55 protein-coding genes (2 of these 55 running past the window's edge) are annotated in these 57,671 nt (G+C 48.7%); 25 read left to right on the top strand and 30 right to left on the bottom strand.

Features of this window, described 5'->3' with window-relative positions:
- From VHA_RS18475 to tkt, 23 genes are all read right to left on the bottom strand, one after another.
- Positions 1 to 1,182 carry the 5' portion of a response regulator gene (locus VHA_RS18475; protein ID WP_005505417.1) on the bottom strand. 1,011 nt of this gene lie to the left of the window's left edge, so the window shows 1,182 of its 2,193 coding nt (coding positions 1–1,182); its start codon is at positions 1,180 to 1,182; its stop codon lies off the left edge, out of view.
- Positions 1,179 to 1,664: a hydrogenase maturation protease gene (locus VHA_RS18470; protein ID WP_005505416.1), complete on the bottom strand. Its 486-nt coding sequence runs from the start codon at positions 1,662 to 1,664 to the stop codon at positions 1,179 to 1,181. Before VHA_RS18470 ends, VHA_RS18475 begins: the two co-directional genes overlap by 4 nt.
- Positions 1,665 to 1,668: 4 nt before the next feature.
- On the bottom strand, positions 1,669 to 3,177 hold the full coding sequence (locus VHA_RS14055) for a nickel-dependent hydrogenase large subunit (RefSeq protein WP_005505415.1): 1,509 nt from the start codon (positions 3,175 to 3,177) through the stop codon (positions 1,669 to 1,671).
- Positions 3,177 to 4,130 (bottom strand): NADH-quinone oxidoreductase subunit B family protein, encoded by a 954-nt coding sequence (locus tag VHA_RS14050; RefSeq protein WP_005505414.1) that lies wholly within the window; start codon positions 4,128 to 4,130, stop codon positions 3,177 to 3,179. The genes VHA_RS14055 and VHA_RS14050 overlap by 1 nt, the downstream gene beginning before the upstream one ends.
- 23 nt (positions 4,131 to 4,153) lie before the next feature.
- Positions 4,154 to 6,538, bottom strand: coding sequence for a carbamoyltransferase HypF (gene hypF, locus VHA_RS14045; RefSeq protein WP_005505413.1), 2,385 nt, complete (start codon positions 6,536 to 6,538; stop codon positions 4,154 to 4,156).
- A 6-nt stretch (positions 6,539 to 6,544) separates the two neighbouring features.
- The gene (locus VHA_RS14040) at positions 6,545 to 7,141 is read right to left on the bottom strand and encodes a HupE/UreJ family protein (protein WP_005505412.1); all 597 of its coding nucleotides are present in this window, start codon (positions 7,139 to 7,141) and stop codon (positions 6,545 to 6,547) included.
- A gap of 69 nt (positions 7,142 to 7,210) precedes the next feature.
- Positions 7,211 to 8,275 carry a hydrogenase expression/formation protein HypE gene (gene hypE / locus VHA_RS14035; protein ID WP_005505411.1) on the bottom strand — a complete coding sequence of 355 codons (1,065 nt, stop codon included), beginning with the start codon at positions 8,273 to 8,275 and terminating at the stop codon, positions 7,211 to 7,213.
- A 15-nt stretch (positions 8,276 to 8,290) separates the two neighbouring features.
- The gene (hypD, locus tag VHA_RS14030; RefSeq protein ID WP_005505410.1) at positions 8,291 to 9,469 is read right to left on the bottom strand and encodes a hydrogenase formation protein HypD; all 1,179 of its coding nucleotides are present in this window, start codon (positions 9,467 to 9,469) and stop codon (positions 8,291 to 8,293) included.
- A complete protein-coding gene (locus VHA_RS14025; RefSeq protein WP_005505409.1) occupies positions 9,456 to 9,767 on the bottom strand; it encodes a HypC/HybG/HupF family hydrogenase formation chaperone in 312 nt (103 codons plus the stop codon). Before VHA_RS14025 ends, hypD begins: the two co-directional genes overlap by 14 nt.
- 11 nt (positions 9,768 to 9,778) lie before the next feature.
- Positions 9,779 to 11,239 (bottom strand): sigma-54-dependent transcriptional regulator, encoded by a 1,461-nt coding sequence (locus VHA_RS14020; protein WP_040529035.1) that lies wholly within the window; start codon positions 11,237 to 11,239, stop codon positions 9,779 to 9,781.
- A 34-nt stretch (positions 11,240 to 11,273) separates the two neighbouring features.
- The gene (gene hypB, locus VHA_RS14015) at positions 11,274 to 12,131 is read right to left on the bottom strand and encodes a hydrogenase nickel incorporation protein HypB (protein WP_005505401.1); all 858 of its coding nucleotides are present in this window, start codon (positions 12,129 to 12,131) and stop codon (positions 11,274 to 11,276) included.
- Positions 12,131 to 12,472 carry a hydrogenase maturation nickel metallochaperone HypA gene (gene hypA / locus VHA_RS14010; protein ID WP_005505394.1) on the bottom strand — a complete coding sequence of 114 codons (342 nt, stop codon included), beginning with the start codon at positions 12,470 to 12,472 and terminating at the stop codon, positions 12,131 to 12,133. The genes hypB and hypA overlap by 1 nt, the downstream gene beginning before the upstream one ends.
- A gap of 306 nt (positions 12,473 to 12,778) precedes the next feature.
- Positions 12,779 to 13,282, bottom strand: a complete 504-nt coding sequence (locus VHA_RS14005) for a Crp/Fnr family transcriptional regulator (protein WP_005505393.1) — start codon at positions 13,280 to 13,282, stop codon at positions 12,779 to 12,781.
- Positions 13,279 to 13,830, bottom strand: a complete 552-nt coding sequence (locus tag VHA_RS14000; protein WP_005505392.1) for a hydrogenase maturation protease — start codon at positions 13,828 to 13,830, stop codon at positions 13,279 to 13,281. The genes VHA_RS14005 and VHA_RS14000 overlap by 4 nt, the downstream gene beginning before the upstream one ends.
- On the bottom strand, positions 13,814 to 15,280 hold the full coding sequence (locus tag VHA_RS13995; protein ID WP_005505390.1) for a Ni/Fe hydrogenase subunit alpha: 1,467 nt from the start codon (positions 15,278 to 15,280) through the stop codon (positions 13,814 to 13,816). The genes VHA_RS14000 and VHA_RS13995 overlap by 17 nt, the downstream gene beginning before the upstream one ends.
- 11 nt (positions 15,281 to 15,291) lie before the next feature.
- Positions 15,292 to 15,924 (bottom strand): NADH-quinone oxidoreductase subunit B family protein, encoded by a 633-nt coding sequence (locus VHA_RS13990; protein WP_226926524.1) that lies wholly within the window; start codon positions 15,922 to 15,924, stop codon positions 15,292 to 15,294.
- Entirely contained in the window at positions 15,924 to 16,625 is a 702-nt protein-coding gene (locus VHA_RS13985; RefSeq protein ID WP_005505387.1) for a 2Fe-2S iron-sulfur cluster-binding protein, read from the bottom strand. The genes VHA_RS13990 and VHA_RS13985 overlap by 1 nt, the downstream gene beginning before the upstream one ends.
- Positions 16,622 to 18,451, bottom strand: a complete 1,830-nt coding sequence (locus VHA_RS13980) for an NAD(P)H-dependent oxidoreductase subunit E (protein WP_005505385.1) — start codon at positions 18,449 to 18,451, stop codon at positions 16,622 to 16,624. The genes VHA_RS13985 and VHA_RS13980 overlap by 4 nt, the downstream gene beginning before the upstream one ends.
- 142 nt (positions 18,452 to 18,593) lie before the next feature.
- On the bottom strand, positions 18,594 to 19,523 hold the full coding sequence (locus tag VHA_RS13975; protein ID WP_104439930.1) for an inositol monophosphatase family protein: 930 nt from the start codon (positions 19,521 to 19,523) through the stop codon (positions 18,594 to 18,596).
- A gap of 228 nt (positions 19,524 to 19,751) precedes the next feature.
- Entirely contained in the window at positions 19,752 to 20,783 is a 1,032-nt protein-coding gene (locus VHA_RS13970; RefSeq protein WP_005505381.1) for a class 1 fructose-bisphosphatase, read from the bottom strand.
- A 10-nt stretch (positions 20,784 to 20,793) separates the two neighbouring features.
- Complete coding sequence (locus VHA_RS13965) at positions 20,794 to 21,720, bottom strand: phosphoribulokinase (RefSeq protein ID WP_005505379.1); 927 nt, start codon at positions 21,718 to 21,720, stop codon at positions 20,794 to 20,796.
- Positions 21,721 to 21,767: 47 nt separating this feature from the next.
- Entirely contained in the window at positions 21,768 to 22,832 is a 1,065-nt protein-coding gene (gene fba, locus VHA_RS13960; RefSeq protein ID WP_005505377.1) for a class II fructose-bisphosphate aldolase, read from the bottom strand.
- 34 nt (positions 22,833 to 22,866) lie between these two features.
- Positions 22,867 to 24,969, bottom strand: a complete 2,103-nt coding sequence (gene tkt, locus VHA_RS13955) for a transketolase (RefSeq protein ID WP_005505375.1) — start codon at positions 24,967 to 24,969, stop codon at positions 22,867 to 22,869.
- Positions 24,970 to 25,467: 498 nt separating this feature from the next.
- Between tkt and VHA_RS13950 the strand changes: the two genes are divergently transcribed.
- From VHA_RS13950 to VHA_RS13930, 5 genes are all read left to right on the top strand, one after another.
- Entirely contained in the window at positions 25,468 to 26,886 is a 1,419-nt protein-coding gene (locus VHA_RS13950) for a form I ribulose bisphosphate carboxylase large subunit (RefSeq protein WP_040529033.1), read from the top strand.
- A gap of 31 nt (positions 26,887 to 26,917) precedes the next feature.
- Positions 26,918 to 27,277: a ribulose bisphosphate carboxylase small subunit gene (locus VHA_RS13945; protein WP_005505369.1), complete on the top strand. Its 360-nt coding sequence runs from the start codon at positions 26,918 to 26,920 to the stop codon at positions 27,275 to 27,277.
- A 140-nt stretch (positions 27,278 to 27,417) separates the two neighbouring features.
- Complete coding sequence (locus VHA_RS13940) at positions 27,418 to 28,239, top strand: CbbQ/NirQ/NorQ/GpvN family protein (protein WP_005505367.1); 822 nt, start codon at positions 27,418 to 27,420, stop codon at positions 28,237 to 28,239.
- Positions 28,240 to 28,266: 27 nt separating this feature from the next.
- Positions 28,267 to 30,615 carry a nitric oxide reductase activation protein NorD gene (locus tag VHA_RS13935; protein WP_040529031.1) on the top strand — a complete coding sequence of 783 codons (2,349 nt, stop codon included), beginning with the start codon at positions 28,267 to 28,269 and terminating at the stop codon, positions 30,613 to 30,615.
- A 45-nt stretch (positions 30,616 to 30,660) separates the two neighbouring features.
- Positions 30,661 to 31,584, top strand: coding sequence for a LysR family transcriptional regulator (locus VHA_RS13930; RefSeq protein ID WP_005505363.1), 924 nt, complete (start codon positions 30,661 to 30,663; stop codon positions 31,582 to 31,584).
- Between the two features lie 51 nt (positions 31,585 to 31,635).
- Here the strand turns inward: VHA_RS13930 and VHA_RS13925 are convergent, their stop codons facing one another.
- Positions 31,636 to 33,708: a PAS domain-containing sensor histidine kinase gene (locus VHA_RS13925; RefSeq protein WP_005505361.1), complete on the bottom strand. Its 2,073-nt coding sequence runs from the start codon at positions 33,706 to 33,708 to the stop codon at positions 31,636 to 31,638.
- On the bottom strand, positions 33,705 to 34,898 hold the full coding sequence (locus VHA_RS13920) for an FIST signal transduction protein (protein ID WP_005505359.1): 1,194 nt from the start codon (positions 34,896 to 34,898) through the stop codon (positions 33,705 to 33,707). The genes VHA_RS13925 and VHA_RS13920 overlap by 4 nt, the downstream gene beginning before the upstream one ends.
- 160 nt (positions 34,899 to 35,058) lie before the next feature.
- Between VHA_RS13920 and VHA_RS13915 the strand changes: the two genes are divergently transcribed.
- The gene (locus VHA_RS13915) at positions 35,059 to 35,670 is read left to right on the top strand and encodes a hypothetical protein (RefSeq protein WP_005505357.1); all 612 of its coding nucleotides are present in this window, start codon (positions 35,059 to 35,061) and stop codon (positions 35,668 to 35,670) included.
- 99 nt (positions 35,671 to 35,769) lie between these two features.
- Here the strand turns inward: VHA_RS13915 and VHA_RS13910 are convergent, their stop codons facing one another.
- The gene (locus VHA_RS13910; protein WP_040529027.1) at positions 35,770 to 36,198 is read right to left on the bottom strand and encodes a hypothetical protein; all 429 of its coding nucleotides are present in this window, start codon (positions 36,196 to 36,198) and stop codon (positions 35,770 to 35,772) included.
- A 275-nt stretch (positions 36,199 to 36,473) separates the two neighbouring features.
- Here VHA_RS13910 and ccoN point away from each other — a divergent pair, with 275 nt between their 5' ends.
- From ccoN to ttcA, 11 genes are all read left to right on the top strand, one after another.
- Positions 36,474 to 37,901 carry a cytochrome-c oxidase, cbb3-type subunit I gene (ccoN, locus tag VHA_RS13905; protein WP_005505355.1) on the top strand — a complete coding sequence of 476 codons (1,428 nt, stop codon included), beginning with the start codon at positions 36,474 to 36,476 and terminating at the stop codon, positions 37,899 to 37,901.
- Between the two features lie 12 nt (positions 37,902 to 37,913).
- Positions 37,914 to 38,525 (top strand): cytochrome-c oxidase, cbb3-type subunit II, encoded by a 612-nt coding sequence (gene ccoO, locus VHA_RS13900; RefSeq protein ID WP_005505353.1) that lies wholly within the window; start codon positions 37,914 to 37,916, stop codon positions 38,523 to 38,525.
- A 9-nt stretch (positions 38,526 to 38,534) separates the two neighbouring features.
- Positions 38,535 to 38,702 carry a CcoQ/FixQ family Cbb3-type cytochrome c oxidase assembly chaperone gene (locus VHA_RS13895; RefSeq protein WP_005505351.1) on the top strand — a complete coding sequence of 56 codons (168 nt, stop codon included), beginning with the start codon at positions 38,535 to 38,537 and terminating at the stop codon, positions 38,700 to 38,702.
- A complete protein-coding gene (ccoP, locus tag VHA_RS13890) occupies positions 38,699 to 39,667 on the top strand; it encodes a cytochrome-c oxidase, cbb3-type subunit III (protein WP_005505349.1) in 969 nt (322 codons plus the stop codon). The genes VHA_RS13895 and ccoP overlap by 4 nt, the downstream gene beginning before the upstream one ends.
- Before the next feature lie 77 nt (positions 39,668 to 39,744).
- On the top strand, positions 39,745 to 40,236 hold the full coding sequence (locus VHA_RS13885; RefSeq protein ID WP_005505347.1) for a FixH family protein: 492 nt from the start codon (positions 39,745 to 39,747) through the stop codon (positions 40,234 to 40,236).
- Positions 40,233 to 42,626, top strand: coding sequence for a heavy metal translocating P-type ATPase (locus tag VHA_RS13880; RefSeq protein ID WP_005505345.1), 2,394 nt, complete (start codon positions 40,233 to 40,235; stop codon positions 42,624 to 42,626). Before VHA_RS13885 ends, VHA_RS13880 begins: the two co-directional genes overlap by 4 nt.
- A gap of 4 nt (positions 42,627 to 42,630) precedes the next feature.
- Positions 42,631 to 42,831 carry a cbb3-type cytochrome oxidase assembly protein CcoS gene (gene ccoS / locus VHA_RS13875; RefSeq protein WP_005505343.1) on the top strand — a complete coding sequence of 67 codons (201 nt, stop codon included), beginning with the start codon at positions 42,631 to 42,633 and terminating at the stop codon, positions 42,829 to 42,831.
- Positions 42,831 to 43,502, top strand: coding sequence for a sulfite exporter TauE/SafE family protein (locus VHA_RS13870; protein WP_005505342.1), 672 nt, complete (start codon positions 42,831 to 42,833; stop codon positions 43,500 to 43,502). Before ccoS ends, VHA_RS13870 begins: the two co-directional genes overlap by 1 nt.
- Positions 43,503 to 43,568: 66 nt before the next feature.
- A complete protein-coding gene (gene fnr, locus VHA_RS13865) occupies positions 43,569 to 44,312 on the top strand; it encodes a fumarate/nitrate reduction transcriptional regulator Fnr (protein ID WP_005505339.1) in 744 nt (247 codons plus the stop codon).
- 147 nt (positions 44,313 to 44,459) lie between these two features.
- A complete protein-coding gene (uspE, locus tag VHA_RS13860) occupies positions 44,460 to 45,410 on the top strand; it encodes a universal stress protein UspE (RefSeq protein ID WP_005505338.1) in 951 nt (316 codons plus the stop codon).
- 199 nt (positions 45,411 to 45,609) lie between these two features.
- Entirely contained in the window at positions 45,610 to 46,536 is a 927-nt protein-coding gene (gene ttcA / locus VHA_RS13855) for a tRNA 2-thiocytidine(32) synthetase TtcA (RefSeq protein ID WP_005505337.1), read from the top strand.
- A gap of 66 nt (positions 46,537 to 46,602) precedes the next feature.
- Here the strand turns inward: ttcA and VHA_RS13850 are convergent, their stop codons facing one another.
- The 3 genes from VHA_RS13850 to VHA_RS13840 are packed head-to-tail and all read right to left on the bottom strand — an operon-like array spanning position 46,603 to position 48,809.
- Positions 46,603 to 47,259 carry a DUF2987 domain-containing protein gene (locus tag VHA_RS13850; protein ID WP_226926523.1) on the bottom strand — a complete coding sequence of 219 codons (657 nt, stop codon included), beginning with the start codon at positions 47,257 to 47,259 and terminating at the stop codon, positions 46,603 to 46,605.
- Positions 47,244 to 47,999: a glucosaminidase domain-containing protein gene (locus VHA_RS13845; protein WP_005505333.1), complete on the bottom strand. Its 756-nt coding sequence runs from the start codon at positions 47,997 to 47,999 to the stop codon at positions 47,244 to 47,246. Before VHA_RS13845 ends, VHA_RS13850 begins: the two co-directional genes overlap by 16 nt.
- Complete coding sequence (locus VHA_RS13840; RefSeq protein ID WP_005505331.1) at positions 48,000 to 48,809, bottom strand: DUF2189 domain-containing protein; 810 nt, start codon at positions 48,807 to 48,809, stop codon at positions 48,000 to 48,002.
- 368 nt (positions 48,810 to 49,177) lie between these two features.
- Between VHA_RS13840 and potA the strand changes: the two genes are divergently transcribed.
- The 4 genes from potA (at position 49,178) to VHA_RS13820 (ending at position 53,063) form a co-directional block, all read left to right on the top strand.
- A complete protein-coding gene (gene potA / locus VHA_RS13835) occupies positions 49,178 to 50,293 on the top strand; it encodes a spermidine/putrescine ABC transporter ATP-binding protein PotA (protein ID WP_005505329.1) in 1,116 nt (371 codons plus the stop codon).
- Complete coding sequence (gene potB, locus VHA_RS13830) at positions 50,277 to 51,134, top strand: spermidine/putrescine ABC transporter permease PotB (protein ID WP_172465033.1); 858 nt, start codon at positions 50,277 to 50,279, stop codon at positions 51,132 to 51,134. The genes potA and potB overlap by 17 nt, the downstream gene beginning before the upstream one ends.
- Positions 51,131 to 51,901, top strand: a complete 771-nt coding sequence (gene potC, locus VHA_RS13825) for a spermidine/putrescine ABC transporter permease PotC (protein WP_005505325.1) — start codon at positions 51,131 to 51,133, stop codon at positions 51,899 to 51,901. Before potB ends, potC begins: the two co-directional genes overlap by 4 nt.
- 121 nt (positions 51,902 to 52,022) lie before the next feature.
- Positions 52,023 to 53,063 (top strand): extracellular solute-binding protein, encoded by a 1,041-nt coding sequence (locus tag VHA_RS13820; protein WP_005505323.1) that lies wholly within the window; start codon positions 52,023 to 52,025, stop codon positions 53,061 to 53,063.
- A 77-nt stretch (positions 53,064 to 53,140) separates the two neighbouring features.
- Here the strand turns inward: VHA_RS13820 and cobB are convergent, their stop codons facing one another.
- Positions 53,141 to 53,857: a Sir2 family NAD+-dependent deacetylase gene (gene cobB / locus VHA_RS13815; RefSeq protein ID WP_005505321.1), complete on the bottom strand. Its 717-nt coding sequence runs from the start codon at positions 53,855 to 53,857 to the stop codon at positions 53,141 to 53,143.
- A gap of 201 nt (positions 53,858 to 54,058) precedes the next feature.
- On the opposite strand from cobB, the gene VHA_RS13810 reads away from it, so the two are divergent.
- The 4 genes from VHA_RS13810 to VHA_RS13795 all read left to right on the top strand — a co-directional run.
- Complete coding sequence (locus tag VHA_RS13810; RefSeq protein ID WP_005505319.1) at positions 54,059 to 55,318, top strand: porin; 1,260 nt, start codon at positions 54,059 to 54,061, stop codon at positions 55,316 to 55,318.
- 31 nt (positions 55,319 to 55,349) lie between these two features.
- On the top strand, positions 55,350 to 55,754 hold the full coding sequence (locus VHA_RS13805) for a type 2 periplasmic-binding domain-containing protein (RefSeq protein WP_104439951.1): 405 nt from the start codon (positions 55,350 to 55,352) through the stop codon (positions 55,752 to 55,754).
- Positions 55,738 to 57,366: a sensor domain-containing diguanylate cyclase gene (locus VHA_RS13800; RefSeq protein WP_040529022.1), complete on the top strand. Its 1,629-nt coding sequence runs from the start codon at positions 55,738 to 55,740 to the stop codon at positions 57,364 to 57,366. Before VHA_RS13805 ends, VHA_RS13800 begins: the two co-directional genes overlap by 17 nt.
- A 178-nt stretch (positions 57,367 to 57,544) precedes the next feature.
- Positions 57,545 to 57,671 carry the 5' portion of a DUF3581 family protein gene (locus VHA_RS13795; RefSeq protein ID WP_040529244.1) on the top strand. 593 nt of this gene lie beyond the right edge of the window, so the window shows 127 of its 720 coding nt (coding positions 1–127); its start codon is at positions 57,545 to 57,547; the stop codon falls past the right edge of the window.

The following is a 57,671-nucleotide window of genomic DNA, read 5'->3' as shown; positions in this document are numbered from 1 at the left end:
GAGCTGGTCGTCTGTCATGCCAATCCCGGTGTCACATACGCGAAAAATCAACGTGACACTTTTTCGGGCACGGGATTTTTTCCTACTGACAGTCACTGACACTTCCCCTTTGTCAGTAAACTTAATCGCATTCCCCACCAAATTGACCAACACCTGTTGTAAACGAAGCGGATCCCCGATTACATTGGCCGGCACGGACGGTTCCACTCCCATTGAAAATGTCAGGCCCCGTTTGGCGACATCAAACCACATTACATGCCGGACATTACTCAACACTTGATTGAGATTAAATGGTACGCGCTCCATTTCCAGTTTACCGGCTTCAATTTTTGAGAGATCGAGAACATCGTTGATCAGGTGTGATAACGAATGGGAGGCGACATCAACCTTATTAAGATAGTCGCGCTGTTTCAGTGTCAGTTCCGAGTGCAGACATAGTTTGGTAAAACCAATAATCGCGTTCAGTGGCGTGCGAATTTCGTGGCTCATAGTGGCGAGGAAGTCCCCTTTAGCCTGATTTGCTGCATCGGCCTCTGCTTTGGCTTTTTGCAAGGCAATTTCACTTTGCCTGAGGGCGACCTCGCGTTGACGAAGTTCAGAGATATCGGTTGCAGTCAGCAATATCCCCTGTAATTTTCCCTGGTGACTGTAGAACTGCTCTCCCTTCACCAGGTACACCGCTTCTGTCAGCGCGCCATTGCTCCGGTGCAGCGGCATTTCACATTCCAGGTGCCCCCGGTGAGTGATATACGACACCACAAGCGAGCCTGACGACGCACCGTTTTTTTCTCGAATACCTGAAAGGATGTCTTTGGGAAACAGGGAGTCTATATGGATTTGCGGTAATTCATCTTCTGTCCAGTGTAGATCTTCCGTGAAAACACGGTTGGTTTGGGAGACTTGTCCGTCCACCCCCACCACGACCAATATGCTGTTCATGGCATCGTTGATGCTGCGGATATATGCATTGAGTTCAAGCAGTTGCTTGTTCTTTTTCTTCAGCGCGTTCCGTTGGGATTCCACCTCAAGCAGGATGTCGTCCATTGCATGGGTTGCCGCCAATAGCTGCTGTTCTCTGGCTTCTGCTGCGGCATAAAGTGCATCAATCTCCTTGCGAAGCTGAGCGTTTTCCTGCTCAGTGGTGTCACTTCCTCGTCTGGGTTTTCGTGAAGGTACTGTCATGTTGGGTACCTTTGGCGTTCTGGCTTTACTAATGTGTGGCGCCGGGCATATGCCGTTATGGTGGTGACAATCTTATCCAGCGAAGCATCAATGTGTGGCGAGACTTGCGGTGAAAAGCGTTGATATACCGCAGGCTGAACCGCCAACACCACGATATCAGGGGAAGGTTTGGTCACAGCGTTAACAGCTTGCAATAAATACCCTACGCCACCCATATGGTCAGCGTTTTCATCCACGCTGATATCTCTGGGAGACACAAAACGGACACTGCCTGGCGATAATCCCATGTCCGCCGCATCCACAATCAAAACAGCGGTACAACCTTCGAAAAGTGACAGTGCATTCAAGCCAGAAATACCGACATCATAAATTTCGACACCTGTTGGCAAAGTTTCGCCTTGCAATCGCAACGCAATGGCCGAACCAATGCCATCGTCACTGTGAAGTGTATTGCCGAAACAGAGGATCCTGAGCGTTTCCATACAATCACCCCCCAAACCTCAGCTTTTTGCCGGTTGGCAGCATATGAACGGTACAAACTAAACAAGGATCGTGTGAGCGGATAACATGACCCACCATTAAAGGGTTATCCAAATCATCAACAGACAGACCGATCACGCTCTGCTCCCAGTGGCCATGTGTGCCATTTTCATCCTTGGGTGAGGCATTCCATGCTGTTGGTGTGATGATTTGGTATCGGTCAACCACCCCATCCTTGATGTTTACCCAATGACCGAGTCCTCCCCTTGCGGCTTGAACCATGCCAACGCCTTTGCCATCGATTTCATTTTCAGGACGGGGGGGCAAGAAGAACTCGCCGCCGAGATTATCGGCCAGCGCGTCAACGGTATCTTTCATTTGTTGCAGGCTAAAACCGATGCGTCGAAGGCGCGAGAATTGCCTTAACCAGGTTGAAGGCCCTTCCTTACGGTGCAACGCAGACACTAAAGGATCGCCGCTGATGATGAGCTCTGCCATGGGCCCGGTTTGCATCACTTTACCGCCATACCGTGGCGCTTTTGCCCAGGTGTAACGGTCTGATTCGTGTTGGTAATCGGGAATGGTTTCCCCTTTGTGTGGATGTCGGCCGCCCGGGTATTGGCGAAACCAGGAATAACGGACATGTTCTTCAATCAGGGATTGGTCAAGCGGTGTAACCTCACCACGTTCACTATGATAAACGCCCGGCATAACATGATGTTTGGCATAGCCAACGCCGCCATAACTCAGCATATCGCCGGCACCAAAGCCAATCTGATGTAACCCTATCGAGCGTGAAAATCGGGTAAACAGTCCCAGCGCACTGTTCGCTTTCTGACCATTGTTTTCCCACCCGTCAAAAAAGGCGTCTGCATGGCTGAGCGAGAGCCAGTTGTCCAGCGAGTCGCCAATCACGGCATTTTCATACCAGCGGGCCAGTTTGGCGATGATGTCCCGGCTTTCAATGATCTTGCGAATACTGGGTTTTCCCACCACGCCACCGGGTAACATATAAGACGAGTGTGGCCATTGCCCGCCAAACAGGGCGACAATCCCAACAGCATCCCGGCTTTGTGCCAGTGCATCCAGATGATATTTCCCTTTGAAAGGCGCAAATGCGTCGATGATATCGTTATACAGAGGATGGTTTTGGTACGCGGTGTGGCAAAAGTCGACCAGAAACATCAGGAAACTCTGGCGAATATCGTTCTGGATGCTTTCGGTCAGCAGGCAAAGGTTACGGATACGGGTCGCATTCGGTGGAGGCGCAATCCCCCAAACCTGCTCAAGTGCCAGCGTGGCGGCATACAAATGTGCGGTGCCACAAATGCCGCATACCCGGGGAGTGATGACAGCAGCATCACGGGGGGTACGCCCTATCATGATTTGTTCGAACCCCCGGTACATCACGCCAATACAACGGGCATCCACCACCACACCGTCTTCCACATCCAGCTCAAATTCCAGATCGCCTTCAACGCGGTTAAGATCGATATTCAGCGTTTTTTTCACCATCAGGGCTCCATCTTCCGTTTTTTCACCCGTACAGGTGCAGCCGCTTTTGCCAGGTTTTTATAGGCAATGTAATTGGCACGCTCGACGCCAACAGGAAGTTTCTGTGGGATTGGGCCGAGTTTTTCGGTGCGGAACAATCCTTCGTCTTCTGGAAATCCCGGTGAGGTGCATCCAAAGCAAGGAACGCCTGCGCGGGTTTTACTGCTCCTGCCGTTCCAAAGATCAGTGTTACAGGTGGCTTGTGTATAGGGACCTTTACAGCCGAGGTTAAAGAACATGCAGCCATTGGTCCCGAATTCGGATTCTTCAACGTCATATTCATGGTATTCGTTGCGGGTACAGCCCTGATGGACTAGCGAGCTGAAAAACTCTTTGGGACGGTTAAGTTCATCCAATTGCAAAATGATGCCACTGGCGATCATCGCCAGCGTTTTGGTCATGGTATTGGGGTGAACCGGGCACCCTGCCACATTGATCACCGGATAACCTGCCCCGCTTCGCCACGCCGGATCGAACAAACCGCCAGACTGATCCTTATCCATTTGCAAGCCAACGCAGTCAGACGGATTGGGCGGCGCGGCATGCACACCGCCAAATGCAGCGCACGTCCCCATGGCAACAACATAGCGCGCTTTTTCTGCCAGCTGTTGTACCCATTCTTTTTTAGCGGTCTTGCGGAACACATCGAACATGCCGGTGCCGTTTGGCGCCATCACGATACTTCCTTCAATGCAGAGGATGTCGAGCCGTTGCTTGCCATCAATGATGTTGCGCATCAGATCATGCAGGTCATGGGGACTTTCCAATGACAACGAGGGTTGCCAGAGCAGCTCAAGAGGATAGTCATTCAGCAGGTCGGAAAAAGAAGGCCGATCAGCACTGAGCAGTGCCATGGTATCGCCACCGCAAGTCCCAGTCTGAAACCAGAGTAATGTCATTTTTTCTTTTGCCATGACTGCTTTCCTGCAAAACCGGGTTAATGATGCTTCAACGACTGTTTGTTCCCAGACAAAGAAGCTGCGGCAGCAATCAAGGCCTGCCCGAACGCCAGCCCGCCATCATTGGCGGGAACCTGTTGATGGTTCAATACGTTAAATCCTTGCTGGTTAAGGATTTTAACGGTCATTTTCAGTAATAAACGGTTCTGGAAAACCCCGCCGCTCAGCACAATCTTTGGCAAACCTGACGACACGTGAAAATGCTGGCAGAGATGTGCCACCATATCGCCAATCGCCTTGGCAAGGCTGACATGAAATTTGTAGGCAATAAAGCCAGGCTCCTGAAAACTCAGCACATCACGTACTATTGCCTGCCACATCGGCGCAGGATCCAACCGTGCCGGCAACCCGTCGCGAATAGTGAACGGATAAATGTCGGTGACATCAGATGCCCCAGTCGCTGCCAGCGTCTCAAGCTCAATCGCCGCCTGCCCTTCGTAACTTTGCTCATGGATACAAACAGACAGCAGTGCCGAAACGGCATCAAACAGCCTGCCTACAGAAGACGAATTTGGAGAATTAAGACCAGTCTGAATCATTGATAAAATAGTACTGGCGACGTTTGGCTTAATGCCAAGCGCCTCAAACACCGCCCGTTTATCTGTCGCGTCGATGCCTGAATGTTGAAGCCACACAATAAGGTTTCGCCACGGTTGGACAATGGCTTTGGATGCACCGGGGAGCGCCACGGTTTCCAGATGGCCTATACGTTTAAAAGTGTGATAATCGGCTAGAAGGAACTCGCCGCCCCACAGCGTGCCATTTTCACCGTATCCAAGTCCGTCAAACACCACGCCGAGCACGTTTTCATGATCAATCGGTAGCTGATTATCGCCCATGCAAGCGGCAACGTGTGCATGGTGGTGTTGGATTTCAGTGATGATCTGGTCGTCGTAAACCGATTTCGCGAATTTTGATGCCAGGTATTCAGGGTGGCTGTCGATGGCTACCCGGTCAGGGGTAAAGCGGTAAAGGGCTTGGTAGTGAGACAGCATGCGCTGGAAATCTTCCCATACCCGGACACGTTCCAGATCGCCAATGTACTGGCTTACTATCGCGCCATGGCTGGTTAACAGACAGAATGCGTTTTTGACCTCCCCGCCCATCGCCAGAATGCTGGACGTCCCTTCAAAGCCTGGTGGAAGTTCAATGGGACTGGGGGCGATCCCCCTTGCTCTCCTCAGTATTTGCAGACCCTGATCGGTTTGCCGGAACACAGAATCATCCGCCCGGGTAACAATATCCCGGTTGTGGAGAACCCAGATATCGGCAATCCCCTTTAAGTCTTCAAGTGCTTCCCGGTTGTCCGTGCATTGCGGATTTCCACTCAGATTGGCCGACGTCATCACCAGCGGAAGCGCTACATCGTGACACAGTAAAAGATGCATGGGCGTAGCAGGCAGCATGATGCCCAATTCCCCCAAGTTTGGGGCAACAGCCGTTGCAATGACGCCACAACCTTCCGTATTAAGTGACGCTGTCACATTTCGTGTTGGCATTATCACAACCGGACTGCTGACACTTTGGAGCATTTCCAACGCGGCGGGTGACGGCTGGCAATAGAGACCCACCTGCTCCGCGTCTTTCATCATCACTGCGAAAGGTTTATCGGGACGCTGTTTACGCCTTCTCAGGGTGTCGACAACGTCCTGGTTCGTCGCGTCGCAAACAAGGTGAAAGCCGCCCAGCCCTTTTACAGCAAGGATTTTCCCTTGCCGGATGTAGTGTACGGCGGCCTGGATTGCATCAATGGCACCTATTTTCGAGGGGGATATTTCCTGTCCCTCCGCGTCACATAGCCACACCGTCGGTCCGCAAGCTGGACAGGCAACAGGCTGGGCGTGGAAACGGCGATCGGCAGGGTTTTGGTATTCGCGCTCACATTGCGGACAAAGCGGAAATGCCGCCATGCTGGTTTTGGGTCTGTCGTAGGGTAACGCCTTAATGATCGTCAGTCTGGGGCCACAGTGGGTGCAGTTTGTGAAGGGATAGCGATAGCGCCGGCTGGCAGGATTTAGGGTTTCTTCAGCACATTCCGCACACATCGCGGCATCAACCGGAATACCGGCGTTGATTTGCGCCGTATCATCACTTTCCGCGATAAAGAAGTCATCGGGCGGCGCCCCCAAGGCTGCGAATTGCAGGTGTACCGACGATATCGACGCCAGAGGAGGTTGCTCATGCTTTAACACTTCTACAAACCGCGAAGCGAGTTCATAATTGCACCAAAGCGCGACGATAACGCCTTCGCCATCATTGAGGACAAATCCTTTCAATGACAAACCGCGGGCCACACGCCAGACCGTCGGCCTGAAACCTACGCCCTGGACGACACCGCGGATCCGGATTCGATATCCCGTCATACAACCCTATGACATAATCAATTGGTACACGCCGCTAAACACAATGAGCCCCCCAGAGATGGGCATGACAAAACGGGTGGACTGAAAACGCTCTGCTGTTTTGGCCAACGTTACCCCCACAAAAATAAGCGCGGCGGAAGAGATCAAAAAGCCAGAGAAATAGCCAATAGTGCTCACGGCATATGGCATCTCTGCACCGTGCGCTGCGCCATGTGCCAAGGCAAACAGTGCCGTCAGGGGTAACGTCGCGATCAGGGGAAGAGAGCGTCCTACCACCAGCAAAAATCCGAGCAATAGCACCGAAAGTGCTATACCTGTTTCCACCAGCGGTACATTGACACCAAAGAAAGTCAGTGCGGCACCGAAGGCCATTGTCGCCAAAAAGACAGATGGGATCAGGGAGCCTGCGTTCTTCACACCGATGTTTTTCAGCATGAAAGCCCAGATCCCGATGGCAATCAGTGCAATTGCATGGTCTGCCCCGGTAATTGGGTGGCTTATCCCAGCCAAAAATCCATTGACCTCATGGCCGGTGTGCGCAACAGCGGTAAACGGCGCGGCTGACGCCAGAACAGTTGCAAGTAGATATCCATTACGTTTCATGTTTTCCTTCCTGTTTTCTTTGCGCCTTTCGGCAGCCAATGTCGATTAATTACCTTTAATTGCCTTCCCTCAGCAAATGCGTGGCAGTTGATCCCCGGTCAGCATGTCTATCATTCGCTCACTGCCAAATGCCGTTTTCATCGACACTCCGGCACCTTGTCTTTGGTCACCTGTGGTTTCTATCCGGCCAATCACAGCGGTTGTTTCCGCACCGGGGAACCTTCTCAAAGCCTGAATTGCGCTGTCAGCACATTCCGCAGGGACGATGGCAACAAACTTGCCCTCATTCGCCAGATAAAGCGGATCCAGCCCCAACAGTTCGCATACACCGCGCACTTCCTTCCGGACTGGAATAGCATCATGATCCAATACGATCCTCACATTGCTGCTTTCTGCAAATTCGTTCAGTACCGTGGCAATGCCTCCCCGCGTGGCATCTCGCAGACAGTGAACCGGCGCTACATCAAGCAAGGCTTTCACTTCCGGATACAGAGTCCGGCAGTCTGACTGGATCTGGGTATCGAGCGACAAATCGCCGCGTGATGCCATGATGGTGGCACCGTGATCGCCTACCCATCCGTTAACGATCACCACATCGCCGGGCTGGGCATGATTTGCCCCAACATCGATCTTCGGTGGCACAACGCCGATACCCGACGTGTTAATAAATAGCTTGTCCGCCGCCCCTTTATGAACCACTTTGGTGTCACCGGAAACAATGGCAACACCGGCCTTATCAGCGGCTTGCTTCATACTGGCGAGAATACGCCGCAGCACTTCCAGCGGCAGCCCTTCTTCCAGAATCAGTCCGCACGTCAGGTAAAGTGGCGTTGCCCCACCCATGGCGAGATCATTTACCGTGCCATTAACCGCAAGCGTACCGATATCTCCCCCCGGAAACTCCAGCGGATCGACGACAAAGGAATCTGTGGTCATCGCCAGTCGGTCACCCAGCTTCGTTATATCTGCCAGCCCCAGACGGGCCTGATCTTCCAACGGAGCGAGATGCGGATTGTCAAACACCGCCACAATTTCTTTCTCAACCAGTTCACGCATCGCAATCCCGCCACTGCCGTGTGCCAGCGTAATGCGTTCAATATTTCCATCTATATCAACGTGGCGCGGTAAGGACATAACCACTTTCCTTTCTCAAACGGCGGATGTGTTATCTATCACGGCGATACGGCCCTGACCTTTATCTGGCACGCGAAAACCGTGGTTATAATATGCCGCACATGCGCCTTCAGAAGACACCATTAACGCGCCCATCGGTGCGTGCGGCGTACAAGATTTGCCGTACATGTTGCATTGCCAGGGTTTGATCAGGCCTTTAAGTACGTCACCACACTGACAGGCCTTCGGCTCTTGGGTGTGATGATGAGAAATCTTGAACTTTTTCTCTGCATCCCAGGAAGCATATTCCGGACGAAGCCTGACACCGGCGCCGCCGATTTCGCCAAATCCCCGCAGTTCAGTGACCGGATAGGTGTCATACACATTGTGAATGGCGGCCAGTCCCGGGTCGTTGCCCTGCTTATCAACCACCCGTCGGTATTGGTTTTCCACATCACTTCGCCCTTCAGCGATTTGGGTGACCAGCATCAGGATAGATTGCAAAATATCGAGCGGCTCAAACCCGGTAATTACAATGGGTTTGGCATAGTCGCGGGCAATAAACTGGAAAGGTTCCAGCCCAATCACCATGCTGACGTGGCCCGGCGCGAGAAACCCATCCAGTTTCAAATCCGGTTCGTTCAAAATCGCTTCAATCGTTGGCGCGGTCGTGATGTGATTACAAAACAGGGAGAAGTTATCCAGCCCTTCTTTTTCTGCCTGCAACACCGTCAGTGCGGTACTGGGCATGGTGGTTTCAAACCCTAGGGCGAAAAAAACCACTTCCTTATCAGGATGCTTTCTGGCAAGTGCTAATGCATCCAATGGCGAATACACCATACGGATATCGCTTCCCCGGGCTTTTGCGTCTAGCAGACTACCTTTTTGTCCCGGCACACGCATCGCATCGCCAAAGGTCGTGAAAATCACTTTCGGGTTAACCGCAATTTCTATGCAGTCGTCCACACGTCCCATGGGCAAAACACAAACAGGACATCCCGGCCCGTGCACCATCTCAATGCGATCTGAAAGCAGGCTCTCGATGCCGTATCGGAACAATGTATGGGTATGCCCGCCACAAAACTCCATCAACTGAAGCGGGCGCATCGATTGTCCTTTAGCGCGTCTCTTTTCGATGATATCCAGCTTGACATTGATCGCCTGAAGGACACTCTCAACCACGTATGGGTTACGGAACTCATCAACGTATTTCATGGCTGCCATCCTCCCTGTGTGCGTGATAAGAAGCATGTTCTATGGCTTCCAGCTCTTCCTGCAATTCACCAATTTCAGCCAGAAGCGCGAGTGTTTTTTCTGCTTCTTCACTGTCGATACGACTCATGGCAAACCCCACATGAACCAGTACCCATTCGCCCACACATGCCTTGGGTGTCTGACCATTCAGCACACAGGCAATATTCACAGGACGACGGACGCCGGATATTTCAACGGTGGCAATACAATTGGTGTCGTCTTCGACGCCAATGATCTGTCCGGGAATTCCGAGGCACATGTATTCTCTCCCTACTGAAAGCTAAGCCTGTCTTGATCGAGCCCATAGCGTTCCAGTTTGGCCCGCAGCCCAACACGTGAAAGCCCGAGCTCAAGCGCCGCTTTACTCTTATTCCATTTATGCCGGATAAGGGTTTCTTTAAGGATCTGTGCTTCAAGTAGTTCAACACGATCTTTCAAACTGCCTTCCTCCGACGCCATCAGGCTTTGTTCTGGTATTTCTCCACACACCCCTTTCAGGACGTTAGGTGATAGCAAGTCCGCACCCAACGTTGCTGAATCCGTCATCACCAACATCCGTCTGACTTCGTTTTCCAGCTCCCTGACATTGCCCGGCCAGTGGTAGGCCGACATACAGGCTAATGCTTCCTGGGTAAATCCATCGACGGGTTTGTCATAAGCCACCACATGGTTTTGTAGAATGGCTTTTGCGATGACCGGAATGTCCATGCGCCTGTCTCTTAGCGGCGGAATATGCAGGGGCACCGCCGCAAGACGATAAAAAAGATCTTCCCGGAAGCGGCCTTCCCGAACTTCGTTTGCCAGATTCCGGTTGGTCGCGGAGATAATGCGGACATTAACCTTACGGCTCCGGTTGCTGCCTAGGGGACGCATTTCCCCTTCCTGTAAAAACCGGAGTAGTTTGACCTGAAATTCCAGCGAGGTATCGCCAATTTCGTCAAGAAATACCGTACCGCCATCGGCCTGTTCAAGCAGCCCAATGCGTTCTGTCGTCGCGCCGGTAAATGCGCCCCGTGTGTGACCAAACAGCTCACTTTCGAGCAACTGCACGGGCATTGCACCACAGTTTTCAGTGACAAAGGGTTCGTCTGCCCGGTAACTTGAATAGTGAATAGCCCGGGTGATCAGCTCCTTGCCTGTGCCTGATTCACCCGTCACCAGTACGGGAATATCAAACGGGGCAATTCTCGCCACTTGCTCACAAATTGCTTTTATAGGGCTGTTTGAGGCACAGATAATGTTGTCGAAATGGTGCCGCTTTTTGAGCTCTGCGCGCTTTTGTTTGAGTTTTCCGTCCCATTGCGGCGCAGTCAGCTTCAGTTCAACATTCAGCCGTTCATTTTCCTTTTGCAGATCGTTTAAACGAACCGCATTTTTCAGGGTCAAGAGCAGGTGTTCGGGTTGCCAGGGCTTGGGAATAAAATTGTAGATACCTGCATCATTGATGCCCTGAATCAGGTCGGAAGGATCGGTGTAAGCAGAGATAATCAGGCGGATAACATCCGGCCACTGCTGACGAACTTTGGTAAGGAATTCGGTGCCACTGATACCCGGCATCCGCTGGTCAGAGACAACAACCTGAACCGGAATTTCCGATAATACTTTTTCCGCATCGGCAACATTATCAGCAGTCAGAACCGTAAAGTCCTCTTCCAGCACACGCCGCAATGCCTGTAATGACATCGGTTCATCATCAACCACCAGCACTATGGGTAACCGCGAGATTTGCATCACTCCACCACTTCTTTTCGTGCCAATGTGAGGTTCAGGATGACGATTCATCGGCGAGCACGCTTTCAATCGCCTCGATTTGGTCAAGTAACTTACGTTTCTGGCGTTTCAGCACCAAAGATTTCTGGGCGTTAAGCCAATCCAGCCATGCCGGTACACCTTCCCCTGTCGTGGCGGAAAGTTCGATGATGGTAGCCTGTGGATTGACCATGAGAATGTTTTCCCGGCAAGCGGTCAAATCAAATGCCAGATGCGGAAGCAGATCGATTTTATTTAAGATGACCAGTTCAGCTGCAGCAAACATATCTGGGTATTTCAGTGGCTTATCTTCCCCTTCAGTCACCGAAAGGATGGCAACCTTGCAGTGCTCGCCGAGATCAAACGCTGCCGGACAAACCAGATTACCTACGTTTTCGATAAACAACGTGCCCTGCTTTTCTAACGCCAGATCCTTCACTGCGTGACCTACCATGTGCGCATCCAAATGACACCCTTTCCCTGTATTGACCTGAATAGCCGGTACACCGGTTGCGCGGATCCTTTCTGCATCATTGGTGGTTTGTTGGTCGCCTTCAATCACAGCAATGGAAACGGTTTTTTTCAACAGCTCAAGGGTATTCACCAATAACGTCGTTTTACCGGAGCCGGGGCTGGAAACCAGATTTAATACCAGCTGTCCATTTGAGGCGAAATGCTCCCGGTTTTCTGCCGCATAGCGATCATTATGGGCCAGAATATTTTGTTCGATGCTCACCAGGCGGGACTGACTTAAGCCAGGAACATGGGCACCGGCGTCACCTTCTCCATAATGGTGGTGCTGCCCCTTGTGCTCATGTTTATGTTCATGATGATTTTCAATTTTGCTGCCACTGCAACCACAGATCGTACACATTACTCGACCTCCACTTCGGCTATTCGCATCTCATCACCGGCTGATAATGTCAGCCCATGATTTCCACAATTCAGGCAAGGTGAATAGCGCGCTTCCATCTCCGTTGCACTCTGGCATTTTTCGCACCAACCACGACCCGGGATCAGGTTAATTTCCAGTTTGGCCTCTTCTGCCAAGGTTCCCATTGCGACAACAGGAAAGCAGAAACGTAGGGCTTCCAACTCGACACCAGCAAACTGTCCAATATCCAAACGGAGTGTCAGCACCCGTGAAAACTGATGAGCCTCAGCCTGTGACTTCAAGTTGGTGACAATGCTTTCGCAGATCGACAATTCGTGCATACTGCCTTTCCCTCGTTATGCAAAGAATCTTCCCCTGCTTCTTCTGATATCAGAGCAGGTTGTGTGCCAAGCATTGGAAGTCTGGAAAATTTAACGGTAAAGCCAGTATTCACGAGGCTCTGAAGTAACCTTATTGAAACTAGGTATATACGATGGGATAACAAAATGCGTAGTGATTGAAAGGTTATTTTCCAAAATTCTCATTTACTGGAAACTTACTAATCAGTATGTACCTCCCCCAGCATAAAAAAATCCCCTCTTCGACTTCGCTTGGAGGGGATAACCGGAAGGCAATATCTATCTGTCTTAAAAGCGTCCTTTACCTCCTGTGGCTATATAATCAGCAAGCTCGGCCTGTTGCTGGCCAATGGCGGTGACCGTATGGTGAACACGTTTCACAACTGCCCGCATAAAATCGAACACCAGTGTTGGGTGCGTAGTGATCAATGGGTCGATATCTTCCCGGTTAAAGCAAAGCACGCTTGAAACACCCAATGCCTGAACCGAAATACTCCGGGGTTCCCCATCAATAAAACTCAGTTCGCCAATCAGATCACCTTGGTGCAAGGTGTGCAGAAGGTTAATCTTGCCGGTATTTTTGTTTTCGCGGCACATTGCCAGTCTGCCGGAGTTGACGATATAAAAGCTGTTCGCAGCATCACCAACCCGGTAAAGGAATTCACCATCTTGCAGTGTGATTTCTGTTGCCGCCTGCTGCGCCAGAACCTTAGCGCCATCCTCGCCGATATATTGTCCAATCGGCGCTTCCATGATCAGGCGGACGATGTTTGTTTGGTCGGGTTTGTTCATGTCGTTATCCTTGTGCATTCAATAGATTTGGTCATCGGCGAGTCGATAGCATTTGAGGAGGCTGTCGCACTGTACGGGGTTTCAACGATGCCCTCAGACAAAACGCTCGACAGTGCCAGTTTGAGATTGTTGTCAGCCTCTGGCGTCAATCCGAGAGACAAATCCCACTGCGTGCCTTTTATTGTCAGTAACCAGACATCTGGAAAGGCCTGATAGCACTGTTGGCACATGGCGACAATGGACTGTACCGAGATAGCATGGGATGTAAAGCTGTCATCAAGCCGTGGTTCCACCCGTTCCACTTTGAACTGTGACGTTGTCACACTCTTAGTGGCATCAACAAACAACACCCGTTGATGACGGCGGATAAGATCCACATCTTCAAAAAACAGTTGGTAGTGCCGTACCAATTTGGCGTCAGTCTCTCCCAAGGCTTCGATGGCATCAATAAATGCCCAGCCCAAGCCATCATCTTCCCTACCCACATTACCAATGCCATAGATCAGGCCGAAGTCGTGCAAATGGAGAGGCTTATCTGAATTTTTCATCGAGCACGCGTCCTTTAGCATCGAGCAAAGAAATATGCAGCGGCATCTGTCCCATGGCATGGGTAGCGCAACTCAGACAAGGGTCGTAAGCACGAATCCCCACTTCTATCGCATTCATCATGCCTTCGGTGATCTCCGCTTTGCCTGAAATCCAGTCTTGCGCGACAGATTGCACAGTGCGGTTTATCACCTTGTTGTTCTGGGTGGTTGAAACGATCAGATTGGCAAACGTCATGTTGCCTGCTTCGTCTGCCCGGTAATGATGTAAAAGCGTGCCGCGCGGCGCTTCCACCACACCAACCCCCTCGCCTGTCCACGCGCTTTTCTCTGGCGTGATGATCAGATTTTGACCTTGAAGATCCGGGTCGTTTAACAGTTCTTTGATCAGTTCTGCGGAATGGAGGATTTCTATCGCCCGTGCCCAGTTAGTGTGCAGGGTCATGTTGTTCGCCTTGCCTTTGGTGTAATCGTGGAAACGTTCGAGGGCTTCCTGTGCCAGAGGGGTGTTGTAGCGGCGGGTCACATTCAAACGGGCCAGCGGGCCTACACGCACTGAGCCAGCCTCCCTCCCCAAGGCTTTCAGGTAAGGGAATTTCATGTAGCTCCATGCTTCTGTCGCTTCGGCAAAATGATCAAGATAATCGTGGTAATCGGTTTCCAGCACGATTTGCTTGTTTTCGTCTACGATGCGTATTTTGCCGTGGTAATAATCCACATCGCCGTTTTCATCGACCAGACACATATCCAGTGCGTTCACGACACCAAAATTATCGATTTCGTCACGATGCTTCTCGTGGTAGTCATAAAACAGGTTCAGGGCATCCTGGGCATAATCGATGACTTCATCAATGGAAAGCAGGTCATCGTTGCCTTTCAGGAACTTATCGCGTTCTGCAATACTGAGATTGTTGTTTACACCACCTGGCACTGAGCTGATGCCGTGCATACGCTTACCGAGCACCGAAACAATCAGTTCCTGCCCCCATTTGCGAAGCTGGATAACACGCTTCACCAATTCAGGGTTGGCTTCCGCAAGCCCCAAAATGTTTCGCTTCTCTGGCGCAGACTCAATACCAAACACCATTTCCGGTGCAATCAGGTAGAAATACGCGGTGACATGGGATTGAAGCTGCTGGGCATAGTGACCCAGACGCCGGATTTTCTCCGGTGTAGGCAGCATTTGAATGCCGTCTTTTAACCCTACGCCGACCATGTCATCCAGCGCTTTTGCCCCACAAAGGTGGTGACTGACAAAGCAAATGCCACAAATACGTTGCAACAACATGGGCGCTTCCCAGTAAGGGTGCCCCTGAATAAAGCGCTCAAACCCACGAAACTCGATAACCTGCAACCTGGCGTCGGTCACCCGGTTGTTGTCGTCCAGTTGCAGTGTGACTTTGCCATGTCCTTCTATCCGTGTAACCGGGTCAATGACCAATGTTTTACTCATGATCTTTTTCCTTAATCGTATCGGTTAACCGAGGTTGGCAAGTCCACCTCGCGTCCATTCACCAAGTCATCCAGCACCTTGAAAATCGCATCCCCATCCGGTGGGCAGCCGGGAATGAAATAGTCCATCTTCACGACTTCATGGGCGGGATATACTTTGGTGGTGATTTTGGGAACGTCAACATGGGGAATGACATTGTCAGAGCCGGCTGGACGTGTGACTGACGATATGTAGGCTTCATCCAGACACTCAGTCAGGGACACCTGATTTCGCATGGCTGGAACCCCTCCCCAAACGGCACAGGCCCCGACAGAAATCAGGATGTCGCAGTTCTCACGGAAGTGCTCCAGCGTTTCAATGTTTTCATCATTGGCAACCCCCCCTTCAATAAAGCCGATGGTGCAGCGTTCCGGGATCCGTTTTACATCGGTGATAGACGATCGGGTGATGGTGACTTTGTCCAACAACCCAAGAATACGTTCATCCATGTCGAGAAATGACAGAGTGCAGCCCCAACAGCCGCAAAGGCCTATCATGGCCACTTTGATTTTTCCTTCCCGTAATTGCTCGGTGTCGCGATCCAGTGGCGTGCGTGGCAATTCGTGGGAAAATAGGCGTTGACCATCCATTGAACTCAAACTCATTAGGTGTCCCTCCCTGTTACACGGTCACGTACTGACGCAATATCGAACTTGCGTCGTCCAATTGGCGCATCAAATCCCACGGCTTTTTTCAAAATGCAGCCGACGGGGCAAAGCGTCATCGCTTCCGTCACCTGTTCGTCGCTCATCCTGTCAGCCAACACAACATCAATCTCAATGCGGGCTTTCGCGCCACGTCCGTTAATGTTGAAAATTTTCTGTCCGGTTTGTTCATCCCGGACAAACTCCACACAGCGCTGGCAGAAAATACACCTGTCACGCTCCAGCCAGATTTTTTCTGACCGGAAGTCGGCCTCCGTTACCGGGAAACGATATGGGAAGCGGGAAACCATCATGCCGGCTTCATAGCCCACCGCCTGGAGATCGCAACGACCGCTTTTTTCGCAACTTGGGCAGTTATGTTTGCCTTCCACAAACAGCATCTCAATCAATGCCTTGCGAATATTTTTGGTTTCAGGTTCATCGACTTCCACCTCCATGCCGTCAGAAACTGGCACAGTACACGCCGCCGCATTGTTTCCATTTACCTTACAGGTGCAGACACGGCAGGTTCCCAAACAAGGCTTTCCACGCTGGTAACACAGCGTGGGGATATACACCCCGTTATCCGCAGCCACATCCACCAGCATCTGGTTCTCTTTTGCGGTGACTTCCTTTCCATCAATGGTTAACGTAATACTCATTTCGATACCTCCGCAGTATGGGAACCTTCTCCCAGAAGGGTTTCCGTCGCGACCGTAAATTCATGCAGTGCCGCATTCAGGTCAAAAGATGCCAATAGCGGCCCATGCTGTGTAACCAGCTTCTGCTTGTATTCTTCGGGAAAAGCCTGCATTGACGTGATAATAGGCTTGGGAGACGTGGTACCAAGACCACAACGGCTTGAGCCACGGATGATGTTAGCCCACTCAACGATCTCATCCAGATCCTGCTCAACCGCACGCCCTTCGATGATGAGGGATACTTTGTTGTAGAGCTCGACATTCCCCGCCCGACAAGGTGTACAGATGCCGCAGGACTCTTCCATGAAGAAGTGGATGAAGCGCCTGACGATTTCCAGCAGATTGCGTTCATAGCTGAACACCATCAACGAGCCATTACAGGAAAGATCTTTGTAGGAAAACACGCGGTTGCCGTCTTTTGCTGCCGAGACACATTCACCGGATGGCCCACTGATTTGTGCCACTCTGGGGTTTCGAGCCCCGACAAGCTCCAGCACATCTTTGAGGCTGATCCCCCATTCGATTTCATAGATACCCGGTTTTTCGACATCACCGGAAACGCTGATAAGCCGTGTACCCGCAGATTCTGCCGTGCCCATGGATTCATACCAACGCGCCCCTTTTTCAAAGATCCTTGCCACGTTTGCCAGAGTTTCCACGTTATTTACCGCTGTCGGGCAGCCCATAAACCCCTGGTGCACGGGGAAAGGCGGTTTTACTCTCGGCGTGCCACGTTTCCCTTCGCAGGACTCAATCAACGCCGACTCGTCACCACAAATGTATGCGCCGGCACCGAGTTGGATCCGGATATCAAAACTGAACTTGTCGTTACCGCCAATCTTGGCCCCCAGAAGGTTGCGTTCCCTGAGTGAATTGAGCGTTTTCTCAAGATAGTCAACCAGGTAACGGTACTCATAACGGAGATAGAGGATCCCTTCCCGCGCACCGATGGCGTAACCGGCGATGATCATGCCCGCAAACACCTGCTCCGGGCTTTCTGTCAATATCACTCGGTCTTTAAAGGTGCCTGGTTCCCCTTCATCGGCATTGCAGATAACGTATTTGGTGTCGCCAGCGGCATCATGGCACAGTCGCCATTTCAATCCTGCTGAAAACCCTGCACCCCCGCGCCCACGTAGCTTTGAGGTGCTGGTTGCATCGATAACTTCCATTGGAACTAATGTGACAGCGTCACGTATAACACGTTCAACATCGACCGGATCGCCAAAAAATATCGGGCCTGATTGACGAACATGAGATGCCAGAATGGCATTCAAATACGCTTTATCTTGGGTTGAATGTCCTTTGGGATTGGCCAGAGCCTGCGGAGAGACTCCGGCTTTCAATGCGACAACAAGAGTTTGGACTTTGTCCGGCGTAAGATGGGTAAAAGGAATACCATCGACCAGCATTGCGGGTTCCTGATCCGACAAGCCAATACATTGGGTATCATAAAGGCCAAACTCGCCGTTTTCGGTCACTTCACCAAACGCACAGCCTATCGCTTCTTCCAGTGCGGCTTTGACCTCTTCATAACCTTTCATCCGGGCTATCACCGTGTCCGCGAGATAAATGGTGTGCTTTCCGGCTGGCTGGTCATGGAGAAAATGGTAGAAAGAAATGGTCTCCCTGACATCCAGTGGTGAAAGGTTCAGGCCAGATGCGAGGACATTCACGGATGAATCCGAGATGTATCCCTCCGTTTCCTGTAGCGCTATCAGCATGTCTAACAGCCGTTCCCGGCGATGCAGATAACGAGCCATGATGGCATCTACGTTATTGCTCATTGCTTACTCCTTTATGCTTCTTCCTGATGCTGCGTAAGGTCTACAACGTCAGCGTGAGCGGATTCTGGGCAAGGCATCCCCTACCCAATGCATTTCGGGCTTATTCCGTGTTTGTTATTGTGGTTATGAGGTGCGATTGGCCCTATCCAGGGTCGAAAAAGCGAACAGTACTTGCCTGGTCAGACTGCGTAGTGACTGGAAAATAAGGTTCGAGCCAATCCCGCCATTGGGTATAAAGCGCAGGGTGCGAGGCGGCCACCACGGTCTGGGCCTCCATGGTGTTATCAAATATCGGCTGACCACAGAATGTGCCTGACATGCCTCCGGCTTCTTTCAATATCAGACACCCTGCGGTGTAATCCCAAAGCTTCTGGTTACCGTGTAGGTATAACTGACAACGGTTGGCTGCAATCCAGCACCAATCCAATGCGCTGGCACCGAAACTGCGTTGTGAACGGTAGGGTTGCTGCACAACGAGGTTTGACGCTATTTCATCTGGCAGCCGCTTAAAATCGACAAGCGCCATCGCACTTTTCAGGTTGGCTGGCGCTTTCAAGTCAGTGCAATCGAGTATAGTGCCATTGAGAAATGCGCCGTGACCCTCTGCCGCATAAAAGCACTCATCGCGAACAGGGTCATACACCATACCAATACAGATTTCTCCCTTATAAACCAGTGACAGTGAGGTACAGAAGTAAGGAATACCAAAGGCAAAATTACTCGTACCATCGATGGGATCGAGCACCCAGAAGGGCTGTTTATCCGCATTAAAAATCGACAGCTGCAGGCTTTGGGATTGTTCTTCTCCCAGCACAGGGATATTCGGCCAGTAGGTTTGTAGCGCATCTATCATGCGCTTTTGCATCTCGGTATCTGCGATGGTGAGAATGTCACGGTTGGTTTTGTAGCTGATCTCTGACTCCCCCAATCCGCTGCGGAACCGGGGTAACACTGCTTTTATGGCCGCGCTCCTGACGATATCGAATAGCAAAGATCTCACATCTTCGCCTGACATTTTCAGCAAGGTATATAACGTCAACGCTGCGGCCATCTGTGAGGATTCTCCCTTCATTGATACTGCCCTCCATTGTGATATAGCAATCGTGATGCCAGTTGTTGCCATCTTGTTAACTCATTTGGTTTCAATGTCTTACGATGTATCAGCAAGTCACTAAAGAATAACAGGCGTCAACAGGTATCCGATTTAGGTAAAAAGTGGTTAGTCAGTTTCCATTAAAAAAATGACCCACATTTGCGGGCCACTGGTTGTAGGGTTGATCGTGCTTTATTGCGCGAGAATTTATGCAGTTTCACGCTGCTCTTTATCCATCGTCAGGTGATAACGTTCTACCCGTTCAACTTCCTCCCGGGCGCCGATGATCACGGGAATGCGTTGGTGAAGACGGTGAGGCGTCACTGACAGGATCCTTTCCCTTCCCGTAGAGGCAACGCCACCTGCCTGTTCGATAATGAAGCTCATCGGGTTGGCTTCGTACAGAAGGCGCAACCGCCCTTCTTTGACGTTTTCCCGGCTGTCCTTCGGGTACAGGAAAATGCCTCCCCGCATCAGGATACGGTGAACTTCGGCTACCATGGATGCCACCCAGCGGGTATTGAAGTCACGCCCCCTGGGGCCTTCTTTACCTGCCACCACTTCATCGATGTAACGCTTAACCGCAGGCTCCCAGTGACGCTGGTTTGACATATTGATCGCGAATTCACTGGTTTTCTCAGGGATTGTCAGCTTGGGATGGGTCAAAATAAACTCGCCGATGTCCCTGTCCAGCGTGAAACCATTGACACCCTGGCCTGTTGTGAGCACCAAATTGGTTGCTGGGCCATAAAGGACATAGCCAGCACACACTTGCTTCGCTCCCGGCTGCAAAAAATCATCTTCCGTGGGTTCTGTGACACCGGGTGGGCAGCGCAGAATTGAGAAAATGGTGCCGATAGAGACATTCACCTCAGTGTTAGAAGAGCCATCCAGTGGATCAAATACCAGCAGGTATTTCCCCTTTGGAAAACGGGCTGGGACAGGATAGATGTCTTCCATTTCTTCTGATGCCATGCCACTAAGGTGCCCTGACCACTCCAGCGCATGGATCAAAATTTCATTGGAAATCACATCCAACTTCTTCTGGGTTTCCCCTTGTATGTTTTCGGTTTCTGCTGACCCCAACACGTTGATCAACTGACCACGACTGACATCATCAGCGATCTCTTTGCACGCCGTAACGATAGCACTGAGTAACAATGTGAAGTCTCCCGTTGCTTCGGGAAGCTTTCGTAAATCTTCGATAATAAGTCGGGTAAAGGTTGTCCCTGTTCTCATGATCTTCTCCTTACAACGCCGGTACACGCTTCGAAAAGCGATCATGAGTGGTTTCAACACTCACGCGGTTGGAACCATGCAATACCAACTCTTCAATCAGCGGTTGCATGATTAGCTCCATCGCAAACCCCATCTTGCCGCCAGGCACCACGATGTTGTTACGACGCGACATAAACGACCCATGGATCATGTTAAGCAAATACTGAAAATCGACCCCGGTTTTCTTGGGATCACGGAAGCGGATCACCACCATACTTTCATCCAGTGTCGGAATATCCCGCGAGATGAAAGGATTCGAGGTATCCACCATGGGCACGCGTTGGAAATTAATGTCAGTCAGCGAAAACTGGGGGGTGATGTAGTGAACGTAATCGTGCATACGGCGCAATATGGTGTCTGTTACCGCTGCACGGCTGTAGCCGCGTACATTGGTGTCACGGTGGATTTTCTGAATCCACTCCAGGTTGACGATCGGTACTACCCCAATGAGCAAATCAACATATTGGGCAACATTGCTGTTTGGTGTCACTACCCCGCCATGCAAGCCTTCATAGAATAAGAGATCCGATCCTTCAGTGATCGGTGACCATTGGGTAAAGGTGCCGGTTTTTGCATTGTGAAGCCGCGCTTCTTCTTCGTTGTGGATATAGTAACGACGCAGTGCGGTGCCAGTTTCAGCATAGGCGCGAAATGTTTTCTCCAGCTCGCTGAAATCATTCCCTTCGGGGCCGAAATGGCTCAGGTTTTTCCCCTTTTCCTGTGCACGCTTCAGGCGTTCGCGCATCTCCATACGATCATATTTGTGGTAACTGTCGCCTTCAATCACCACAGCATTAAATTGGTTGCGGCGAAAGATTTGCTCCATCGCGTTCTTAACCGTTGACGTTCCCGCGCCCGATGAGCCGGTAACGGCAACAATAGGATGTTTTACTGACATATGTGTTCTCCTTCAGATGAAATGCGATAGTAGAATTCAGATCGGTTTCATCTGACGGCTGGATCAAGTTCACCTGTCGCATAGCGCGCAGACATTGCCTCGAGACTGATCGGTGTAATCTTTGATGCCATCCCCGCACAACCAAATGCGTCATATCGCTCTTTGCACAGGGTTTCCATCGCTTTTGTTGCAGCACTGAGGAACTTTCGTGGGTCAAAGTTACTGGGATTCTGCGCCAGGAAACGACGCACAGCTCCAGTACTTGCCATCCGCAAATCGGTATCTATATTGACCTTGCGGACACCGTGACGGATCCCTTCCACGATTTCCTCAACAGGCACGCCATAGGTTTCACCCATGTCTCCGCCATACTCATTAATGATCTGCAGCCAATCCTGTGGCACCGAAGAAGAACCGTGCATAACCAGATGGGTATCCGGGATCCGGTTGTGGATTGCCTTAATTCGCTCGATAGCCAGAATCTCACCTGTAGGGGGGCGGGTAAACTTGTAAGCACCGTGGCTGGTACCGATCGCAATGGCCAACGCATCAACGCCAGTTTGTTTCACAAACAGCGCCGCCTCTTCGGGATCTGTCAGAAGCTGATCGTGACGCAACACACCTTCGGCGCCTGAACCATCCTCTTCGCCGGCAGTGCCAGTTTCCAGCGACCCCAGACATCCAAGTTCACCTTCAACAGACACACCGCCAGCGTGGGACATCTCTACCACTTTTGCAGTGACATCGCAGTTGTATCCATAACTCGCGGGGGTTTTCATATCTTCATGAAGCGAGCCATCCATCATCACAGACGTAAAACCTTGCTGGATAGACTGGAGGCATACTGCAGGTGAAGCACCATGATCCTGATGTACCACAACAGGAATCGACGGCCATTGTTCGACAGAAGCCAGCATCAGGTGGCGCAGGAATGCCGCACCGGCATACGTACGGGCACCCGCAGAAGCCTGAAGGATCACTGGGCTGTCACTGGCCGCAGCCGCCCCCATAATGGCGTGAACTTGTTCCATGTTGTTCACGTTGAACGCGGGAACGCCATATCCATGTTCTGCTGCGTGGTCCAGCAACTGCCTTAAACTGATAAGAGCCATAACTTTCTCCTTGCATATCAATTAATCAATGTCGTTACCGCGCTGACGGGCTGTTTTGTTTGATCAGGCATTCCGCCTGTTTCACGATGTTTTCTGCCGTCAGGCCAAAGTGTGCATAAAGTTCCGGTGCAGGCGCAGATCCTCCAAAGGTGTCAATACCCATTGCCAGTCCCTCTGTGCCAATAAATTTGTGCCAGCCCAGAGTGGCGCCTGCCTCAATGGATACCCGGTTTTTAACCGAGGGGGGCAGCACGCTGTCTTTGTAGGGCTTCGGCTGATTGTCAAACGCTTCCACACACGGCATTGAAACCACGCGGGTTCGGATATTTTTTCGGTTCAGCAACATGGCAGCGTCGGTCGCAAGTTCAACTTCCGAGCCTGTTGCAATCAGGATCAGATCCGGATCATCGCCAAGATGCCCCTCATGCTCCCGAAGTACGTATCCTCCCCGCTCGATAAGCGGCAATTGGTCCGCTCGCCTCAGCTGATAAGCCAACTTTTGGCGGGAGAAAATCAGGATGTGCGGGCCGGATTTATCCTCAATCGCCTTTTTCCATGCCACCGCGGTTTCTACGCCATCACAAGGACGCCACACCGTTACATTCGGCATGGCACGAAAGCTGGAAAGGTGTTCAACCGGCTGGTGGGTTGGACCATCTTCGCCCAACCCAATGGAGTCATGGGTGAAGACATAAATAGCGTGAAGATGGGAAAGCGCAGCAACGCGAATGGCATTTCTTGCGTAGTCAGAAAACACCAGGAAGGTTGCACAGTATGGGATGAAACCGCCATGCAGCCCCAAACCGTTCACTATCGCACTCATTCCGAATTCACGTACGCCGAAACGAATATAATTCCCTTCGGGCGAGTTGGCATTGTTGTCTCTGGCACCTTGCCAGAATGTATTGTTGGAGGGGCTGAGATCCGCCGAGCCACCAATCAGTTCAGGGAGCAGCGGACCAAAGGTATTGAGTGCCTGCTGTGAGGCCTGTCGGCTGGCGATGCTTTGCGCCTGCAACGCTGTTTTTTTCACGTATTGATCCGCATCGCTATACCATGTGGCAGGGAGAATGCCTTCGGTTCTTCGCAAAAATTCAGCGGCTAAAACCGGATACTGTTCAGCGTAAGCTGTGAATGTGGTGGTCCAGAGGTTTTCCCGTAACGCCCCCTGCTCTTTGTCGTCCCAGTAGGTTTTGATTTTGGCCGGGATCTCAAAAGGATCGTGGTTCCAGTGAAGTGCTTTTCGCGTTCTTTCCGCCTCTTCTTCACCTAACGGCGCACCATGTACATCATGACTCCCGGCTTTTTTCGGCGAACCTTGGCCAATGACGGTTTTGCAGCAGATCAGGGTTGGTTTGCCTACGCCCGAACGTGCGTCCATGATGGCTTCCCTGATCGCGTAGTGATCATGACCATCCACATTATCAATCACGTTCCAGCCATAAGATCGAAATCGCTGTGGCGTATCGTCGGTCAACCAACCTTCAACATTCCCATCAATTGAGATGCCATTGTCATCATAAAAAGCAATCAGTTTTGACAGCTTCAGCGTACCCGCCAGTGAACAGACCTCATGGGAAATCCCTTCCATCAAGCAGCCATCACCCAAAAAGACATAGGTGTAATGATCAACAATGTCGAAACCGGGTCGGTTAAACTGGGCTGCCAGTGTTTTCTCTGCCAATGCCATGCCGACAGCATTTGCCAACCCTTGCCCTAAAGGGCCAGTTGTTGTTTCTACCCCTGGTGTTACACCAAACTCTGGGTGCCCTGGTGTTTTACTTCCCAGCTGTCTGAAGCTTTTCAGATCGTCGATAGACACCGCGTAACCGGTGAGGTTTAACAGGCTGTATATCAGGCAAGAGGCGTGACCATTGGAGAGGACAAATCGATCACGGTTACACCAGTCTGGATTGTTGGGGTTATGTTTGAGGAATTCGCGCCACAATACTGTTGCGATGTCAGCCATGCCCATGGGAGCGCCCGGGTGGCCAGAGTTCGCTTTTTGAACCATATCGACGGCCAGCATTCTCAATGCATTGGCGCAGTCGTTGTGAATATCTGACGATACCGGAGGATGGTGATAACTGGCTTCAACCGCTTTATATTTCTCAGAAATATCACTTATTTTACTCATAAACTATTCCCTATTTTGTTTAATCTTCCAATAATTTCGTGACCTTCCTATTTGCCTGGCGTTTATTTCTCGTTTTGGCGAAAAAATTCAGGCATCTAGCATCAATAATTTAATGAAAGCAAAACCCACATATAAGAAGTGAATGGTTTCGAAATTAAACAGAATGGGGTTAACACTCCAATCAGGAATAATTTCCAATTGAATAAGAAACATTTATACCTCTGTCATATCACTCAAAATCATTTTTAAAACACCAGGAAATTAACCCTATCCATATGATATTAATAATATTTATTGTGATGATAAGTTTTTCTCTCTCATCTCACACGAAATGATTTTTAAGACATATCAACAAGCTAAGAAATAATTATCCTTGGTATAAGAACTTCCAATTTCACTTTAATTAAAAAATAACAACACTGGAGGAAAACCAACGGTGAAATGTTTACATTCATTCGATGGTGATTTATCAACAGCAGCAAATAAGGAAATTGGGTTATGGCAAAGAGTTATCAGGCAGGTGTTAAGGCGTATAGGGATACGTACTGGATGCCCGAATATATTCCTAAAGACACAGATTTATTAGCATGTTTTAAAATTGAGCCCCAGCCCGGCGTACCACGGGAAGAGGCTGCGGCGGCAGTGGCGGCAGAATCATCCACAGGGACATGGACAACAGTCTGGACCGACCTGTTGACAGATCTGGATTATTACAAAGGTCGCGCCTATGCCATTGAAGATGTGCCCGGTGATGATACGGCATTTTACGCGTTTGTTGCTTACCCCATCGATCTGTTCGAAGAAGGCTCTGTGGTCAACGTGTTAACTTCTCTGGTTGGTAACGTTTTTGGTTTCAAAGCCATTCGTGCTCTGCGTCTTGAAGACGTTCGCTTCCCTATTGCTTACGTCATAACCTGTGGCGGTCCACCAAACGGTATTCAGGTTGAACGTGACAAGCTGAACAAATATGGTCGCGCACTTTTGGGTTGTACCATCAAGCCCAAACTTGGACTGTCAGCCAAAAACTACGGTCGGGCTTGCTATGAAGGGCTTCGTGGCGGCCTGGACTTCACTAAAGACGATGAGAATGTTAACTCACAGCCATTTATGCGCTGGCGGGATCGTTTTGAATATGTTGCAGAAGCTGTTCACCGTGCAGAACGCGAAACTGGTGAAAAGAAAGGCCACTACCTGAATGTAACAGCGCCTACACCGGAAGAAATGTACCGCCGTGCGGAGTTCGCTAAAGAGCTCGACATGCCAATCATTATGCATGACTTCCTGACTGCGGGCTTTACCGCCAACACTGGGCTGGCGAATTGGTGTCGCCAAAATGGCATGTTGCTGCATATCCACCGCGCAATGCACGCCGTTCTTGACAGGAATCCACGACACGGGATTCACTTCCGCGTGCTCTCTAAGTGCCTACGTCTGTCTGGCGGCGATCACCTCCACTCTGGTACCGTCGTTGGCAAACTGGAAGGCGATCGCGAAGCCACGCTGGGTTGGATTGACATCATGCGCGATCGTTTTATCAAGGAAGATCGCTCCCGCGGCATTTTCTTCGATCAGGACTTTGGTGCCATGCCAGGCGTGTTACCCGTTGCCTCAGGCGGTATCCATGTATGGCATATGCCTGCGCTGGTGTCGATCTTTGGCGATGACGCTGTGTTCCAGTTTGGGGGCGGTACGCTTGGCCACCCTTGGGGCAATGCGGCAGGCGCTGCAGCAAACCGTGTCGCACTGGAAGCCTGTACCCAGGCTCGCAATGAAGGACGGGTTCTTGAACGCGAAGGCAAAGATGTTCTTACTCAGGCTGCGAAACACAGCCCTGAATTAAAAGCAGCCATGGAAACGTGGAAAGAGATCAAATTTGAGTTCGACACCGTTGACAAGCTTGATGTTGTCCACGCCTAACCTGCCCATTGATAAATAAAGGAGATACCCAATGAGTGAAGTCATGGATTATGCATCACGCCTGACTGACCCACACAGCAGGAAGTTCGAAACCTTTTCGTACCTGCCCCGGATGACAGCGGATCAAATTCGCCGTCAGGTTGAATTTATTGTCAGCAAAGGCTGGAACCCCGCGATTGAACACACCGAGCCCGATGAAGCGGGCGGCGCTTATTGGTATATGTGGAAATTGCCTATGTTCGGTGAAACCAATGTCGATCACATCCTTAATGAGGCTCAGCTTTGCCATAACCTGAATCCTAATCACCATGTGCGATTGGTCGGTTATGACAATGATAAACAGAGTCAGGGAGCATCAATGGTTATCTACCGTGCGCCCGGATTCGAATAGTCTCAACCTATCCGCGTTGGCGGATAGACCGGTTCGATAGGGCCTTGGCTGGGAATAATTTAAGTCCTGTTGTTCCCAGCCCTTTTTCTGTTTTCTCAAGACTTGGCATTCACTGGAAAGAAAATGACAGGGAGAAACACATGAGCCAGGCTATCAAGAGCTTGCCCGTACACAGCCAGTATTTAATCGAAAATGAACCCTACTACCGGGAAACGGGTGACGAAATTTCATTATATAAAGCGGCCTATGATTCCCGCATACCCATGATGCTCAAAGGTCCGACAGGCTGCGGGAAAACCCGTTTTATTGAGCATATGGCGTGGCGATTAGGGAAACCGCTGATCACCATTTCCTGCCACGAAGACATGACGGCATCAGATCTTATTGGGCGTTATCTGTTAAACGCAGAAGGCACCTATTGGCAAGATGGACCACTGACTAGTGCAGCAAGAATCGGTGCCATTTGTTACCTTGATGAAGTGGTCGAAGCCAGGCAGGACACCACCGTCGCCATCCACTCCCTTACCGATTACCGCCGGACGTTGTCGCTCGAAAAGAAAGGCGAATTACTGTCCGCACACGAAGATTTTCAACTGGTGATCTCCTACAACCCCGGTTACCAGACCCTGATGAAAGATTTAAAGACATCCACCAAACAGCGTTTTGCTGCTCTTGAATTTAGCTACCCGGATGAAGAGGCCGAAATTGCCATTGTTTGTCATGAAACTGGCATCGATGAAGGCACTGCCGGGCGTTTGATTCAAATCGCGCACCATGCACGTAATCTGGTTGGACACGGCTTGAACGAAGGTATTTCTACCCGCTTGCTGGTCTACACGGCACAACTGATGAATAAAGGCATTCCCCCCGTCGCCGCCTGCCATATGGCGTTGGTACGTCCATTAAGTGATGATGCAGACATCCGTGAAACCTTGGAAGCCACCGTGCAAGGCTGTTTCTGATTGAAGCGATGAATACCGGAGGAAAGCATGGAGAGCCAACGGAAGGCAAAGGCTGAAAATATTGAAGGTCTGTTAGCGTCACGAACGGAAACGCTGCAATGCGCCTTTCAGGCTGGATTGCGAGAAACCGAGAGTTTGGGCTCTGCTAAAGAATTGGATGCTTTTCTTAATGCTGCCACCTGTTTTTGTTCATCAAAACAGCCAGATGAGGTTATCACTGCGTTTTTTATTTCTGTGCCTAAAGTAGTTAAAAATAATTGTGACAACGTCACCATAGAAATTAAAGAAAGTATTGATACACTTTCAAAGTGGCTTGGTGTTGAACGGTTAACGCAGTTTCTCAACGTGCTTCCTCAAGTTTCAGCACGTCTATGCAGTCGCGAGGCCCTTATTATTTATCTCAAACTGGTCAACCAACTGACCCAAACTGCACCACGCTGCCTGAAGGTTTTCTTACTGAGATCTCCCCATCTTTTGACGACGCTTCCTATATTAGGTCTTCGACACTGGGCGATGATCGGCGCACACTCACATGCACACCAGATTGATGCATTGAATAACTATTTCACCCTTCAATCCCCGGAAAGTCAGAGCATTTTTCAGCGCCAGCGAAAAGGCACCCTGTTTGTCGATGTGCAAAGGCATCTGCATTTCTATCTTCGTGCAATCTGGGGACGCGATTTTTTTCTTCGCCCCATGATCAGCAATGCTGCTGAGGACATTGAAGAACATGAAGCAACCGCATCCCCTTGCCCAACTCTCAGTGGTGGCATCATTGCGCTCCCTGATGCATTAGAATCACCCGACGACAATCCTGTGCTTTCGGCTAAAAACCTTTACCGGGCAAGCGCTGCACATGCCGTTTCCCACTTAATGTATAGCCGTCCCAGAGTGAAATCCGAACACTCAAGCCTCCAGCAACACTGTGTTGAATTGCTGGAGGATGCCCGGGTCGAGGCACTCGCCATTCACCACTTTCCAGGCTTACGCCAATTGTGGTTGCCCTTTCACCTGGCTAACGCCAACGGCAAACAAGAATCAGGGCTTTCTCTTGGTCTGCTAACAGGAAACATTGAAGATGCAGCCACACCATTCCATCCCATTATCAATGCATTCAACCAATTGATTACGTTGGATAATCCTTTAGAGCAACAACAGGAATTGGACAAGCTGAGTGGTCGATTGGCGGAGATATTGCAACACGCTGAAGGCGCTGAACCACTCATCTACCGTGATGACAACGCTTGCCTCTGGCATGAAAGCACCGACGCGTTTTATCCATGGCCACTTCTTTCTGAGCCTCAGGTAAAACGTACAGTGAATGTCATGGAGATGGTCAACGAAATCGACAATGAACTCGCCGATGATAATGCGCAGGAAATTTGGGTATTGGAATCCGAATTCTTCCGTGATGGCGATCCGGAAAATGTGTCCATGAATGAGCTTGAGGGTAAACAGCAGGTTTCTTCTCCGTTCTACTATCCCGAGTGGGACTATAGTGCCGGCCAAATCCGGCCGTCATGGGTAACGCTCACCGAGCGGTCGATAAAAAAAGGCACATCAGACGCCATAGATGCCTTGCTTGACAGCAAGCAGGCACAAACCCGCAAAATCAGAACTATCGTTGAAGCCCTGCAACCCAAAGGATTGCAGAGGCTAAGAAAGCAATTTGAAGGTGACGAACTGGATCTGGATGCAGCGATTGAAGCGATAAAGGAAATCCGGCGCGGTGCACTTCCGGATATGAACATTGATCAACGCCTGATCCGTCGGGAGCGGGACTTGGCCGTGCTGGTGTTGCTGGATCTTTCCCAATCGACCATGGAAGCTCTGCCTGACGCTAACAACGACAGCACAGTGCTGGAAATTGCAAAGGAAGCGACGGTGATGTTAGCAAATGCAATTAATGACATTGGCGATCCCTTTGCTATCCATGGCTTTTATTCTAACGGGCGAAATGATGTCCGCTACCAACGCTTCAAGGATTTTGAACAAGCTTATGATGACGACGTGAAAGCCAAACTGGCAGGCATGACGGGCAGTCTTTCAACAAGGATGGGGTCAGCGTTGCGACATGCAAAAACATTTTTGGCACAACAACCTCAGCAAAAAAAACTATTGTTATTGATCAGTGATGGTGAACCTTCTGACATCGACTGTCTGGACCCGCTCTATCTTCAGGCAGATACCAAGCATGCGGTTGATGACGCGCTGGCAATGGGTATTACGCCTTTTTGCCTAACTATCGATACGGAAGCCGACCACTATATTGGTCAGATGTTTGGCTCGGGTCATTATTCAATACTTGATAACGCAAGTCGTTTACCTGATGTACTGCCCAGTCTGTTTGCCAGCATTACAAGGGCTGCATATTGACGTAGTGTGTTAGGGTCAGTCGCAGCTTATACAAGGAGTGTTGTTATGCATCTGACGCTAAGACAATTAAATATCTTTCAGGCCGTTGCCACACATCTGAGTTTCACACGCGCCGCTGCCGAGCTGCACCTCACTCAGCCTGCTGTCTCGATGCAAATTAAACAGCTCGAAGACAACATAGGCTTGCCTTTGTTTGAACACTTGGGAAAAGTGTTGTTTCTGACACATGCTGGCGAAGAGTTACTGGGGTATTGCGAACGGATTTCTGAACAACTCCGGGAGGCAGAAGACGCGTTTGACAAAATGAAGTCACTGAAAACAGGGAAATTGAAAGTGACGGTAGCCAGCACAGCCAATTATTTTGCGGCCCGGTTGCTGGCAGCGTTTTCCCAGCAGCACCCTGATGTCAGAATCAGTTTAAACGTCACTAACCGTGAGCAACTACTGAAAGATATCAAAAGCAATGACTGCGATTTAGTGATCATGGGTAAACCTCCTGCTGAATTTGATGTTCAAGCAACAGAATTTATGGAAAACCCTTTGGTAGTGATTGCCCCCGTGAATCATCCCCTTAGCCGTCAACGAAACATTCCGCTGTCCGATATTGCCAAAGAGCCCATGGTGGTCAGGGAAAAAGGGTCAGGCACCCGCTTTGCCATTGAACGTTTCTTTCACAGCCAAGGGTACGAATTGAATGTCTCGGCAGAAATGAGTGCAAGCGAAGCGATAAAACAAGCTGTCTCTGCAGGGTTGAGTTTGGGGATTGTCTCAAGCCATACTATTGCGCTTGAACTGGAAGCCAACCGTCTGGTGGTATTGGATGTTGAGAAAATGCCAATCATTCGGCATTGGTACCTCGTCCACCGGAGTGATAAGTCACTGTCACCTATCGCCCTCGCCTTTAGTCACTATCTCTTAAAACAGAAAAGTGAAGAGGTATCTTTGGCGTCGCGGCCCATAAAAGTATGATAGCGTTCTGCGTTTTTATTTCACGCAATGAAAACGACAAATGCGACCGTTCTATTTTACGTGACGTTGTAACGTTTTTTTGAGTACAACAGCACGTATCGGTTTGGTCACGAAGTCATCCATGCCTGCGTCAAGACAGCGTTTCTTATCTTCACTCATCGCATTGGCGGTCAGTGCGATGATGGGTAACTGATACCCTTCTTCACGAAGTTGCTTTGTGGCATCAATACCACAAAGCACGGGCATCGACATATCCATTAAGATCACGTCAAATTGGACATGTGATCCATGGAAGAGGTCAATCGCTTCTTTTCCGTTGTTAGCAACAACAACATAGTGCCCCGCCTTTTCAAGCATCAACTTCACCACCATTTGGTTTGCTTTGCTGTCTTCAGCAACCAGGATATTCAGTGAACGAAGGTCATGGCCGTCAATGCAGTCTGTTTTCACTTGCTCACTTTGCGGAGGCTCAGTAAGGGGGATGTCGATAAAGAACGTGGTACCGACGCCAGGCTTGCTCTCGAAATCTATGCTGCCATTCATCATGGAAACCAGTTTTTTACAGATAGAGAGTCCCAGACCGGTGCCGCCATATTGCCGGGTAATGCTACCGTCAGCTTGGGTAAAAGGTTGAAAAATATCCTTTCTACGTTCGGCATTGATGCCAATACCTGTGTCACTCACTGAAATTTTCAGTCTGTTATTAACAGCACTCATCGCCACGTCTACCCTGCCTTCTTCTGTAAACTTGACGGCGTTACCAACCAAATTTAACAAAATTTGAGTAAAACGGTTCCCATCCTGGTAAATGTTATCCGGTACATTATCGGCGATATCCATCTCCAGCTTTATCGCCTTATGCGAGGAAGTTTCCCGAAGTTGGTTAAACACGATAGTGACACTGTCACGTATATTAACAAGTTCAGGATGAAGAGAGAAACGTTCGGATTCAATACGTGATAAATCAAAGACATCATTAATAATGGTCAACAACAATTGCGCTGATTTATCCATCTGAGAAACCCAGGCAACCTGTTCATCATCCAGAAGAGATTGCTGTAGCGCATCAAGCAGCCCCATAACAGCATTAAGTGGCGTTCTAATTTCATGACTCATCATCGCGAGGAATTGCGATTTAGCCGCATTAGCCGATTCCGCTTGTTGTCTTGCCTGCTGTAACTCATGGACCCGATGTTTACGGCCCGTAATGTCTTTTGCAGTCCCTCGGAAACCCATGCAATTTCCGCGTTTGTCGTAATAAGGTCTTCCTGACAAACTGATCCACTGTTCTTTTCCTCCATAAAAAACGTGCCATTCAACTTCTGAGAAAGGTTGTTCCAAATGAATGAGTTCGAGCAGTTTATGTTTCACCTCCGGTTGGCGATTAAGTTGATTCATGATCGCTTGAGGTTCAGTAGAAAGTGATTCGTTGGAGGGGGATGACAAATAGGTAAATTGCAGGTTGTTATCGATTTCCCAGAACCAGTCACCCGCCGTCTTTGCAAAGTCCCGGAAACGTTGACGGCTGGCAGTCAGTTCCTGAGTTTTTGCTGCCACCAGACACTGCAGCCTTTCCCGGTAATCAATATCAATAATCGTACGTTCAATCAACGGCCGGAAACGTTCAATAACGTGTTGCGCTTTGGTATCAAATCCCCCTTTCCTGGATGCAAAAAGAATCAAAATGGATTCGCTGTCATTGACTGTCATGCCGGTGATCAGCGCAGAGCGGCACAAATCAACATTTGTGTCCAGCAATAAGGAAAATTCTTTGACTCGTTCGGGTGCATAAAGGATCACGGTCTGGCCATTGACACAGCGTGAAAACATGCCGCTGTCCTTCCAAAGGAAGCCTTCAACATGTGGCGAAGTCGATACCAAACAGGAATAGGAACCTTCTGTCTCTTTATTACGGGTGAGTACCAAGGCGTTTTCAAACGAAACATACCGTTCAATAACTTTTAGCAGAGTATTAAACAATTCAAGTTTATTGCTAGCACCAGACATAGCGGATATTGCCGAGAGGATCGCCCGGTTCTCGTCTTTGAATTTCTGCTCTCTCTCTTCAACGCGGCTCAGTTCGAACAGCGTTTCCTGCAACTTCTCTGAGACTGCGCCTGTCATAGCTCATCCTTGTGAAACAAAACGGCGGATATCATCAAATTTCCGTGGGCAATTTCCCCGCCAAGAAACAGCCCTTGTTCACCAAAGGTAAACGGGCAAATAAAAGGAGCATGGTGCATGGATGAGCGCATATTTGCAGCGACACTGTGCAAGGAGCCGCGGACATGCAACATACAACCAGCGCAATAAATCGCCAAACCACCTATCGGCTCGCACGGATTTTTGTCGTGATCATTGGCTGAATAAACCACCCTTCCTGCACGCGATACCAACATGTCAGTTGTCCCAGACATAAAGTGCACAATGTCACCTTCTTGAAGGTTACAAAACATCTGAATACCGCCTTCCCGGGACACCGAAGCAGGATGCGACAATGTGTAATAAGGCATACCGTGCACTTCACCGGTTTGACGCCCAAGGGGAAACAGGGTCGATTGTTCAAAAAGCGTATCGGGGTTGATAGGGGCACCATTCGCTTCACGATACCATTTAGCGTAAACATCAAACGCGGGTTGGTCGTCGAGCGCAACAAGGATCCGCCCGTCAACTTTCGTCGCAATGGCATTTGGACCCATTGGCGCATACCCGTTATGAAAAGAATAACTGACTCTCGCCGAAGGAAAGAAAACCGCCATAGCAATCCCGTTGACAGTCACACGATCATTATCAAGTAATGACCATTTTCCACTGACACCATCATCTGCTGCGGATCCGCCAATGATGGGAATATTTACGCCTAGTTCGTCCCTGATTGCCTGTAAAATGGTTTCCTCGCACCCGGGCGTGGCATGCAATGTTACCAGTGCCGGTAGCTCGCCAGACCGGCCACTGCTATCGATGGCTCGACGAAGAACATGCTTGGCAGATTCGAATATATTCTCTCCCTGCTTTAGTTCACACAATGCAGCTCCATACGCACCTTGTGGATCGTCAACTGCCCAAACAGCCAGTGAGTGACCTCCGACAAATCCTTTATCTGTCATTGTACCCCGACAAGAAGAACATCCAATCACGCAGGTATTCGGGAAATGATGGTTGATCGCTTTGCGAATGCTTTCTGCATCTTGCGTCTCGGTATAATAAAGCAGCATCAAAGAAGGGGCAGAAAGATTTCTGAAGATCTCGTCAGCAACGGCTTGAATAGCCTGGACAGGATTGTGGTCGGAGGATGAAGATGTCGCAATTCTCATTTATACATACACAGCAGGTTGCGGCAATACATCCAATAATAGTCCTCACGCTTCGACAAACTCCAGTTTTTACCGTGATTCTTTTCGCTTAATCACTGAATTCTCTATTAATAGACGATAGGATCGATAATATTGATCAAATAAACCACCAGCATGTGCAATGGACAGCCAACTTTATATCGTTATCAATGCGAATATCCAATTAGGACAGACAATTAGCAAACAACTGGCGCAAAAAGGAAACACCGTCGTCTATCTTGGAAATGATGAGCAAGAAGGGTATGCCATTACTGCGGATGAACCGCGCGTCCGCTACCGGTATTGCCCTACCAATGACCGCATTGCTATCGCAAACGAATTCGACTGGATAAAGCGCAATGTCGCCCCTATTGATAGTATTGTGGTTCTGGTTCCTGAGATGAGCATCCAACACGTTGAGATGCCGCTGGAAGAAAGCTACTTTGCTTCTCTTTTGGACTGTAGCAACGGGCACGTTGCCGAGCTACCCCTTACTTATTTGATTGCACCATCCGCCACCACCGATTCAGACGAATCACTCAAAGCACTGCACTTGACATTATGCCAGCTATCCCATCAGAAAAAGGACCGAATGACAGGGATGAAAGTCAACCACATTGTCATCACAAACAAACCACACCCCCACCAAGCATGCTCAAGTATCGACAATGATGTGTCAGATCTTATCCACTATCTCTCTTCTCAACAGGCAAATGCTATTCGCCATCAGATCTTTTTTTTGCAAGTTCAATAAAATAATACACAGGAAAAAAGCAGCCTCTGGCTGCTTTAATGCAAGATTTGACGACTTGGTGACCATTTAAATCTCTAAGTAAGCAAATGTTAGCGCAATTCACCACAATATTAATTCTTGATTATTAATTTCTATTTGATCATGATCAATGTTTAATATCATTTTCTGCGATAGTGCACTATTAACATCATTTTCTAAAGCATAAAAATACGCCTCTTTTTCACCCTCCAATGCATCAAATTTCTGGAAAGAAATCACCCTTTCCGGTTTGGAAAGCACGGAAAGTGACTGAGGTTCTCGTGCCGTTTTCACAACCAAAAATTGCAACCCATTTTTTTGATCTTCAAGTTTTATATCAACAGTATCGCCATGCACTGTAACGCTGCAACTGCCTGCCACCAGCAGGCATTCTTGCTTATTTTTTTCATCAGAATGTTCCAGTGTCCTCCAAATAAATGCCGTTATCAGCACTGTCATAACGATTAATATTTGTATTAAGCGACCCGTGGTTAATTTTTCTGCTGCCATGTGAATTTTGCTTTTCCCGTGTTACAGAGTTCAAAGTTTTAGTAGAAATGTTACCCAAGGGTAAACCGAGTGTGGATTGGACCCTGTATTTAGCTAAATAAGTGAAGTATTATCTCCGGTGAAAATGCCATTTTTACAATGAAATAGCAATGGAATGCATCAAGTGGGTATAAATCAATCACTAATCGCACTGCATTGCTTCTGGGGTGGCATTGTGACGTAACCGTCACTATGTAATACGTGAGTGTAGTAATCAAAAAGTGGAAGCATGCAATATGAGCCAAGAAAAGCAGCTTGAACTGGAATACAACTACCGCGTTGTCCGTCAATTTACCCTGGTAACCATCCTGTGGGGAATTGTGGGCATGGGTGTTGGTGTTCTCATTGCCGCTCAGTTGGTATGGCCTGCGCTTAACTTCGATATTCCTTACCTGACATACAGCCGTCTGCGTCCATTGCATACCAATGCAGTGATTTTCGCATTCGGAACCAGTGCTCTGTTTGCAACGTCTTATTATGTTGTTCAGCGCACCTGTCAGACAAGATTGTTCGGGGGTAAGCTGGCTGAATTTACCTTTTGGGGTTGGCAAGCCATCATTCTGGCTGCAGCAATTACGCTGCCGTTAGGATATACAACCAGTAAAGAATACGCAGAGCTTGAATGGCCGATCGATATCGCTATCGCGGTAGTTTGGGTCGCTTATGCCGTCGTATTTTTTGGAACCATGATTAAACGAAGAACCTCGCACATTTATGTTGCAAACTGGTTTTTCGGTGCCTTTATTATCACCGTTGCTGTCTTACATATCGTGAACAGCATGGCTGTACCAGTCTCAGCGATGAAGTCGTACTCAATTTATCCTGGTGCCATTGATGCAATGGTCCAGTGGTGGTACGGTCACAATGCCGTAGGCTTCCTTTTGACTGCAGGCTTCCTGGGAATGATGTATTACTTCGTCCCTAAACAAGCTGGTCGTCCGGTTTACTCCTATCGCCTTTCCATTGTTCACTTCTGGGCGCTGATTTCTCTTTATATCTGGGCAGGTCCTCATCACCTTCACTACACAGCCCTACCCGATTGGACTCAATCTTTGGGTATGGTGATGTCAGTCATCTTGTTTGCACCATCCTGGGGTGGCATGATCAACGGAATCATGACCTTGTCTGGCGCATGGCATAAACTGCGCTACGACCCGATTCTCCGGTTCCTGATTGTTTCTCTGTCCTTCTACGGTATGTCAACCTTCGAAGGCCCGATGATGGCTATTAAGACGGTTAACGCACTCTCTCACTATACTGACTGGACAATCGGTCACGTGCACTCCGGTGCGTTGGGCTGGGTTGCAATGGTTTCAATCGGTGCAGTGTACCATCTGGTACCTAAGCTGTTTGGCCAAGAGCGTATGTACTCTATCAGCCTGATCAATGTTCACTTCTGGCTCGCTACCGTTGGTACCGTTTTGTATATCGTTGCAATGTGGATTTCCGGTGTTATGCAAGGCCTGATGTGGCGCGCAGTAAACACAGACGGTACGCTGACCTACAGCTTTGTAGAGTCTCTTGAAGCGTCTTATCCGTTTTACTTCGTTCGTTTCGTTGGTGGTGCTATCTATCTGTCAGGCATGATCTTGATGGCGTACAACGCATACAAGACAATCACTGCGCCTAAAGCCAGCCTGAAAGCCATCGAGCAACCCGCATAAGGAGACCAACGAATGAGTTCTAGCCGTCACGAAATTGTTGAAAAGAACGTTGGTCTTTTCGCTATCCTCACGGTCATTGCGATCAGCTTCGGTGCGCTTGTAGAAATCACACCGCTGCTGTTCCAAAAGCAAACGACCGAGCCTGTTGATAACTTGCGCCCTTATACCGCGCTGGAAATGGAAGGCCGCGACATTTACATTCGCGAAGGATGTAGCGTTTGTCACAGCCAAATGATCCGCCCATTCCGTGCAGAAACCGAGCGTTACGGTCACTACTCTGTGGCTGGTGAAAGTGTTTGGGAGCATCCTTTCCTTTGGGGTTCCAAGCGTACAGGACCAGATTTGGCACGCGTTGGTGGCCGTTACTCTGACGAGTGGCACCGCGTTCACCTTGTCGATCCCCGTGCGGTTGTGCCTGAGTCAAACATGCCAGGTTTCCCTTGGTTGGAAAAGAATGTTCTGACGGGCGACAAAACAGCTGACAAACTGACTGTTTTCCGCGATATGTTCGGTGTGCCATATACCGATGAACAGATTGCAAACGCGAAAGCAGACGTTGAAGGTAAGACCGAGATGGAAGCCATCATCGCTTACCTGCAGTCACTCGGCCACGCGATGAAGTAAGGAGTACTTATGGCATCTTTTCATGCCTTATGGACGCTAATGATTTTCATCTGCTTCATCGTGATTGTGCTTTGGGCCTATAGCAGTCGCCGTAAAAAGGAATTCGACGAAGCTGCTAACCTCGTCTTTGCTGACGAGGAGAAAGGCGATAAAAAGACAGGAGAAGATAACAAATGACTACGTTTTGGAGTCTATTTATCACTGTCATTACCATTGGTACGCTAATCGGCTGTGCTGCACTGATTATTTGGTGTAGCAAAGACCTGAAAGGCGTTGCTGATGGTGAAGATATGGGTCACGAATACGATGGTATCCGTGAACTGAATAACCCATTGCCTAAGTGGTGGTCGTACATGTTCTGGGCGACCATTGTCTTCGGTGTCGTGTACTTCGTGTTGTATCCAGGCTTAGGAAACTGGCAAGGCATTTTCAACTGGCAGAGCTCTGCTCAGGCAATTAAAAACCTTGATGAATCCCGTCAGGAGCTGGCAAGCCGTGACGGAATTGACCAATACGCACGTGAATTGACCACGGCAAATGCTGTTTTCGGCGAAACTTACCGTAAGCTTGCGTACCACCCCGGCTCAGATGAATTGTTGGAAATCACTGACATTGCCAAGAATCCTGAGGCAGTTAAAGTGGGCCAACGCCTGTTCATCCAAAATTGTGCCCAGTGCCATGGCTCTGATGCGCGAGGTCAATCAGGTTTTCCTAACCTGACTGATAAAGCGTGGTTGTATGGTGGTGAACCGGAAACCATTAAAGCGACGATCCTTCAGGGACGTGTCGGTAACATGCCAGCATGGATTGATTCGCTGGGTGAAGATGGTGTGAAAGAAGTTGCGGCTTATGCATTGAGTCTGTCTGGACGTAAAGTGAACGCTGAAGAGGCCGCGAAAGGGAAAAACCGCTTCGTTGTTTGCGCCGCGTGTCACGGTACTGACGGTAAAGGTAACCCAGCATTTGGTGCACCGGATTTGACTGACAATGTATGGCTGTTTGGCGGTTCACGTAAAGCCGTTGAAGACACCATCCGTTACGGTCGACAAGGCGTCATGCCAGCTTGGAAAGACATTTTGGACGAAGATAAAATCCAGCTTCTCTCTGCATATGTCTGGCAACTGAGTAATACACAAAATTAATAAGTAAAAATAGCGTTTGTTAAGCCCCTGTTTTTAGGGGCTTTTTCCCAAGAAATAAGTACTTACAGGAAAGCAATATGAATAAGCCATGGTATAAGCAGTTTTGGCCTTGGTTCCTGATTGCCCTTCCAGGCAGTGTCGTCGTTGCAAGTCTTTTCACCGTGACTCTCTTTAGTAAAAATCAGGTATCACTCGTTGCGGAAGACTATTACAAAGCAGGCAAGGGAATAAACATTGATATTTCCCGTTTAAAGAAAGCCGATGAGCTTTCCATCTCCGCTTTCCTGTCAGCACAAAATGACACCGCAATCTTTACGTTGGATAAAGGCGATCTTGATACCTTTCCGACCCTTAAAGTCACTTTCCAGCACCGCACACTGGCAGATAAAGACATTGAAACGATGCTCAATGCCGACGCTTCAGGCCGCTACCGTTTAACACTCGCTGAGCCATTAACTGGCCCTTGGTATGTTGAATTGAATGCATTTGATGGAACCTGGGCCTTAAATGGCCGTGCAAATTTCCCATCAGAAGCCCCCATTAAGCTTTATGGCCAGAGCAAGGAATGACCAAAGATTGTTACCATTGTGGAGAACCGGTCTTAACTGGTGACTCTTATAAAGTCGATATTCAGGGCATCACCCGTATTATGTGTTGCCCTGGTTGTGAAGCGGTCGCAACCACTATCGTAGCCAATGGACTCTCCTCTTACTACGAATACCGCACTGCCCCAGCAGAGAAAGCCAATCTTGTACCCGAAGAGCTACAGTCACTTTCCCTTTATGACAATGAAGACGTTCAACAGGAATTTGTTCGTCATGAGGATGGCATTGACGAAGTCGTACTCTCTGTCGATGGTGTTTCCTGTGCAGCTTGTGCCTGGCTTATCGAGAAGCAGCTAAGTGCCCAACATGGTGTCTCCCGCATTCGCGTTAACACAACGACTAACCGTGCTACGTTGCGCTGGGATCCTTCCGTCACCAAGCTCAGCACCCTGTTAAATAAAATCCATGCCCTTGGCTACAAGGCAGCGCCTTTCGAGGCTGATAATCAGGAAGCGCAATATCACCATACGATGAAACAATACCTCTATAAATTAGGGATTGCGGGTCTGGCAACCATGCAGGTGATGATGCTGGCGGTTGCCATGTATTTTGAAGTATTTGGAGACATGGATGAATCTTTCCGTAATTACTTTCGTTGGGTCAGCCTGATATTCGCCACCCCGGTTCTGCTTTATTCGGCGATGCCTTTTTACATCAATGCATGGCGAAACCTGAAAGCCAGGACTCTGGGTATGGATGTCCCTGTTTCTATTGCGTTGTTGTTTGCATATTTCGCCAGCTTGTATGCGACAGTAACCGGTGAGGGAGAAGTGTTCTTTGAATCCATTGCTATGTTTACCTTCTTCCTGTTGGTCGGGCGCTTCCTGGAAATGCGGGCACGCAGGACTGCGGCAGCTGCAAGTGCAAACCTGCTTAAACTGATCCCAAGGCTGGCTACGCTTGCTTCGGGCGAACAAATCCCGGCAAAATCGCTGACTACAGGTCATCAGGTTCGTGTATTACCGGGTGAGCCTTTCCCAGCAGATGGCATCATTCTGGCGGGTATTACGACGGTCGATGAATCCATGTTGACCGGAGAATCAATGCCCGAGTCCCGCCAGACCGGCGATACAGTGTACGCAGGTACCATGAATATTGATGGCAACGTCAATGTAAAAGTGACTGCAGAGAAAAAAGATTCCCTCATCGCCCACATTGTTCAACTTCAGGATGCCGCCCAACTTGCCAAACCCCGGGTGGCCGAAATCGCTGACATTGTCGCGCGTTACTTCGTCGCTGCGATTCTGGCTATTTCTGCCTGTACCTGGTTGTATTGGCAAACAGAACGTCCAGACGACGCATTCTGGATCATGTTGTCCGTTTTGGTGGCAACCTGTCCGTGTGCCCTTTCTTTGGCAACCCCAACGGCACTGACCTGCTCAACATCCACATTCGGAAAGCTGGGAATTTTGCTCCGCCGTGGTCATGTTTTCGAAACGCTGACAAAAATCAACCGGGTTATTATCGATAAAACCGGCACGCTGACAGAAGGCAATATATCTATTGCTGAAACCCGCTTGTATTCTGATGTTGATGAGATAAATGCAAAAGGCATTGCATCAGCGCTTGAATCGTATGCCAACCACCCCATTGCTGAAGCCTTCAAAGCATACAGTGCGATAGAAGGTGTCGAAGCAGTGGAAAATGTCATCGGTGAAGGTCTAAAGGGGCATTTTAATGGCAGTGACTGGCGCATTGGTAAACCTGATTTTGCATTAGCCACCCCCTGCGATACTGGAGACAGCCTGCACCAAGTTTGGTTGTCACGTGATGGTAAACCTGTCGCATCGTTTCAATTGGTCGATCCGATCCGGGCCTCAAGCCAGACATTGATTGATAAATTCCACGAGGCAGGCATTCATGTCACGATGCTCACTGGCGACAATTCAACAACAGCCAAGATGGTTGCAGACAAATTAGGTATTGATGAACTTGTGGCAGGTATCTCCCCACAAGGCAAACTTGAATACCTCAATAGACTGCCAGAAGATCAAATCACCATGATGATTGGCGATGGCGTCAACGATGCGCCTGTTTTGGCTGGAGCGCACCTTTCCGTAGCAATGGGTAGCGGCACTGATGTGGCAAAAGCATCTGCCGATATGGTGTTGTTGGGTGATGATTTGACAAAGCTTCTGGATGCACGAAAACTCGCGTCGTTTACGCAAAAAATCATCCGCCAGAATCTTGCATGGGCATTAGGTTATAACCTCATCATATTGCCATTAGCCGTTATGGGCTTTGTTGCCCCTTATGTCGCCGTCGCTGGAATGTCAGGAAGCTCTGTGATTGTGGTGACAAATTCACTTCGCTTATTTAACAATGACCTTATCGCGAAACTGAAGAGCGAATAACACGATGGAAAGTCTCTACATTCTCATCCCTATTGCCATTGTATTGGTCTGCGTAGCGGTTGGGGCTTTTATTTGGGCCGTGAAGTCTGAACAATTTGAAGACCTTGAAAGACAAGGCATGAATATCCTACTCGATGATGACGAGCCTTCAGCCCAACACCATAAAGGCGACAAGGACAATAACGACAATCCGGATAATACATAATGCCAGTAACAGATTTACTCGCTGCCTTTACTGTTGGCCTTCTGGGTGCAGGCCACTGTCTGGGAATGTGTGGTGGCGTTGCAGCGGCAGTTTCGATAGGGACGCCACACGCACAAAGTAAGCTCCCTTTTCTTCTCTTTTATAATGGTGGCCGCCTGTTTTCTTATGGCTTAATTGGCAGTATTGCAGGTGGTTTGGTTTCAGGCATTGTGAGTGTTACTGAAATCACCCAACACTTGCTGTGGCTACGGCTTGCTGCCGCCATCATGATGATATTGCTGGCACTTTATATCGCAAGGATCTGGAATGGCTTAGCTTACGTTGAGCGCATGGGTCAGGTGTTATGGCGGAAATTATCCCCCCTTTCGTCAACGTTACTTCCCTTGAAATCTCCGATCGCAGCATTGCCATTCGGCATGCTTTGGGGATGGCTGCCTTGCGGTTTGGTCTATTCTGCGTTGAGCTGGGCGGCCGTGGCAGGTAATGCCGTTCATGGTTTATTGATCATGATCGCATTTGGCTTAGGCACCCTGCCCGCCATGCTTTTGGTGGGTTCTGCCGCTGAAGCGATGAAAGCGCTTCTTAACAACATGGTTATCAGGAGAGTCTCATCAATAATGCTTCTGGTGTATGGCGTTTTTACCGTTCACTCTGTATACAATCAGTTGTAGTAAGTCTCGCTTTCTCTTGCGAAAATGGTAAAATATTGACTCAAATCAATTTGGCTAAGCAGGCTCATGATTCAAGACAAAATTCCTACTAAACGTGTCCAATCTGGCGGTTGCGCAATCCATTGTCAAGATTGTAGCATCAGTCAGCTTTGTATTCCTTTTACGTTAAGCGAGAGTGAGCTGAATCAGCTTGACCAAATTATTGAGCGTAAAAAACCCATCCAAAAAGGTCAGCCTTTGTTTCAAGCTGGCGACCAACTCCGTTCACTGTATGCCATTCGCTCAGGCACGATAAAAAGCTACACCATCACCGAGCAAGGCGATGAGCAAATCACAGCCTTCCACCTGGCGGGGGATTTAGTTGGTTTTGATGCTATCAACCATATGTCCCATCCAAGCTTTGCCCAAGCACTTGAAACTTCAATGGTTTGTGAGATCCCATTCGAAATTCTCGACGATCTTTCTGGCAAAATGCCGAAGTTACGCCAGCAAATCATGCGTTTGATGAGCAATGAGATAAAAGGCGATCAGGAAATGATCCTGTTGCTGTCGAAAAAGAATGCCGAAGAACGTTTGGCCGCTTTCCTGCATAGCCTCTCTACCCGTTTTTCTGCGCGTGGTTTTTCACCCAAAGAATTTCGCCTGACCATGACCCGTGGCGATATTGGCAACTACCTAGGCTTGACGGTTGAAACGATCAGTCGTTTGCTCGGTCGCTTCCAAAAAAGCGGGATGCTCAGCGTGAAAGGAAAATACATCACTATCCTTGATCATGATGAACTGAGCAGGCTGGCAGGTGTCTCTAAATAAGGCTTTTTGTTCAAACGCAGATAAGATAAACAGATGGCGCTTTACGCGCCATTTCTCTTTTTTGGACATTATCTATCTACATTTATCGCAATATTCGGTCACAATGAGTTAAGTTTAAGTATCGGCATCCCCAAGCTGGAGGTTGTTATGAGTAAATATACTAACTTACTTGTCGCCATCGATCCCGAGCATGAAGAACAGCCAGCCCTATCCCGTGCGGTGGATATCGCCCGGAAATCTTCTGTACCGGTGAAGATCACACTTTTCCTCGCCATCTATGACTTTTCTTATGAAATGACCTCAATGCTCTCTCCTGATGAGCGCCAGGCAATGCGTAGCGGTGTACTCAAACAACGCGAAGAATGGCTTGATTCCATCCTTTTGCAACACACACACGAGAACCTGGATGCAGTAAAACACTTGGTTTGGCATAACCGCCCTTATGAAAGCATGATTGCCAAAGTTTTTGATGGCAAGCATGACCTTCTGATAAAAGCGACCCATCAACACGACAAACTTGGCTCGCTGATATTCACTCCCACTGACTGGCACCTGCTACGAAAATGTCCTTGTCCTGTCTTGCTGGTGAAAGAGCACAGTTGGCCTGATAACGGAAAAATCCTCACTGCAGTCAATGTGTCATCAGAGAATGAAGCACATGCTCCCCTCAATGATAAACTCATCGATGAAGCTAAAGCGATGGGCCAACTGCTGTCAGCTGAAGTGAATCTGGTTAACGCCTACCCTGCCACACCGGTCAATGTCACTATTGAGTTGCCCGAGTTTGATCCTGCCTCATACACAGATGCCGTTCGTGGTCATCACCTGCTTCAAATGAAAGCGTTGAGACAAAAACATGGTATTGATGAAGCACAAACGTTTTGTCACGAAGGCTTGCCAGAAGATGTCATCCCGGCCGTTGCCAAAGCACTGGATGCCGAACTGGTGATCCTGGGGACGACGGGACGTATCGGCCTATCAGCCATTTTCATTGGTAACACAGCGGAACATACCATCGATCAGCTGAACTGTGACGTATTGGCTATCAAACCTGACGGCTATGTCAGTCCATTAGCCCCAAATCTGAATGTAGACTAACCTACAGAATAGGCTCTAAAACGCCGCCAAGGCGCTTTAGAGCCTTAAGCGGTAACACAGTAACCGCGAATTTCCCCTGTGCTCTGGTATCCTGCCGCGAAATCCGTATCATACGCGCCTAACCTTCGCATCGAGAAGCGATGTACCAAGATACTTGTCATTGGCTGGCTTGGTTGCGTAGAGAAATTTCAGAGGTAACATGTCGAATCAAGAACTCACAAAAGCACAGAAATACAATCTGAACAAGTTGCAAAAACGCATTCGTCGCAATGTAGGCCAAGCTATCGCAGACTTCAACATGATTGAAGATGGCGACCGCATTATGGTCTGCCTGAGCGGGGGTAAAGACAGCTATACCATGCTGGAAATCCTTCAAAGCCTGCAAAAGAGTGCGCCAATTTCTTTTGAGCTGGTTGCCGTGAACTTGGATCAGAAACAGCCGGGTTTCCCAGAACACGTGCTGCCTGAGTATCTTGAAAGTCTGGGTGTCGAATACAAAATTGTTGAAGAAGACACCTACTCGATTGTTAAAGACAAGATCCCAGAAGGCAAAACCACTTGCTCCCTGTGTTCTCGTCTGCGCCGTGGTATTTTGTATCGCACGGCAAAAGAGCTGGGAGCAACCAAGATTGCGCTTGGCCACCACCGTGATGACATGTTGGAAACCCTGTTCCTTAACATGTTCTATGGTGGCAAAATGAAGGGTATGCCACCTAAATTGGTGTCAGACAACGGTGAACATGTTGTGATCCGCCCACTGGCATACTGCCGGGAAAAAGACATCGAACGCTATGCAGAAGCTGCTGCATTTCCTATCATCCCTTGCAACCTGTGTGGCTCGCAACCGAACCTTCAACGGCAGGTGATCAAAGAAATGCTGCGAGACTGGGATAAACGTTACCCAGGCCGTATCGAAACCATGTTCCGTGCAATGCAAAACGTAGTGCCTTCGCATCTGGCAGACTTTGAGTTGTTCGACTTTAAGAGCATCAATCAGGGATCCGGTGTCATCAACGGCGGTGATACTGCCTTCGATCGGGAACAATTTACTGATACCCAGATATCAGATGACGATGTGGTAGAGTTTGACCCGTCACTGAAACTAGATGTTGTTCAAGTAAATTAAGCGCCCATAGAACATGGGAAAGCCCGCTGCCACTGAGCGGGCTTTTTGCTATTTAAGGTTTGGACCTTAACGTTGTGGAATCCAAGGGGTGACTTTGAGTGGTGCCTGAGGGAAGAAAATACGTTCTCCCCCTTTCAATTCACTGGCCCGGATCACGGCAATATTGCCGTCTACATCAATGATTCGCCCTTCTGACGTTTTCAGTGCTGATTGCGGCTCTCTAAAATGCACCATCACACCCCCTACTTCTGGCATAAACCAAGAAGCAAACATTCCGCCAAGATCCTGCATCATGACTGTCATTTGCGGCACAAGCGTATTGACATCACTATCTGTCATTTCTTGCGTGAAAGGCTTTTTAGCCAATACCTGAAAAGAAATATCACACGTTGTGTCCCCTTCTGTTTCAATAAACACATCAGGGTTTACCTTACGAAGGTGATTATCAATGGGTAAAGGCAGTTCTTGAGATGCAGGAATATCAAATTCCTCGTAATGTTCTTCCTTAGTCATCCATGCTTTGGTGATGTTGCAGGTCTCTCCATTTTGAGGTGAGACCATGAAATAACCAATCTTTACGTCTGAGTGATTTTCGCTGTAATTATGCTTAAGTTGCGAAAACAGCTTGCTGTAGCTGAACTGAACCTGCGCCGCAGCGACAGGTGATGAAATTACAGTTGCCAGAACAGCAACCGTAAGTCCTCTAATCATCCTTGGCTCCAATATTTTTCGTTGTAGCGAATCATGCTCTGCACTTCATCGACATAAGCCTGACCGCGCTCAGAATAGCTTTTCAATCCGCTAGCCAATGCAACGCCGGAAATCGGTTTACCCTCATTTCTGAGTTCAGCGCGAATGTCACGCAACTGGGCATACGCTCGATTACGGTTGACGTTAAGGAAATATGCTCGGATTGATTGATAAGTATCTTTGAACACAGCCACTTCATGGCTTTTCCCCTGCGAACGTGTGCTTGGTACTATGCCGCAACCCGGAGTGTAACACCACTGCCCAAAGTAGTTGTTTCCTTCACGGGCAAAGCGTGATGTCCCCCACCCAGATTCTTTGGCTGCCTGGGTTAACACAAGGTCCACAGGGATAATATCAACCCGCTTAAGGGCTTCTTGATACCACGTCTTATCGACACCTGTTTCAGGCAATGGCAGATTGAAGAGCTCTGCAATCCATAACAGGAATGCCTCATCATCTTTGGTTGGTGTTTTGCCTTTTTCCAGTTCAATCAACCGACCACGGGCACTTTCAATCAGTCCGTTAATATAGTTAATGCCAGGCTTCATAAAAGCCACGAACGCCTTCTTCTTTTCATCAACACGCGTATAAGAACCAAAATCAGGCTTCTCAACCATAGGGGGTGGACTGTCTACAGTGATAGGCGTTTGCGGTGCATCGCTACAAGCAGAAATAAATAGAGCCGAAGCTAATACAACATAGGAAAGCTTCATTTATGCGTTAAAAACCTCTTGATCACCTCCGCCGGAAGCAGAATCATCATCCCTTTCCTGCGACACGGTCACTTCAATACCAACACCGAACATTTCCCGGTAAAGCACCCCCTTCACATTGAACATAAACGGCAATGCCCACACCAGCGCCAACCCTGCTGTTGCATACGAAAAGACAAACAAGGCGGCAATGACGATGTAAACCATTGTCAATGTTATCATTTTTTTCGTGATCGCTCTAAAAGAAACAATCATTGCTTCCACCGGACGCAGACGTTTTTCGCAGATAAGGAGGATGGTCATCGAAAAAGTAATACCAAGAAAAACACCCAACAATGGAATCAACTGGCTGCTAAAGCTTTGCAGGGCACTGATAAAACTCATCGCCAATGTCACCGCAAATGCATAGGCAAAACCCTTGATAATGTGCTTGGGTTTGGTTCTAAATCCAATGGCGTGGCTCAACCCCATCAGGCTTGCGCCCGCGTAAAGTGGAGCCGTTAACACCGTTGCCACAAACACCGCGATACGTCCCGAGGCCATAAGCTCCTCAGTCATTGGGCGTTGACCAATAAATGCCTGGATCACCCCGTTGTGTGTACCCTGCATAATGATCAATGTCAGCAGGAATATCACAATATGTGCGGCAGTCAGTACAAAGGTTGCTGGCAAAAACTGCCAAAAGTGTTTCTGTGTTAATTTGACGGCTTCCTGTACCACTCTGGAAACACTGAGGGTGTAATTACCGGTAAGTGCATTCTCCAGCGTTCCACCCACATGCAATGCATTGTTCAACTGTTGTTTATTCATAGCAAAGCAACTTATGTCTTTAGCCTAAGAAATCTCCCTACTCTTAAAGTTATAGGTGATATTTTTTGAGTACGTCTCATGGTGGTGCATTTTTAGGCATCTCATTTAGGCGCTATACTACCGGACGCCCGTGCATCGTATTCTTCGACTTAACTGCCCGTCGAATTTAATGACGCACTTCACATTAATCTGATCTCGGCGCGGTTTTTCCATTTTCCTGTTCCGTGTCAATTTCAGGGCGGTTTTTTACCAATAAAACATAAAAAAACGCTTTAACTTCATGATTCGCAGATCTATCATGCGCGGTCTACTTTTTAGGGGAAGTTTTACTTAGCTAATCGCCCGTGGTGTAAGGAGTGAGAGTAGAATTGAACGCAACACAACCAATTAAAAAACCCGTTGTCCAGCTGAAAGGACTTTGTAAAAGTTTTGACGGCAAGCAGATCATCTCAAACTTTGATCTTGAAATTAACAACGGCGAGTTTTTAACAATCCTCGGTCCGTCAGGTTGTGGCAAGACCACAGTACTTCGCTTGATAGCTGGTCTTGAAGATGCAGACGATGGCCAAATTATCATCGATGGACAAGACGTGACTGCTATCCCCGCAGAACATCGTCACGTTAATACCGTATTCCAGAGTTATGCTCTGTTTCCACACATGACGGTGTTCGATAACGTTGCTTTTGGCCTGCGCATGCAGAAAGTCGCTGAAAGTGAGATCGAGCCGCGTGTTATGGAAGCCCTTCGAATGGTTCAACTGGAGAAGTTTGCGCCTCGCAAACCTCACCAATTGTCCGGCGGGCAGCAGCAACGTGTTGCCATTGCGCGTGCCGTTGTGAACAAGCCCAAAGTGCTGCTGCTTGATGAATCTCTCTCCGCGCTGGATTACAAACTGCGTAAACAAATGCAGATCGAGCTGAAACAACTCCAGCGTAAACTCGGTATCACTTTTATCTTCGTCACCCACGATCAAGAAGAAGCCTTGTCGATGTCTGACCGCATCATCGTGATGAAATCAGGTAATGTGGTTCAAGATGGTACCCCACGCGAAATTTATGAAGAGCCAGCTAATCTGTTCGTTGCGCGTTTCATTGGTGAAATCAACGTGTTTGATGCCCATGTTGTTGCACGCATCGATGAACAACGAATTACAGCCAAAATTGAAGGCCGTGAGTGTCTGGTTTACTGCAAACTGGATATTAAGCCGGGCGACCGCGTAAAAGTACTGTTGCGCCCAGAAGATCTGCGTATCGAAGAAATCGAAGCGGCAGATGCAGGTAACGGTATCATTGGCTACGTTCGCGAACGCAACTACAAAGGGATGACCTTAGACTCAGTGCTTGAGCTTGAATCGGGCATGTCAGTCATGGTCAGCGAGTTCTTCAATGAAGACGATCCAGATGTAGACCACTCACTGGATCAGAAAGTTGCGATTACCTGGGTTGAAAGCTGGGAAGTGGTACTGCCTGATGAAGAAGATTAATCTCCAAAAAGCCATTATTGGCGTGATTGTAGGTTGGTTGCTGCTGTTCGTATTCATCCCTAACCTGATGATCATTGTGACCAGTTTCCTGACCCGCGATGATGCCAACCTCATTGAGATGACCTTCACCTTGAGCAATTACGCCAAGTTGATGGATCCCCTCTATGCCAAGGTGGTTTGGCATTCTTTCTACATGGCAGCCATTGCGACTCTGCTTTGTCTGCTGATTGGCTACCCATTCGCGTACGTCATTGCTCGTATGCCGGTAAAATGGCGCCCGGTGATGCTGTTTATGGTGATTGTTCCTTTTTGGACCAACTCCCTGATCCGCACCTATGGATTAAAGATTTTCCTGGGCACCCGAGGCTTGCTCAATGAAGGTTTGCTGGCCCTGGGATTGGTAGATCAACCCTTACGTATCATGTACACCGAGTATGCGGTGATGGTTGGTCTGGTTTACATTCTGCTGCCATTTATGATTCTTCCGCTCTACTCAAGCATTGAGAAACTGGATAACAGTTACCTTGAAGCGGCAAAAGATCTGGGTGCCAGCAAGCTTCAGGCATTCATTAAAGTGATTCTCCCGCTGACAATGCCAGGTATCATTGCTGGCTGTCTTCTGGTTCTGCTGCCAGCACTGGGCATGTTCTATGTATCAGATCTGCTGGGTGGCGCGAAAAACCTGTTAATTGGTAACGTCATCAAGAGTCAGATCCTCAATGTTCGTGACTGGCCGTTTGGCTCAGCAGCGAGTATTTCCCTGACAGTATTGATGGGCTTGATGCTGTTCGCCTACTGGCGGGTCGGCAAACTAATGAACAAGAAGGTAGAGCTGGAATGAACAAATTATTCAGAACCAGCTTTATGTCGCTGGTCTACGCATTTTTGTACATCCCTATCATCATTCTTATCGTTAACTCTTTTAACGAAAGTAAGTTCGGGATGGGCTGGAAAGGTTTCACTACGAAATGGTACAGCTTACTGTTTAACAATGACAGCTTGGTGCAGGCGGCCTGGAATTCGTTAACCATTGCTGTTGTTTCTGCTACTGCGGCAGCATTTATCGGCAGTTTAACCGCCGTCGCCCTGTACCGCTATCGTTTCCGGGGCAAGGCATTCGTGAACGGTATGTTGTTTGTGGTCATGATGTCGCCTGATATCGTGATGGCAATTTCGCTGCTGGCGCTGTTCGTGTTGTTAGGTGCACAGTTGGGGTTTCTGACCCTTCTACTCTCCCACATCACGTTTTGTTTGCCTTTCGTGGTTGTTACCGTATACAGTCGGCTGAATGGTTTTGATTCCCGCATGCTGGAAGCTGCCAAAGATCTGGCTGCCAGCGAGTGGACAATCCTGACCAAAATCATCCTGCCGCTCGCCGCACCGGCGGTTGCTGCTGGCTGGCTGTTGAGTTTTACCCTGTCATTGGATGACGTTATCGTCAGCTCCTTTGTCACAGGACCAAGCTACGAAATTTTGCCGCTGAAGATCTATTCAATGGTCAAAGTGGGCGTTTCTCCAGAAGTGAATGCCTTGGCGACGTTGATGCTTATCGTCTCTCTCGTGATGGTGATCAGCTCTCAATTGCTGGCCCGCGATAAAGTACGGTAATAAAAGGGGAAGCGGTTTGCATCGCTTCCCTTTACTTATTTTCGCCTATTTCAATCACGGATGGACTCATCCAACCGTTATTCTCATTAACCATACCAATGAAAAACTACAGGAGTTGTTAATGAAACTCTGGTCTAAGTTTGTGCTGGGAAGCGCCCTGTCTTTATCCCTTATCTCAAATGCGACTGCCGCAAACCAAGAGCTCTATTTCTACAACTGGTCAGAATATATTCCAACAGAAGTACTGGAAGAGTTTACGAAAGAAACCGGCATCAAAGTTATTTATTCGACGTATGAGTCAAATGAAAGCATGTATGCCAAACTGAAAACCCACCCAGAAGGCTACGATCTTGTGGTGCCATCTACCTACTACGTAAAAAAAATGCGTGATGAAGGTATGTTGCAGAAGATCGACAAAAGCAAACTGAGCCACTTCGACGGTCTGGATCCCAATAACCTGAACAAGCCTTTTGATCCCAACAACGATTACTCTGTCCCATATATTTGGGGCGCAACCGGTATTGGTGTAAATACAGACTTCATGGATAAATCAACCGTGAACGCGTGGGCCGATTTGTGGAACCCTGAGTATAAAGGCCAGCTGTTAATGATGGATGATGCCCGTGAGTTCTTCCACATTGCACTGCGCAAACTGGGGTATTCTGCTAACTCCACCAACCCGGATGAAATTAAAGCCGCGTACGAAGAGCTGAAGAAGATCATGCCAAACGTACTGGTTTTTAACTCAGACTTCCCTGCAAACCCTTACATGGCCGGTGAGGTTGCACTGGGTATGCTTTGGAATGGTTCCGCTTACATTGCACGCAGTGAAGGGGCGCCGGTTGATATCGTGTGGCCTGAAGAAGGCGCTATCTTCTGGATGGACAGCTTAGCAATCCCAACAACGGCGAAAAATGTTGACGCTGCGCACAAGATGATTGACTTCCTGCTGCGCCCAGAGAATGCGGCGCGCCTTGCGATGAAAATCGGCTACCCTACCCCGGTTAAAGCGGCATACCCTCTGCTGCCAAAAGCATTCAAAGACGATCCAAGCATCTATCCACCACAAGAGGTCATGGAAAAAGGCGAATGGCAAAGCTCTGTCGGTGAAGCGAACGTACTTTATGAAGCGTACTTCCAGAAACTAAAAGCGGGTCAGTAATCCCAAACAGGAAAAGCGGTCACTTCACAGTGCCCGCTTTTCTTTTTCTCTTCGCAGTATGTGCAGTGCAGCGTCGCTTAGTCCTGTAATGCCAGTATTTCTTCTACCAACTCAGGTACCAAAACACTTGCTTTGCCGTAACGCTTCTCGTCAAACTCACTTTCTACCGCGCTTGGCTCCAGATTCACTTCAATCGTTCTCGCACCATGAATAGCGGCTTCATGAACGAAGCCTGCCGCTGGATAAACAGAGCCTGATGTGCCAATGGAAATAAACAGGTCCGCATTGACCAATGCCGCGTGGATTTTGTCCATATGCAATGGCATCTCACCAAACCACACAACATGAGGACGCATTGCAGAAGGGATTTGGCAACAGTGGCACAAGTCATCAGCCATGATGTCCTCTTTCCAATCCAACACCTGATGAGATCCACTGCAACGCGCCTTGAGCAACTCCCCATGCATATGGATAACATTATCACTCCCTGCACGCTCATGAAGGTTGTCAATGTTTTGGGTGACAACGGTGACTGATCCTTCGAGTTCACGCTCCAGCTTTGCCAGGGCCTCATGTGCAGGGTTAGGCGCAACACCTGACTGAAGTTGTCTGCGGCGCTGATTATAGAAAGTTTGCACCAGTGCCGGATTACGCGCAAAGCCTTCAGGCGTTGCCACATCTTCGATATGGTGTTCTTCCCATAAACCATCTTGTGCCCTAAATGTACGAATACCGGATTCAGCCGAGATCCCTGCGCCTGTCAGTATTACAATGTTTTTATAGGGAAATTGCATAGTGGACTTCCTTTCTCGTCGATGCCAGCATTCATATTTTTCTGATGATCAACAGTCTTTATATCACTGTTGGTATGTCCAAAACAGATTCCCCCAACTAGACCATGGTCGAAAATCTACGTAAAACAGCATTTAACAGGAGAAATCAAGAAAATGTCTTATATTTAAAATGTGTGCCAAACATGAAACCGGAATAGGCAATTGCACCGACTTACAACGACAGTATTCGCATTAACAGCCCTCATCTCTACAATGGCCTCAGCATATGCGGAGACCCGTGAGCACATAAAAATCAGCGGGTTTGGTAACCTATCTGCCATTCACTCCGGTACCGAAAACTTAGGCTTTACATACGACTTAACCAAAGAAGGCGTCTTCGATGAATGGAGCTGGAAAAAGGGGTCTGCCATAGGCTTACAGCTAAATGCCGGACTTTCAGAGGAGTTTGATCTCGTCGTTCAAGGTGTGTTACAGGATCGTCTCGACAATGACCTGAACAATAGCATTACCTGGGCATTTCTTCGCTACAAACTCTCACCGAGGGTTTCTATCCGGTTAGGGCGCATAGCCACCCCCATCTATATGTTGTCAGAATACCGCAATGTCGGCTTTGCATATCTTTGGACCAAGCCCATCACTGACTTCTACGCTAACATCCCAGTCACCAGTCTGAACGGCGGTGACATTGCTTACACCACTCCTTTTTGGGAGGGTGTCATTGAGGTCAAATTATTTGGTGGCCAGTCAGAGATCTCAATCAATACTATTGACTCGTTCAATAATGTAAAACTGTCCCCCCTTATCGGCACCAAATTGAGTTATGACTCTAACGACTGGGTGCTCTCTGCGTCAGCATCCACTGCGAAGGTTGACAATGGCGACCCCGCAGACTTATTAATCTCCGGCGCTTCAGCCGACTCCAGTATCTTCCTTGCCTGGCCTTCACTGGAACGTGCGTTGGAAGACTTTGAGTTCGAAAATACGCGTTTTTATTATTATTCCATGGGTGCTGCGTATGAATCCAATAACTGGTACCTCCAAAGTGAATTGAGTTATACCGATGCAGATTGGCCCTTTTTCCCCGATCTTATGTCCGGTTACGCGAGTATTGGCAAAACTGTCAATGCATTAACATTTTACAGTTTTACCTCCAAAGCAAAGTCTGTGGGGACTTTTTATGCGTTACAGGCCCCAGATCCTCACTTCCTTCTTAATCCACAAATCAATGGCGTGTACCAACTTATTCAGCAAAATCTCGATGCCCGCGTGATTGACCAGGAAACATTTGGCATTGGGATGCGTTATTACATCGGTCCCCAAATATCACTGAAAGGACAAATAGAAAGAACCTGGTTAAATGACAACCGGTTCGGTGCATGGTCAATCAACAAGCAGGGACTGAGCGCACCTGTGCCTAACCATATTGATAGTGTCTCCGTTAGCCTGAGTTTTGTTTTCTGACATGAAGAAGATGGTATTGGTACTATTCACAATGACATGGCTGGCATGGGCGTCCCAACTCCATGCAGAACTCGTGGTGGTTGTGAATGAACAAAACCCAATATCATCTCTCTCTTCCCGTCAACTTATCGATCTCTACATGGGTCGCTATGACTCTTACCCCAATGGTGTTATCGCAAATACAGTAGATTGGCCCGAACGTAGCCAAGAACGCGAAATGTTTTATCGCCAGTTGGTGAACAAATCTACTGCCCAGGTTAATGCCTATTGGGCAAGGCTATTATTTACCGGTAAATCTGAGCCACCACTTACTGTCGCTTCAGCTGGAGACATTATTAATTTTGTGAAAAAAAACATAAATGCCATTGCGTACTTAAACGAAACTGACTTGGTCGATGGTTTAAAAGTGGTCTACCGTTTTGAAAATACTCAATAGACGCATTCATATCCGTGTTGCCTCCGGTGTTGCAGGGGGAGCGCTATTGTTCTCCGTTCTTGCATCCGTCATCTGGTTTTATATTTCTTACCATCAGGAAGTTAACCGTTCCCGGAGCCAGATTCGCCAGGTTGTCGCCACGATAGAACAAACGGCATCTATCGCCATGTTTCTTGGCAATAAAGAATTAGCAGAAGAAGTCATCCGAGGTCTGGAAGCTAATGACACGATTTCGGCAGCCCGGCTTACCAGCCAAGAGGGGTTGTCAGCCTTCTTCTCCGACAACAGTAAACACGGCCAACACTATACTGCCATTATCTTTCCAATCGTCTCTCCCTTTAATAAAAATGAGTTTGTGGGCGATCTTTTGGTTTACCCAAACCAAAACTATATCGAAAACAATGCCATTTCTTTGGCAAAGATTCAGGTTATCGTCTTGGTGTTCTACTCGGTCATCATTGCGTTTCTGACTCTCTTTATCGTAAACCGTATCCTGACAGAACCGATGAAGAACATTGCCAACCGCTTCCATTTAATAACCCCCGGCGATACCACACGAATAGATGTTCCTGTCAGCCACAAAGACAACGAGATAGGTGCACTGGTCAGTGACATTAACGGCCTGCTGGATGCGGTTAACAACCAAATCGAGAACGAACGTGAACTTCGTGCAAACACAGAGAATCTGTCGAAAAAATTCCGGTTTATCTTTGAACGAGCCAGTGCTGGCATTGGCTTGATTGATGCCAATAACCAGCTAATTGTGGCAAACCCGGCATTGCTCAGGTTGTTGGGGCAAACCTTTATTGTTGACACGGACAGGTTCTCTAAAACCGATTTCACCCGTTATTTTGACAACCCTGCTGAAATCAAAGAATTTATTGAAGAGTTCTGGTCAAAACCAGGCAACCAGTTCAGTGCGTTTGACATTCAGCTCAAACATAAAGTCCGCGCCTCTGATCGCTGGGTACATTGCTTGTTTTCTAAAGTAGAAGACATCAACAATCCGGATGATAGCCTACTGGAAGTGGTACTCTATGACATTACCGAACGCGCTGAGCGCGAACAGAATATTATTTATGAAGCAGAGCACGATCCTGTTACCCATCTTCTCAATCGCCGTGCAGGTATGACAAAGCTCGAAACATCCTTGCAAGAGGCAGACAGGAAAGCACGTAAATTCGCCATTCTGATGATCGATCTTGATGGCTTTAAACATGTCAACGACAACTATGGTCATGATGCAGGTGACAAGGTCATCATTGAAGTGGCGAAACGTATCAAACAATTCTTCCGCGGCTCTGATGTTGTTGCCCGCTGGGGCGGTGATGAATTCCTGATAGGCTTCTCTTATAACGCTAACTACGAAACGGCCGTTTCCGATATCGCTTCAGACCTTCAATACCAGATAGCACGTCCAGTAGACATTGGCCATGAACAGACCGCCGGTGTGGGATCCAGTATTGGGATAAGCCTTTATCCTGACAATGCAGATACCATAAGCTCATTGATTGAGCAGGCTGATGAAGCTATGTATTTTATTAAAAACAACGGCAAGAACTTCTTCCATGTCTACACGGGAGAGGAAGCAGTAGCACCTGAAAACCGCTAATCACAGCTTGAAGCCAGCCAAAAGCACTTGAACAGTTTGTAGACGTATTTCAAGCTCGCAAGTTAGGTTGTATTGATCAGGGATACATTCTGTCATGTAACTGGCTGGACCATTTGAGACTATTCACTCAGTTACAATGCCCAGCAAGAATAACCGTGAATATCCACCAAAAGAGATCATGCAGTTAAATAACTACTTCAGCCAACAAGATGGTCGGCTCATTTTTTCCCGTAAACAGGCAAGCCACTTTGCCAAATTCGTTGCCGGTGATTTCAATCCTATTCACGACGAAGACTCAAAGCGTT

The sequence above is a fragment of the Grimontia hollisae CIP 101886 genome (assembly GCF_000176515.1).
Classification (GTDB): Bacteria; Pseudomonadota; Gammaproteobacteria; order Enterobacterales; family Vibrionaceae; genus Enterovibrio; species Enterovibrio hollisae.
This window is presented reverse-complemented; position numbering and strand designations above follow the sequence as displayed.

Coding starts and splice junctions, on each gene's coding strand:
- VHA_RS13935 (WP_040529031.1), top strand. CDS start 28,267: ATGGAGAGCCAACGGAAGGCAAAGGCTGAAAATATTGAAGGTCTGTTA.
- VHA_RS13990 (WP_226926524.1), bottom strand. CDS start 15,924: ATGAGTTTGAGTTCAATGGATGGTCAACGCCTATTTTCCCACGAATTG.
- hypA (WP_005505394.1), bottom strand. CDS start 12,472: ATGCACGAATTGTCGATCTGCGAAAGCATTGTCACCAACTTGAAGTCA.
- hypF (WP_005505413.1), bottom strand. CDS start 6,538: ATGACGGGATATCGAATCCGGATCCGCGGTGTCGTCCAGGGCGTAGGT.
- VHA_RS13940 (WP_005505367.1), top strand. CDS start 27,418: ATGAGCCAGGCTATCAAGAGCTTGCCCGTACACAGCCAGTATTTAATC.
- hypE (WP_005505411.1), bottom strand. CDS start 8,275: ATGTCCTTACCGCGCCACGTTGATATAGATGGAAATATTGAACGCATT.
- VHA_RS14020 (WP_040529035.1), bottom strand. CDS start 11,239: ATGCAAATCTCGCGGTTACCCATAGTGCTGGTGGTTGATGATGAACCG.
- VHA_RS13970 (WP_005505381.1), bottom strand. CDS start 20,783: ATGAGAACAGGGACAACCTTTACCCGACTTATTATCGAAGATTTACGA.
- ttcA (WP_005505337.1), top strand. CDS start 45,610: ATGTCGAATCAAGAACTCACAAAAGCACAGAAATACAATCTGAACAAG.
- VHA_RS13975 (WP_104439930.1), bottom strand. CDS start 19,523: ATGAAGGGAGAATCCTCACAGATGGCCGCAGCGTTGACGTTATATACC.
- hypB (WP_005505401.1), bottom strand. CDS start 12,131: ATGTGTACGATCTGTGGTTGCAGTGGCAGCAAAATTGAAAATCATCAT.
- VHA_RS13880 (WP_005505345.1), top strand. CDS start 40,233: ATGACCAAAGATTGTTACCATTGTGGAGAACCGGTCTTAACTGGTGAC.
- tkt (WP_005505375.1), bottom strand. CDS start 24,969: ATGAGTAAAATAAGTGATATTTCTGAGAAATATAAAGCGGTTGAAGCC.
- VHA_RS13930 (WP_005505363.1), top strand. CDS start 30,661: ATGCATCTGACGCTAAGACAATTAAATATCTTTCAGGCCGTTGCCACA.
- hypD (WP_005505410.1), bottom strand. CDS start 9,469: ATGAAATACGTTGATGAGTTCCGTAACCCATACGTGGTTGAGAGTGTC.
- VHA_RS13925 (WP_005505361.1), bottom strand. CDS start 33,708: ATGACAGGCGCAGTCTCAGAGAAGTTGCAGGAAACGCTGTTCGAACTG.
- VHA_RS13995 (WP_005505390.1), bottom strand. CDS start 15,280: ATGAGTAAAACATTGGTCATTGACCCGGTTACACGGATAGAAGGACAT.
- VHA_RS13945 (WP_005505369.1), top strand. CDS start 26,918: ATGAGTGAAGTCATGGATTATGCATCACGCCTGACTGACCCACACAGC.
- ccoO (WP_005505353.1), top strand. CDS start 37,914: ATGAGTTCTAGCCGTCACGAAATTGTTGAAAAGAACGTTGGTCTTTTC.
- VHA_RS14040 (WP_005505412.1), bottom strand. CDS start 7,141: ATGAAACGTAATGGATATCTACTTGCAACTGTTCTGGCGTCAGCCGCG.
- VHA_RS13950 (WP_040529033.1), top strand. CDS start 25,468: ATGGCAAAGAGTTATCAGGCAGGTGTTAAGGCGTATAGGGATACGTAC.
- VHA_RS14055 (WP_005505415.1), bottom strand. CDS start 3,177: ATGGTGAAAAAAACGCTGAATATCGATCTTAACCGCGTTGAAGGCGAT.
- potC (WP_005505325.1), top strand. CDS start 51,131: ATGAACAAATTATTCAGAACCAGCTTTATGTCGCTGGTCTACGCATTT.
- ccoP (WP_005505349.1), top strand. CDS start 38,699: ATGACTACGTTTTGGAGTCTATTTATCACTGTCATTACCATTGGTACG.
- VHA_RS13910 (WP_040529027.1), bottom strand. CDS start 36,198: ATGGCAGCAGAAAAATTAACCACGGGTCGCTTAATACAAATATTAATC.
- fba (WP_005505377.1), bottom strand. CDS start 22,832: ATGGCTCTTATCAGTTTAAGGCAGTTGCTGGACCACGCAGCAGAACAT.
- ccoN (WP_005505355.1), top strand. CDS start 36,474: ATGAGCCAAGAAAAGCAGCTTGAACTGGAATACAACTACCGCGTTGTC.
- VHA_RS13985 (WP_005505387.1), bottom strand. CDS start 16,625: ATGAGTATTACGTTAACCATTGATGGAAAGGAAGTCACCGCAAAAGAG.
- VHA_RS13980 (WP_005505385.1), bottom strand. CDS start 18,451: ATGAGCAATAACGTAGATGCCATCATGGCTCGTTATCTGCATCGCCGG.
- VHA_RS14025 (WP_005505409.1), bottom strand. CDS start 9,767: ATGTGCCTCGGAATTCCCGGACAGATCATTGGCGTCGAAGACGACACC.
- VHA_RS14000 (WP_005505392.1), bottom strand. CDS start 13,830: ATGAAAAATTCAGATAAGCCTCTCCATTTGCACGACTTCGGCCTGATC.
- VHA_RS14050 (WP_005505414.1), bottom strand. CDS start 4,130: ATGGCAAAAGAAAAAATGACATTACTCTGGTTTCAGACTGGGACTTGC.
- VHA_RS13895 (WP_005505351.1), top strand. CDS start 38,535: ATGGCATCTTTTCATGCCTTATGGACGCTAATGATTTTCATCTGCTTC.
- VHA_RS13805 (WP_104439951.1), top strand. CDS start 55,350: ATGACATGGCTGGCATGGGCGTCCCAACTCCATGCAGAACTCGTGGTG.
- VHA_RS13840 (WP_005505331.1), bottom strand. CDS start 48,809: ATGAATAAACAACAGTTGAACAATGCATTGCATGTGGGTGGAACGCTG.
- VHA_RS18470 (WP_005505416.1), bottom strand. CDS start 1,664: ATGGAAACGCTCAGGATCCTCTGTTTCGGCAATACACTTCACAGTGAC.
- VHA_RS13870 (WP_005505342.1), top strand. CDS start 42,831: ATGCCAGTAACAGATTTACTCGCTGCCTTTACTGTTGGCCTTCTGGGT.
- VHA_RS13965 (WP_005505379.1), bottom strand. CDS start 21,720: ATGTCAGTAAAACATCCTATTGTTGCCGTTACCGGCTCATCGGGCGCG.
- fnr (WP_005505339.1), top strand. CDS start 43,569: ATGATTCAAGACAAAATTCCTACTAAACGTGTCCAATCTGGCGGTTGC.
- VHA_RS13915 (WP_005505357.1), top strand. CDS start 35,059: ATGGACAGCCAACTTTATATCGTTATCAATGCGAATATCCAATTAGGA.
- VHA_RS13845 (WP_005505333.1), bottom strand. CDS start 47,999: ATGAAGCTTTCCTATGTTGTATTAGCTTCGGCTCTATTTATTTCTGCT.
- ccoS (WP_005505343.1), top strand. CDS start 42,631: ATGGAAAGTCTCTACATTCTCATCCCTATTGCCATTGTATTGGTCTGC.
- VHA_RS13820 (WP_005505323.1), top strand. CDS start 52,023: ATGAAACTCTGGTCTAAGTTTGTGCTGGGAAGCGCCCTGTCTTTATCC.
- VHA_RS14005 (WP_005505393.1), bottom strand. CDS start 13,282: ATGAACAAACCCGACCAAACAAACATCGTCCGCCTGATCATGGAAGCG.
- VHA_RS13920 (WP_005505359.1), bottom strand. CDS start 34,898: ATGAGAATTGCGACATCTTCATCCTCCGACCACAATCCTGTCCAGGCT.
- cobB (WP_005505321.1), bottom strand. CDS start 53,857: ATGCAATTTCCCTATAAAAACATTGTAATACTGACAGGCGCAGGGATC.
- VHA_RS13885 (WP_005505347.1), top strand. CDS start 39,745: ATGAATAAGCCATGGTATAAGCAGTTTTGGCCTTGGTTCCTGATTGCC.
- uspE (WP_005505338.1), top strand. CDS start 44,460: ATGAGTAAATATACTAACTTACTTGTCGCCATCGATCCCGAGCATGAA.